This is a genomic window from Deltaproteobacteria bacterium HGW-Deltaproteobacteria-18 (assembly GCA_002841885.1).
Lineage (GTDB): Bacteria > Desulfobacterota > Desulfovibrionia > Desulfovibrionales > Desulfomicrobiaceae > Desulfomicrobium.
In genome coordinates, this window is record PHBE01000005.1 from 57,672 (window position 1) to 115,342 (window position 57,671).

The 57,671-nt window shown below is 60.1% G+C and carries 51 protein-coding genes (2 of these 51 cut by a window edge); 25 read left to right on the forward strand and 26 right to left on the reverse strand.

Features of this window, described 5'->3' with window-relative positions; genetic code table 11:
* From CVU60_05795 to CVU60_05835, 9 genes are all read right to left on the reverse strand, one after another.
* Window positions 1-515 carry the 5' portion of an ABC transporter ATP-binding protein gene (locus tag CVU60_05795; GenBank protein ID PKN42501.1) on the reverse strand. Its footprint begins 1,225 nt before the window's first position, so only the first 515 of its 1,740 coding nucleotides appear in the window; the start codon lies at window positions 513-515; the stop codon falls past the left edge of the window.
* A gap of 497 nt (window positions 516-1,012) precedes the next feature.
* Complete coding sequence (locus tag CVU60_05800; protein ID PKN42502.1) at window positions 1,013-2,134, reverse strand: transcriptional regulator; 1,122 nt, start codon at window positions 2,132-2,134, stop codon at window positions 1,013-1,015.
* 25 nt (window positions 2,135-2,159) lie between these two features.
* Window positions 2,160-2,870: an N-acetyltransferase gene (locus CVU60_05805; GenBank protein ID PKN42503.1), complete on the reverse strand. Its 711-nt coding sequence runs from the start codon at window positions 2,868-2,870 to the stop codon at window positions 2,160-2,162.
* The gene (locus tag CVU60_05810; protein PKN42504.1) at window positions 2,870-3,922 is read right to left on the reverse strand and encodes an oxidoreductase; all 1,053 of its coding nucleotides are present in this window, start codon (window positions 3,920-3,922) and stop codon (window positions 2,870-2,872) included. The genes CVU60_05805 and CVU60_05810 overlap by 1 nt, the downstream gene beginning before the upstream one ends.
* A 293-nt stretch (window positions 3,923-4,215) precedes the next feature.
* On the reverse strand, window positions 4,216-5,220 hold the full coding sequence (locus CVU60_05815) for a GDP-fucose synthetase (protein ID PKN42505.1): 1,005 nt from the start codon (window positions 5,218-5,220) through the stop codon (window positions 4,216-4,218).
* Window positions 5,221-5,239: 19 nt separating this feature from the next.
* A complete protein-coding gene (gene gmd, locus CVU60_05820; protein ID PKN42506.1) occupies window positions 5,240-6,358 on the reverse strand; it encodes a GDP-mannose 4,6-dehydratase in 1,119 nt (372 codons plus the stop codon).
* A gap of 43 nt (window positions 6,359-6,401) precedes the next feature.
* Window positions 6,402-6,926 carry a transcriptional regulator gene (locus CVU60_05825; protein PKN42507.1) on the reverse strand — a complete coding sequence of 175 codons (525 nt, stop codon included), beginning with the start codon at window positions 6,924-6,926 and terminating at the stop codon, window positions 6,402-6,404.
* Window positions 6,927-7,035: 109 nt separating this feature from the next.
* Window positions 7,036-7,320, reverse strand: a complete 285-nt coding sequence (locus CVU60_05830; protein ID PKN42508.1) for a hypothetical protein — start codon at window positions 7,318-7,320, stop codon at window positions 7,036-7,038.
* 251 nt (window positions 7,321-7,571) lie between these two features.
* Window positions 7,572-9,536, reverse strand: a complete 1,965-nt coding sequence (locus CVU60_05835) for a peptidase U32 (protein PKN42509.1) — start codon at window positions 9,534-9,536, stop codon at window positions 7,572-7,574.
* A 244-nt stretch (window positions 9,537-9,780) separates the two neighbouring features.
* Between CVU60_05835 and CVU60_05840 the strand changes: the two genes are divergently transcribed.
* Complete coding sequence (locus tag CVU60_05840; GenBank protein ID PKN42510.1) at window positions 9,781-10,833, forward strand: hypothetical protein; 1,053 nt, start codon at window positions 9,781-9,783, stop codon at window positions 10,831-10,833.
* Window positions 10,834-10,836: 3 nt separating this feature from the next.
* A complete protein-coding gene (locus CVU60_05845; GenBank protein PKN42511.1) occupies window positions 10,837-11,040 on the forward strand; it encodes a hypothetical protein in 204 nt (67 codons plus the stop codon).
* A 24-nt stretch (window positions 11,041-11,064) separates the two neighbouring features.
* On the opposite strand, the gene CVU60_05850 is transcribed toward CVU60_05845, so the two are convergent.
* Together CVU60_05850 and CVU60_05855 are read right to left on the reverse strand one after the other, a co-directional pair.
* Entirely contained in the window at window positions 11,065-11,769 is a 705-nt protein-coding gene (locus CVU60_05850; protein PKN42589.1) for an RNA pseudouridine synthase, read from the reverse strand.
* Window positions 11,770-11,774: 5 nt separating this feature from the next.
* Window positions 11,775-12,143 carry a hypothetical protein gene (locus CVU60_05855; GenBank protein PKN42512.1) on the reverse strand — a complete coding sequence of 123 codons (369 nt, stop codon included), beginning with the start codon at window positions 12,141-12,143 and terminating at the stop codon, window positions 11,775-11,777.
* Between the two features lie 139 nt (window positions 12,144-12,282).
* On the opposite strand from CVU60_05855, the gene CVU60_05860 reads away from it, so the two are divergent.
* Window positions 12,283-14,994, forward strand: a complete 2,712-nt coding sequence (locus CVU60_05860) for a carbonate dehydratase (GenBank protein ID PKN42513.1) — start codon at window positions 12,283-12,285, stop codon at window positions 14,992-14,994.
* Between the two features lie 137 nt (window positions 14,995-15,131).
* Window positions 15,132-16,439 carry a methylenetetrahydrofolate--tRNA-(uracil(54)-C(5))-methyltransferase (FADH(2)-oxidizing) TrmFO gene (locus CVU60_05865; GenBank protein ID PKN42514.1) on the forward strand — a complete coding sequence of 436 codons (1,308 nt, stop codon included), beginning with the start codon at window positions 15,132-15,134 and terminating at the stop codon, window positions 16,437-16,439.
* Window positions 16,440-16,584: 145 nt separating this feature from the next.
* On the opposite strand, the gene CVU60_05870 is transcribed toward CVU60_05865, so the two are convergent.
* Window positions 16,585-18,714, reverse strand: coding sequence for a glycoside hydrolase (locus CVU60_05870; GenBank protein ID PKN42515.1), 2,130 nt, complete (start codon window positions 18,712-18,714; stop codon window positions 16,585-16,587).
* A 95-nt stretch (window positions 18,715-18,809) separates the two neighbouring features.
* On the opposite strand from CVU60_05870, the gene CVU60_05875 reads away from it, so the two are divergent.
* Both CVU60_05875 and CVU60_05880 read left to right on the forward strand, forming a co-directional pair.
* On the forward strand, window positions 18,810-19,439 hold the full coding sequence (locus CVU60_05875) for a hypothetical protein (protein ID PKN42516.1): 630 nt from the start codon (window positions 18,810-18,812) through the stop codon (window positions 19,437-19,439).
* On the forward strand, window positions 19,439-19,960 hold the full coding sequence (locus tag CVU60_05880; GenBank protein ID PKN42517.1) for a hypothetical protein: 522 nt from the start codon (window positions 19,439-19,441) through the stop codon (window positions 19,958-19,960). Before CVU60_05875 ends, CVU60_05880 begins: the two co-directional genes overlap by 1 nt.
* A gap of 117 nt (window positions 19,961-20,077) precedes the next feature.
* Here CVU60_05880 and CVU60_05885 read toward each other — a convergent pair whose 3' ends face one another.
* A complete protein-coding gene (locus CVU60_05885) occupies window positions 20,078-20,572 on the reverse strand; it encodes a hypothetical protein (protein ID PKN42518.1) in 495 nt (164 codons plus the stop codon).
* 342 nt (window positions 20,573-20,914) lie between these two features.
* Here CVU60_05885 and CVU60_05890 point away from each other — a divergent pair, with 342 nt between their 5' ends.
* The 9 genes from CVU60_05890 to CVU60_05930 are packed head-to-tail and all read left to right on the forward strand — an operon-like array spanning window position 20,915 to window position 28,260.
* Window positions 20,915-21,970, forward strand: a complete 1,056-nt coding sequence (locus CVU60_05890; protein ID PKN42590.1) for a BMP family ABC transporter substrate-binding protein — start codon at window positions 20,915-20,917, stop codon at window positions 21,968-21,970.
* Between the two features lie 9 nt (window positions 21,971-21,979).
* On the forward strand, window positions 21,980-23,044 hold the full coding sequence (locus tag CVU60_05895; GenBank protein ID PKN42519.1) for an ABC transporter permease: 1,065 nt from the start codon (window positions 21,980-21,982) through the stop codon (window positions 23,042-23,044).
* A complete protein-coding gene (locus CVU60_05900; protein PKN42520.1) occupies window positions 23,041-23,961 on the forward strand; it encodes an ABC transporter permease in 921 nt (306 codons plus the stop codon). The genes CVU60_05895 and CVU60_05900 overlap by 4 nt, the downstream gene beginning before the upstream one ends.
* A 9-nt stretch (window positions 23,962-23,970) precedes the next feature.
* Window positions 23,971-24,456, forward strand: coding sequence for a xanthine phosphoribosyltransferase (locus CVU60_05905; protein PKN42521.1), 486 nt, complete (start codon window positions 23,971-23,973; stop codon window positions 24,454-24,456).
* A gap of 3 nt (window positions 24,457-24,459) precedes the next feature.
* A complete protein-coding gene (locus tag CVU60_05910) occupies window positions 24,460-25,962 on the forward strand; it encodes an ABC transporter ATP-binding protein (protein PKN42522.1) in 1,503 nt (500 codons plus the stop codon).
* Entirely contained in the window at window positions 25,955-26,617 is a 663-nt protein-coding gene (locus CVU60_05915) for a methyltransferase (protein ID PKN42523.1), read from the forward strand. The genes CVU60_05910 and CVU60_05915 overlap by 8 nt, the downstream gene beginning before the upstream one ends.
* Window positions 26,618-26,626: 9 nt before the next feature.
* Window positions 26,627-27,046 carry a nickel-responsive transcriptional regulator NikR gene (locus CVU60_05920; protein PKN42524.1) on the forward strand — a complete coding sequence of 140 codons (420 nt, stop codon included), beginning with the start codon at window positions 26,627-26,629 and terminating at the stop codon, window positions 27,044-27,046.
* Window positions 27,046-27,849 carry a GTP cyclohydrolase I FolE2 gene (locus CVU60_05925; GenBank protein ID PKN42525.1) on the forward strand — a complete coding sequence of 268 codons (804 nt, stop codon included), beginning with the start codon at window positions 27,046-27,048 and terminating at the stop codon, window positions 27,847-27,849. Before CVU60_05920 ends, CVU60_05925 begins: the two co-directional genes overlap by 1 nt.
* Before the next feature lie 39 nt (window positions 27,850-27,888).
* Window positions 27,889-28,260 (forward strand): hypothetical protein, encoded by a 372-nt coding sequence (locus tag CVU60_05930; GenBank protein ID PKN42526.1) that lies wholly within the window; start codon window positions 27,889-27,891, stop codon window positions 28,258-28,260.
* 174 nt (window positions 28,261-28,434) lie between these two features.
* Here the strand turns inward: CVU60_05930 and CVU60_05935 are convergent, their stop codons facing one another.
* Together CVU60_05935 and sfsA are read right to left on the reverse strand one after the other, a co-directional pair.
* Window positions 28,435-29,310, reverse strand: coding sequence for an Hsp33 family molecular chaperone HslO (locus CVU60_05935; GenBank protein ID PKN42527.1), 876 nt, complete (start codon window positions 29,308-29,310; stop codon window positions 28,435-28,437).
* Window positions 29,311-29,316: 6 nt separating this feature from the next.
* Window positions 29,317-30,039 (reverse strand): DNA/RNA nuclease SfsA, encoded by a 723-nt coding sequence (gene sfsA / locus CVU60_05940; protein ID PKN42528.1) that lies wholly within the window; start codon window positions 30,037-30,039, stop codon window positions 29,317-29,319.
* A gap of 85 nt (window positions 30,040-30,124) precedes the next feature.
* On the opposite strand from sfsA, the gene CVU60_05945 reads away from it, so the two are divergent.
* The 3 genes from CVU60_05945 to amrB are packed head-to-tail and all read left to right on the forward strand — an operon-like array spanning window position 30,125 to window position 35,210.
* Window positions 30,125-31,132, forward strand: coding sequence for a sigma-54-dependent Fis family transcriptional regulator (locus CVU60_05945; GenBank protein ID PKN42529.1), 1,008 nt, complete (start codon window positions 30,125-30,127; stop codon window positions 31,130-31,132).
* Between the two features lie 31 nt (window positions 31,133-31,163).
* Entirely contained in the window at window positions 31,164-34,388 is a 3,225-nt protein-coding gene (locus CVU60_05950; protein PKN42530.1) for a hypothetical protein, read from the forward strand.
* Between the two features lie 9 nt (window positions 34,389-34,397).
* Window positions 34,398-35,210 carry an AmmeMemoRadiSam system protein B gene (gene amrB / locus CVU60_05955; protein PKN42531.1) on the forward strand — a complete coding sequence of 271 codons (813 nt, stop codon included), beginning with the start codon at window positions 34,398-34,400 and terminating at the stop codon, window positions 35,208-35,210.
* Between the two features lie 70 nt (window positions 35,211-35,280).
* Here the strand turns inward: amrB and CVU60_05960 are convergent, their stop codons facing one another.
* The 3 genes from CVU60_05960 to CVU60_05970 are packed head-to-tail and all read right to left on the reverse strand — an operon-like array spanning window position 35,281 to window position 38,297.
* A complete protein-coding gene (locus CVU60_05960; protein PKN42532.1) occupies window positions 35,281-36,126 on the reverse strand; it encodes a bifunctional methylenetetrahydrofolate dehydrogenase/methenyltetrahydrofolate cyclohydrolase FolD in 846 nt (281 codons plus the stop codon).
* A gap of 51 nt (window positions 36,127-36,177) precedes the next feature.
* The gene (locus CVU60_05965) at window positions 36,178-37,470 is read right to left on the reverse strand and encodes a phosphopyruvate hydratase (protein PKN42533.1); all 1,293 of its coding nucleotides are present in this window, start codon (window positions 37,468-37,470) and stop codon (window positions 36,178-36,180) included.
* Complete coding sequence (locus CVU60_05970) at window positions 37,467-38,297, reverse strand: pantothenate kinase (protein PKN42591.1); 831 nt, start codon at window positions 38,295-38,297, stop codon at window positions 37,467-37,469. The genes CVU60_05965 and CVU60_05970 overlap by 4 nt, the downstream gene beginning before the upstream one ends.
* Before the next feature lie 127 nt (window positions 38,298-38,424).
* Between CVU60_05970 and CVU60_05975 the strand changes: the two genes are divergently transcribed.
* Window positions 38,425-38,622, forward strand: a complete 198-nt coding sequence (locus tag CVU60_05975; protein PKN42534.1) for a hypothetical protein — start codon at window positions 38,425-38,427, stop codon at window positions 38,620-38,622.
* Window positions 38,623-38,624: 2 nt separating this feature from the next.
* Window positions 38,625-39,443: a TatD family deoxyribonuclease gene (locus CVU60_05980; protein PKN42535.1), complete on the forward strand. Its 819-nt coding sequence runs from the start codon at window positions 38,625-38,627 to the stop codon at window positions 39,441-39,443.
* Here the strand turns inward: CVU60_05980 and CVU60_05985 are convergent.
* The 8 genes from CVU60_05985 to carB form a co-directional block, all read right to left on the reverse strand.
* Window positions 39,432-39,740, reverse strand: a complete 309-nt coding sequence (locus CVU60_05985) for a DUF4911 domain-containing protein (GenBank protein PKN42536.1) — start codon at window positions 39,738-39,740, stop codon at window positions 39,432-39,434. The two genes, CVU60_05980 and CVU60_05985, sit on opposite strands and share 12 nt — an antisense overlap.
* Window positions 39,727-40,788: a peptidase M24 family protein gene (locus CVU60_05990; GenBank protein PKN42537.1), complete on the reverse strand. Its 1,062-nt coding sequence runs from the start codon at window positions 40,786-40,788 to the stop codon at window positions 39,727-39,729. The genes CVU60_05985 and CVU60_05990 overlap by 14 nt, the downstream gene beginning before the upstream one ends.
* Window positions 40,789-40,831: 43 nt before the next feature.
* The gene (locus tag CVU60_05995) at window positions 40,832-41,845 is read right to left on the reverse strand and encodes a hypothetical protein (GenBank protein ID PKN42538.1); all 1,014 of its coding nucleotides are present in this window, start codon (window positions 41,843-41,845) and stop codon (window positions 40,832-40,834) included.
* Between the two features lie 141 nt (window positions 41,846-41,986).
* Window positions 41,987-44,323: a penicillin-binding protein gene (locus CVU60_06000; GenBank protein PKN42539.1), complete on the reverse strand. Its 2,337-nt coding sequence runs from the start codon at window positions 44,321-44,323 to the stop codon at window positions 41,987-41,989.
* Window positions 44,320-44,745 (reverse strand): hypothetical protein, encoded by a 426-nt coding sequence (locus tag CVU60_06005; GenBank protein ID PKN42540.1) that lies wholly within the window; start codon window positions 44,743-44,745, stop codon window positions 44,320-44,322. Before CVU60_06005 ends, CVU60_06000 begins: the two co-directional genes overlap by 4 nt.
* A 164-nt stretch (window positions 44,746-44,909) precedes the next feature.
* Entirely contained in the window at window positions 44,910-45,905 is a 996-nt protein-coding gene (locus tag CVU60_06010) for a KpsF/GutQ family sugar-phosphate isomerase (protein PKN42541.1), read from the reverse strand.
* Entirely contained in the window at window positions 45,906-47,297 is a 1,392-nt protein-coding gene (locus CVU60_06015; protein PKN42542.1) for an amidophosphoribosyltransferase, read from the reverse strand.
* A gap of 103 nt (window positions 47,298-47,400) precedes the next feature.
* Entirely contained in the window at window positions 47,401-50,649 is a 3,249-nt protein-coding gene (carB, locus tag CVU60_06020) for a carbamoyl phosphate synthase large subunit (protein ID PKN42543.1), read from the reverse strand.
* Between the two features lie 470 nt (window positions 50,650-51,119).
* On the opposite strand from carB, the gene CVU60_06025 reads away from it, so the two are divergent.
* From CVU60_06025 to CVU60_06045, 5 genes are all read left to right on the forward strand, one after another.
* Window positions 51,120-51,605, forward strand: coding sequence for an Lrp/AsnC family transcriptional regulator (locus CVU60_06025; protein PKN42544.1), 486 nt, complete (start codon window positions 51,120-51,122; stop codon window positions 51,603-51,605).
* 27 nt (window positions 51,606-51,632) lie between these two features.
* Window positions 51,633-54,638 carry an L-glutamate gamma-semialdehyde dehydrogenase gene (gene pruA / locus CVU60_06030; GenBank protein ID PKN42545.1) on the forward strand — a complete coding sequence of 1,002 codons (3,006 nt, stop codon included), beginning with the start codon at window positions 51,633-51,635 and terminating at the stop codon, window positions 54,636-54,638.
* Window positions 54,639-55,118: 480 nt separating this feature from the next.
* Window positions 55,119-56,249, forward strand: coding sequence for a branched-chain amino acid ABC transporter substrate-binding protein (locus CVU60_06035; protein PKN42546.1), 1,131 nt, complete (start codon window positions 55,119-55,121; stop codon window positions 56,247-56,249).
* A gap of 62 nt (window positions 56,250-56,311) precedes the next feature.
* Window positions 56,312-57,217 carry a branched-chain amino acid ABC transporter permease gene (locus CVU60_06040; GenBank protein ID PKN42547.1) on the forward strand — a complete coding sequence of 302 codons (906 nt, stop codon included), beginning with the start codon at window positions 56,312-56,314 and terminating at the stop codon, window positions 57,215-57,217.
* Window positions 57,214-57,671, forward strand: the 5' end (the start) of a protein-coding gene (locus CVU60_06045) for a branched-chain amino acid ABC transporter permease (GenBank protein PKN42548.1). The gene runs 502 nt beyond the window's last position; only the first 458 of its 960 coding nucleotides appear in the window; the start codon lies at window positions 57,214-57,216; the stop codon falls past the right edge of the window. Before CVU60_06040 ends, CVU60_06045 begins: the two co-directional genes overlap by 4 nt.

The following is a 57,671-nucleotide window of genomic DNA, read 5'->3' on the forward strand; positions in this document are numbered from 1 at the left end:
ACAAAATATATCAGCAGGTAGGCACCACCGAGAACCAGTGACACAAACAAAGCTAACGTTGGATCAACGATCACCAACAATCCAATCATGAACAAAACCACGGCCCCATGAGCCAGCATTTGCATGACAGGAATAACAACTCCGTTGACCACTTCCCCAACCTCTGACAAGACGCTTTTTCCCAAATCCGCGCTATGCCTGTTCAAGAACCATTCGTAAGGGCGCTCAAGATATCCTTTGAACAAACGACATGACAACGAATAGTTGCGCATGTTGGTAAACCGCAACAGTGCCCATTGAGTCAACGCTTTGAAGCAAATCGAAGACAACAGCAGCACAAAAACCGCAACACCCAAAAAAAACAAAAATTCTTTGGGATCGCCATAACCCAGCTCTCCGTAAACTAATGCAAGCCACTTGTTGGTCTCTACAACCTCTGGGTTAGCAAGAACCGCCATAAAAGGCATAATCGATGCTACCCCAATCGTATCCAGAACGGCCATCACAAGGATCATCGCCAAAAGCAGATAGCTTCGACGTCGCTCTTTTGGCGTAAACAATGAAAGAATCTTTCGTATTAATAACATAGACTGGGACTACATAATTGAAACATCTATTCCAACCTTAAATTAAATCCGTCGACTTCTTATATCACCGCATAGGAGAATAAACTTGCGCACATATTCAGCAGTATGAATCATATCTAAATTCACCTAAAAGTCTTTGGGAGGCCTTACCTTCTCCATAAGGAGAACTCTCAATCTTAACTCTATTGTGCCGAGCTCTTATCGCTTCAATAAGTCCCTCCCGCTCCCCCCGCCAGCACATTCCTCCCCATCTCCACCGTTTCCACCCACTCCATCTCATCACATATCGTAATGCACGACAAACGGTGAAAAAAACCTTCTTCTGCACGCCGCCGGAATCAGTCAGGATTGATCTGCCTGAATCGCCCCCAGCTCGGCCGAAGCTTTGATGAACTGGGGGCGGGCTCCGATGACGGTGAGAATTTTCATTTTGGTTGTTGGTTGATGGTGGAGACCACATATTCAATTTCGGCTTCTGACAGCACCGGATCGATGGGCAGGGCCAAAGAGTTTGCCGCTGCCCGTTCGGCATGAGGGAAAGCTCCTGCTTTATGGCCAAGATAGGCAAAGCACTCCTGCAGGTGCAGAGGCAAGGGATAATAGATTTCCGTACCTACACCATGATTCGCCAAATGCTGTTTCAGACCGTCGCGATCCTGGTAGCGGATGACGAACTGGTTGTATATGTGCCGGTCCATGATCTCTACCGGCAGCGTCAGTCCTCTTTCCTGCAGGCCGGACGCCTCGAACAGGCGTCGGTAGATCCGAGCGTGTTCCTGTCTGGCCGCCGTCCAGGCATCGAGATGACGGAGCTTGGCCAGCACCACTGCGGCCTGGATAGTATCGAGACGAAAATTGCCGCCGATGAACTTGTGAAAATATTTGGGCTTGGAACCGTGGTTGCGCAAAATCTTCAACCGTTCCGCCCGATCCGCATCCTGGCAGACAACAAGGCCGCCGTCCCCGGCTCCGCCGAGGTTCTTGGACGGGAAGAAGGAGAACGTCCCGTAGTCGCCGATGGAGCCAGCACGGTGTCCCTTGTATTCGGCGCCGATGGCCTGGGCTGCATCCTCGATCACGGTGATTGGTTTTTGGTTGAAGGAGTGAGCGAGGTCCATGATAGGGTCCATGTCGGCCATTTGGCCGAATAGGTGGACGGGAATGATGGCCCTCGTGCGCGACGTTACCGCCTGCTCGATCAGGTTTGGATCGATATTGAACGTGACCGGGTCGATGTCCACGAAGACGGGTTTGGCTCCGACGCGGGCGATGGCTCCGGCGGTGGCGAAAAAGGTGTAGGGCGTGGTGATGACTTCATCTCCAGGGCCTATGTCTTCTGCCATAAGCGCGATGATCAGGGCGTCACTGCCCGATGACACGCCCACGCCATGCGCGCATCCCGAATACTCGGCCACGCCCGTTTCCAACTCCGCGACCTGGGGGCCGTTGATGAACTGCTGGGAGGCGAAGACCGCGGCCACGGCTTGGTCGATTTCGTCCTTGATGGCCTCGTACTGGGCCTTGAGATTGAGAAGGGGGACTTGCATTTGGTTTTTAGTTTTTAGTTTTTGGTTAGTCACGATGAGCTTTGGATTTTAGTTCGTCGTAGATTTTTGTGCCTGTTGTTTTTTCAGCCGGGAGGGGGGCCTCTTCGTCGAGATCCAGGCAGACAAGCCTATCTTGGCAAGCTGTTTTCGCGCTTGCGGTTTCAGCGTCAACGGTAAAATTGGATTTGAGTTGGTATCGGTATCCGGATTCCGGACAAACCATGATGCCCTCGCTGTCCGGATTTTCCAGCCTGTGCCCGTGGCGGCTCATCCATCCGGCTTGCCGTCCAGGAACACCCATGATCAGGGCGTAATCCGGCACATCGCGGGCTATGACACTACCGGCTGCGATAAAGGCATAGCGACCGATGGTGATGCCGCATACCACCGTGGCGTTGGCTCCGATGGTCGCGCCGCGGCGGATCAGCGTCTTCTCGTATAAAGCCTGTCTGTTCACCTGGGACCGGGGGTTGGTCACATTGGTCAGCACGCAGGAAGGCCCAAGAAAGACGTCATCCTCAATGACCGTTCCACCGTACACGGAGACGTTGTTCTGTATTTTCACATTGTTGCCGATGGCCACATTGGACGCGACCACCACGTTCTGACCCAGATTGCACCCCTCGCCGATGACCGCGCCGGGCATGACGTGGGAGAAGTGCCAGATGCGTGTTTTGGCCCCGACTTGCGCCCCTTCGTCCACATAGCTGGATTCATGCACGAAGTAGTCAGCCATCAGTACTCCAGCGGAAGGGATACGGTCTTACCGTCACGGGCCGAAAGATAAGCCGCAATGATAACTTCAAGGCTCTTCAACCCTTCCCGGCCATCGGTTTCGGGCTCGGCAACGCCCCGCATGGTGTCGATGACGTTCTTGTAATAGAGGGGATGCCCGAAACCGTAAACCGAGGTCGTCTCGTAACTGGCCTGTCTGATCTGATCATCGTACTCACAAGGCTCGGCGAAATCCCAGGTCTCGATTGCGTTCACGGCCACGCCGCCGACCCGCACTGTACCCTTTTCACCCAGAATTGTCAGGGATCCTTCGTAATTCTTGGGGTAGGTCAGCATGGTCACGGCCATAGACCCCAAGGCTCCATTGCGCCAGCGTACGTTCATGACCCCGGTGTCCTCGACCTCGATGTCGCGCGCAAGTGTCCCGGTCATGGCCTGCACGTCGGCGATGGGACCGATGAGCCATTCCAGAAGATCCACGTAATGGCTTGCCTGATTCATGAACGCACCGCCATCCAGTTCCCAGGTTCCGCGCCATTTGGCCTGGTCGTAATAAGCCTGCGGCCTGGCCCAGAACACGTTCAGATGGGCCATGTAGACGCGCCCGAACCGCTTCTCGTCAATGGCGCGCTTAACCATCTGTAGCGTCGTGTTGCGGCGGTTCTGCTTGACCACGAAGAAGCGGACTCGGGCGTCGTCGCAAGCCCGCACCATGGCCACCCCGTCGGCCCAGCGCGTAGCCATGGGCTTTTCGGTCACGACATGCTTGCCGGCCTTGGCGCAGCGTATGACCTGGGACGGATGCAAGCCGCTTGGGGTACAGATGCAGACCATGTCGGCGTCGGAATCTGCAAGCAGCGCATCAAGGCGATCAAATCCCTGGACACCATGCTCCTCTTCCATGCGGGCCAGCACTTCCCGATCCCGGTCGCACACGGCCACCAGTTCGAGGTCCTGGCCATGCCGGGCAATGGCTTCAAAATGCTTGCCGGAAATCCGGCCACAGCCCACGACAGCCACTCTTATCTTGCGATCTAGGATTGTTGAAAACATCACACCACCTTCCAATGCGGTCATTATAAAAATTGATCTCGCGAACTGACTTGTCCCAAATCATTAGGGACTCCAGGTCCTAGGCCTTATCCCAGTTATAAGCCTGTGCTCAGCAAAACTTCCATTCTAGGCGCTGCATCAACTGCTTGACTAGAAATCCGGGTCGTTAGCCGCAATGCGAGCGGTCAAAATGAAACCACGCACATATCGCTTTGCCCCGTCGCACTTACCCCTTGTTTTGGTCAACCAAAAACAGACCTGATCTTGTTTACAGTCGCGCCCTCGTCCGTATCCTAAGTCAAATTATCAACATAATTTTTGTACGCCAAGCCAATCCCCTCCGGCAAAGTGACGCCCGGCCTCCACCCCATGCCGCTTATCCGCGTCACATCAAGTAGCTTCTGCGGCGTCCCATCCGGCTTACCCTCATCAAACACAATCTCACCATCAAAACCCACAACCTCCGCCACCATGCCCGCGAGTTCGGCGATGGTCACGTCCTCGCCGCAGCCGATGTTGATCAAGGGTGGTTCGTTGTCGCTGAAAAGCGTTTTGGTATTCCCGGCCTCGCCCACCAGAAACACGCAGGCATCTGCTAAATCGTCACTGTACAGCAATTCGCGACGCGGCGTTCCCGTTCCCCAGACTGTAAAACGTCTGTCTCCACGCACCTTGGCTTCATGCGCCTTGCGGATCAGGGCGGGCAAGACATGGCTGGTTTGCAGGTCGTAGTTATCGCCGGGGCCGTAGAGGTTGGTTGGCATGACCGCAAGGTACCGCGTGCCGTACTGGCGGTTGTAGGCCCAACACATTTCGATTCCCGCGATCTTGGCCACCGCGTAGGGGCGGTTGGTGGGCTCCAGAGGGCCGGTCAAGAGATAGGATTCGCGGATGGGCTGCGGGCATTCACGGGGATAGATGCAGCTTGAGCCCAGGAAAAGGAGGTGTTGCACCCCGGCCAGGTAGGCGCTGTGAATGACGTTCGTCTGGATGATCAGGTTGGCGTGGATGAAGTCTGCAGGGAACGTATTGTTGGCCTGGATGCCACCGACCCTGGCTGCGGCCAGGAAGACGTGGCCTGGTCGTTCTTTTTCGAAGAATGCGCGCACTGCGACCTGATCCATGAGGTCCAAGGATTCCAGACGAACTCGGCCCGCTGCCCTGAGACCAAAATCCGGCACCTTGCTGTGGGTGGTGCCAAGGATGTTTTCGAATCCCTGGGCCAGAAGGGCACACACCATGGCGCTTCCGACCATGCCGGCCGCTCCGGCCACGAGGATTTTGTCTGTTTTGTTCATTGTCATGAATCCCGCCGCCTCACTCCTGCGGCGTATTGACGCAAAACCCCGCCCGCACGCACAGCTCTTCCTTTTTCGCGTCTTCCAGGTCCGCGCGCACCATTTCGGCGACCAGTTCCCGGAAAGTGATCCTCGGCTTCCAGCCGAGCTTCTCTTTCCCCTTGGACGGATCGCCAAGCAGGGTTTCCACCTCGGTGGGGCGGAAATAGCGCGGATCTACGGCTACCACGATCTTGCCGTTGGCGGGGTTGATGCCCTTCTCGTCCACTCCTTCGCCTGAAAATTCGATGGTCATGCCCAGCTCCCTGGCTGCGGCCTGCACGAAGTCGCGCACCGAGTGCTGCTCGCCGGTGGCGATGACGTAATCGTCCGGAGAGTCCTGCTGCAGCATGAGCCACTGCATCTCCACGTAGTCCTTGGCATGGCCCCAGTCACGCAGGGCGTTCAGGTTGCCCAGATACAGGCAGTCCTGCAGGCCTAGGTAAATCCTGACCATGGCGCGGGTGATCTTGCGGGTGACGAAGGTCTCACCGCGCAGGGGCGACTCGTGGTTGAAGAGGATGCCGTTGCAGGCATACATGCCGTACGCTTCGCGGTAGTTGACCGTGATCCAGTAGGCGTAGAGCTTGGCGCAGGCGTAGGGAGAGCGCGGATAGAAAGGCGTCTTCTCGGTCTGGGGGACTTCCTGCACCAGGCCGTACAACTCGGATGTCGAAGCCTGATAAAACCGCGTCGTTTTCTCCAGCCCCAGGATTCGGATGGCCTCCAGCATGCGCAGTGTGCCCAGACCGTCCACGTTAGCCGTGTATTCCGGCGTTTCAAAGGATACCTGAACGTGGGACTGGGCGGCGAGGTTGTAGATCTCGTCGGGCCGGACCTCCTGGATGATGCGGATCAGGTTCGAAGCATCGGTCAGATCGCCGTAGTGCAGAAAAAACCTGCGGCCCTGCTCGTGAGGGTCCTGGTAGAGGTGATCGACGCGATCCGTGTTGAAGAGCGACGCCCTGCGCTTGATGCCATGTACCTCATATCCCTTGGCCAGCAGAAACTCGGCCAGATAAGCTCCATCCTGACCGGTGATGCCGGTGATGAGGGCTTTTTTCAAGGAGGCTGGTCGCGGTGCGTCACAATTCTGCATGTGTCGTTTCCTGTTTCAAGTTTTGGCTTTACCCGGCACGGGGCTAAACCACCTTCCAATACGGCCGCTGCAAAAAAATCTGTTTCGAGACCTTGAATTCATCCACCCCTATCACCATCACCCGCAACTTTCTCCGGATCTTGCCTTCGGTCAAGCGCACATACTCGCCCAGCCTGTCCGCCTTGACCTCGCCGACGATCAAAAGGTCGATGAGCCCGGAGTCCTTGCCCAGGGCGTAGTCGTCGAGGATGTAGACCGCGTGTACGTCGCCAAGATCCCGGCGGACGTCTTCGACCACGCGGTCGATGCCCAGGCTCTTTTTGACGATAGAGTGCAGTTCGGGAAAAATGGGGTGCTTGGTGTTGGCGCGGAAGAAAAGGGAGCGGCCCTGTTTTTTCTTTTCCAGATAGCCGGCTTCGGTCAGGCTATCGAGTTCTTCCTTGACGGCGTTGGGGGATACGGCGAACTCCGTTGCCAACTCCCTGAGATAGCAGGACACGTCAGGGTTGAGAAAAAGTTTGAGCAGCAATTGAATGCGTGTTTTGGATGAGAACAGTTCCGAAAGCATAGGCTTTTCGTACAGCTGTTTTGAACAATATGCAAGAAAGCGGAACCAGAAAAAGCGACTCCCCACAGATCTGGAGAGCCGCTCTCAGGGAGGATGAAAACTGGCCTGACTACTCTTTTAGCGCCTTCTTCTGGCCCACGATGACGCGATCCTTGATGGCCTCGTACTTGGCCGGTCCGATACCCTTTACCTCCTGGATCTCCTCCACCGAGGCAAAAGGATGGGCCTCGCGATACTCAACAATTTTGCCGGCGGTCACCGGCCCGATCCCGGGCAAGCTCGTGAGTTCCTCCACGGTCGCGGTGTTGATGTCGATCAGATCCTGAGCAAGGCCCGGGACGGCAAAAAAGCCCAGGAGCAAAACGCAGATCATCACTTGCAGCAATTTCTTCATCAAAATACCTCCTTATGGATTTCGGAGGATCAATGCACAAATTTCCACTGCTCCACAATATTGATTTATCAATGTACGAAACATGTCCGGCATATAGTCATAAACATATACATAATGCAGCCATGAATACAAAAAGCATAGAATGTAAAATCGAGATATATACGATCGAATACGAGCAGCGAATGCGTAAAAGCATAAAAAAAGCAGGCCCGACAAATCAGACCTGCTCCGTATCGAACATGCAAACTTGACTACAGCATTTTCAAATCCCAGTTCCAGAGGCCCTGGCGTTCCTTGACCGAGACCTTATCGGGCACTGGTTCGTGCAGACGGGTCAGGAGGGTGTACCCAGCCTTTTCCAGCTCCGCCCATTTTTCACTCAGGTCGATTTCCCAGTTGGGGAAGGTCCAGACCAGCCCGCCGTAGGTTCTTGACCAGAACTGCTCTCCCTTGGGGCTCTGGAATGGCTCTCGTTCGCGCAAATTTTCCGAACGGATGCGCGAGACGCACAGGGGATGGATGCCCTTGACCAGAATGCCCAGCGGCAACGGCGAGAGCGCGGGCAACTCCAGGAAGCCCTGACGATCCAGCTCCGGACTGACAAAGGCCCCTGCAAAACCCATGCGGGAAAGCTCCGCCAGGGCCAATGGGTTGGCCGTGTTGCACATGGGTCCGGCCCAGAAGGTCTGACGCTCGGGCTTGCCGAAAAGCCCCATCTGCCAGGGCGCGTTCAGCACGAACTGCCGGGCTCCGAGGCGGGTCATGTTGTCCAGGCACTCGGTCCAGGCCTTTTCTTCCCCAGGCCAGATCACGGGCGGAAGCCACCACCAGATGCGGCCGAAAATGTTGCGGGATATGTTCCGCTCCACTCCCGGAGTGAGCCAAACGGCCTGCTCGCTCCGATTGCCCAGACGTGCCGGCAGGCTGCGCCATACATCCATTTCCTGCGCCTTGCCCTTGCGCTTTATGGCTCTGGGCAGGATCGGGGAAAAGGTGGATTCTTTGGTCGGCCGGTCGAAAACCAGATCTTTTTTCAGATCCGTGATCAAGGCTTGCAGCTCCCGCTCCCGACGGTCCACCAGAAAGACCGGAGCACCCTGGGGAGCGGGACGCCCCTGCCCCTTGGCCAGTTCCAGGCGACCGCCCTTGGGGATGTCACGCCGGATTTTGACGGTCTGATGTCCGGCCTGATCCTCGTAACCGATGCGCAGCAGATCTCCGCCTTTGAGCGGTTCGCGCGGCGAGACGTAGGCGGCCTTGAATCCGCCCTGGACCTTGCCGACCATGTGGCCCGAAGCTGTCTGCTCCCGGTCGGCGATGGGGTTGCTGGGCCTATGTCCAAGAAAATTGTAGTGCGAGGAAGGCCGCCCCAGCGCCATTTCCAAAAGCCCGAGCGCCGCCTTGCGCTGGGCCGGGTCGTCGCCCGCGTCACGCAGCATGCGGTAGGCCGTCACCGTGTAATAGACGTAATGCGGACCCTTCTTGCGCCCCTCGATCTTCCAGGAGTCCACCTTGTCCACACCGCCCAAAGGCCGCACCAGCACGTCCAGGGACAGGTCGTCACAGGAGAAAAACGAGGTCTTCTGGCTCTTCTGCTGGTACTGACGCCGGCAGGGCTGCACGCAGCGGCCGCGCAGGCCGCTTTTGCCGCCCAGATAACTCGACCAGTAACACCGGCCCGAGACGGCATAGCACAGCGCTCCATGCACGAACACCTCAAGCCCCAACTCCTCGGGACAGCGGGCGGCGACGGCCTTGATCTCATCGACGGACAGCTCTCGGGGGAGCACCAGCCGATCCACGCCCAGCGCCAGGATTTGCGGCAATCCGGCGATGGTCCCGCCGTTGGCCAGGGTGGAAAGGTGCAGTTCGCCCTTGAACCCGGCCTGCCGGGCCAGGGCGGGCAGGCCAAGATCCTGCACGATGAGCGCGTCCGGCCCTACCTGCGTCTGCAACCGATGAATGAGACGCCCGGCCTGATCCAGCTCCGGAGTTTTGAGCAGATTGTTCATGGCCACGTGCACGCGAACGCCCTTGGCATGAGCCAACTCGGTCAGGGCCGCGAGCTCGGTCAGGGAAAAATTCTCCGCCTCCATGCGTGCGGAAAAGTTTTTCAGGCCGCAATAGATGGCGTCAGCGCCGGCTGCGATGGCGGCCAGAAAGCTGTCAATGTCACCGGCCGGTGCGAGAATTTCGATTTTTTTCTTGAGTTCCATGGGAAGACCAACGGCCCGTGGCCGAAAGTTAATATCCACAGGCGAAAGGCCCGCGGCGCTGCTGCGTATGAAAGTACTGATCAAAAGGCAGGCGAACTGATTCCGGGTAGCGTAACGGACAGGGGGGATGTCAAGGACCAATACGTGCAGGAGCGGCCGGGCGCTTGTTAACTACGCACTAAAAGCGTAAGACAATTGCTCGGCACTACCTAAGAACATGTAGGAAAACAGGACATGTAAGCACATGGGAATGACGGATCTCGTTTTCGTAGCCACAAGCCAGGACTCCCTTTTCCAGGAAACCAAGGATCATCTTGCCAAGCTCGGATACAGCAACTGCGCACGGTTTTCTTCAGGCAAGGCGGCAGTGGAGTTCATCAAATTCAATCCGGCGCGGATCATCATCGTCGACACGGAAGTCGAGGATCTGAGCATCGCCGAGTTCGTCAGCGCTCTGCGCGAAGTCCGGCAGGCCGAATATCTGCACATCCTGGTCATTTCCTCGGAGCGAGCCGAGGAGTTTGTACTTGGCGTCATCTCCGCCGGATGTTCGGGTCTGGTTCTGCGCCCCTACAACCTGACGGCCCTGGAAAAGCACATGGCCCAGTCCAGAAAACTGGTGCAAGCCCAGGACAGCGACCGCGAAACCGTGGAGCAGGCCGCAACGTTGATCGTGCAAGGCCGCTACGAGGATGCCATCGGCGACCTGACGCTTGTGGTCAATCAGGAGGACGAGCAGGCCAGCCGCCTCTTCTTCCGGGGTTGCCAGTTTCTGGTGGACAAGAAATGGTCCGACGCGATCCAGTCCTTCAACCAGTCCCTGGCCCGCAACCAGACGTTCATCAAGGCTTACGAAGGCCTTGCCCAGGCCTATCTGGGCAAGAACGACACGGACCGCTATCGCCATTACCTGCAAAAAGCGGCTGAAGAATATGCAAAACTCAACAACTTTGCCAAGGTTAAAAAAATATTTGTCGAAATCGTCAAATATGACGTCAACGCACCCAATCCTTACAATACTCTGGGCATCAGGTTGCGCCAGGAAAAACAGTACAAGGAAGCCATCCAGGCCTATTTTCAAGCCGTACAGCTTAGTCCCAAAGACGAAAACATTCACTACAACATGGCCAAAGCCTATTTCTGCGATGCGCAACCTGCAAACGCTCTGGAATGCATCAAACTCGCGTTGGGCCTATCCCCGGAACATCTCGAAGCGCTCAAGATGTACCGCCTGCTGACCGGCGTTTCCTGGGAAGACAATTCAAACGCCCCCTTTCAACCACCCAAGGGGATGTGAGTCATGGCCAAGTTCAGCACCTGCGCAATTTGCGGAAAACTGGTCGATATCGATCAGGAGTCCCACACCCTGTTTCATTGTCGCAACTTTCTGCTTCGCTCCTTTTACGGTGAAAAGAACGAACACCGCCGCGCACGCCTGCAGGAACGCATCGACACCCTGAACGCCCGCATGCGCGTCAAGGGCAACAACCTGCTCGATACCTGACCGCTCCACCATCGATCACCACTGCTACTTCCCGGAATTTCCCGCTCCCTGCGGCCATGCCAGCCCGTCCAGCGGGCCCAGGGCCTCAAGGACGCTTACGGTCGTCTCCTCCAGAAACATGGCTCCGCTTCCGGGCGGACAGGCGTAGGAGTAAATCTTTCCGTCCAGGAAAAACCGCAGGGTATGGGCATGCAAGTACATGCGATCCGGCCACTGAGGGACAATGGGATGGTAGAGGACGTCGCCCAGAACAGGCGCGCCCAGGCTCTTCATGGCCACGCGCAGCTGGTGCGTGCGTCCGGTCATGGGCTTCAAAACAAAAAGACGCAGGCCAGGACGCACGGCCCAGCTCAAAAACCGCGTCCGTGCCGGACGCTCCATGGTCCGGGCCAGCTTCCAGCTGCCCCGCCGCGAGCGGATCATGTCGCCCTGGATCAGGCCCTGCTTCTTGCGCGGGGCAAGGTCCGACAGGGCGATATAGTATTTCTGCACAGCCCGCTCGCGGAACAGCCCGGCCAGAATCCCGGCCCACGCCCGACTCCTGGCCAGGAGCAGCAACCCGGAGGTGGCCTTGTCCAGGCGGTGGACCGGAAAGATCCTCTCCCCCAACCGGTCCCGGACCAGGCTGCACAGCCCCGGCTGGCCGTCGCAATCATGGAAATCAAGCCCCGGATCCTTGTGCACGACAAAAAAACCGCGCTCTTGGGCGATCACGTCAAATCCCGGCATCACGATCACCACTTCTTCTTGGTCTTGTTCTTACGGCCCTTCGGGGGGTATTTGGAGCGGTGCTCGTCGTAGCGGTAATAAGGCTCCGCCAGATCAAGGTTCAAGGTCACCGGCCCGCCCAGAAGGACCCGCAGATGACGCGGCAGCACCACCGCGCTGCGCCAGCCACGGTCCAGATAGAAATAGATCTTGCGATCCAGATCGAAGTACACCCCGACATCGGGATAATAGTGGTAGCGGTACTTGTTGCGATACCCATGGGCTGGGGCGTGGTCTGGCGGACCCTGATGCTGCGGGGGCGCGACGGGTGCGATGACGCAGCCCTGAATCACGAAAAGCGTGAGTGCGAGCAACAGCCAGTTGTTGAGCCTCATAAACACCTCCTGACGTTATCGTTTGCACACTTCACTTCTTGAAGTTTGCCATTATGTCCTCTAATCAGTAAACACTTGTTTTCTCAAATTGACGTGAATGCTTTACGCCTGCCCCATCTCCAACACGAGGAGCCTTCATATGGATTGTTTCAGCGGAAAACTCTGGCACCACCTGCCTTCCAAGGAAATTCTGGAAGTTTTTCAGGTCGATCCGGACAAAGGACTGGACACGCTGCAGGTCAAGTGGCGGACGGACGAATTCGGACCCAACTCCCTGACCGCACGCCGGGGCAAAACCAAGCTCGAACGCTTCCTGCTCCAGTTTCACCAGCCACTGGTCTATATCCTCATCGCGGCCGGAATAATCACTGCGACCCTGGGTGAAGTGGTGGATTCGGGAGTCATCGTCGGTGTGGTCCTGGTCAATGCCATTGTCGGCTACATCCAGGAGGCCAAGGCGGCCGGAGCGTTGGAAGCGCTTGCAAATTCAATGATAACCGAAGCTGTGGTCATTCGTTCCGGCTCCACCAAGCGCGTGGCCGCATCCGAACTTGTCCCCGGAGATATCGTGGTCCTGCGCTCGGGCGACAAGGTTCCCGCCGACCTGCGCCTCTTTTCCATCAAGGATCTGCGCGTGGACGAATCGGCCCTGACCGGCGAATCCGTGCCCGTGGGCAAATCAACGGACCTCCTGCCGCAGGATGCTGTCCTCGGCGACCGCCGCAACATGGCCTACGCATCCACGCTCATCACCTACGGCCAGGCCATGGGCGTGGTCGTGAGCACCGGCGACTGCACTGAAATCGGCCGCATCTCGACCATGGTCTCCGAAGCCGATGACCTGGCCACTCCCCTGACCCGCAAGATCACAAGCTTCAGCCATATCCTGCTTTGGGCCATCCTGGGTCTGGCCGCCCTGACTTTCCTGGCGGGCGTCCTGCGCGGCGAAAAAGCCGCCGACATGTTCATGGCCGCCGTGGCCCTGGCCGTTGGTGCCATTCCCGAAGGCCTGCCTGCGGCCGTGACCGTCATCCTGGCCATGGGCGTCTCGCGCATGGCCTCGCGCGGCGCCATCATCCGCAAGCTCCCGGCCGTGGAAACCCTGGGCGGGGCTTCGGTCATCTGCTCGGACAAGACCGGCACCCTGACCGAAAACCAGATGACCGTCACCGCCATCTTCGCCGGACGCTCATCCCATGAAGTCAGCGGAACGGGCTACCGGCCCGAGGGCAAGGTCGAAGGCTTTGACGATGAGAACCAAGCCCTTCGTACCACGCTCCTGGCCGGCCTGCTCTGCAACGACACCCGCATCGAATATCTGGAGAACGGGGAAAAAGTCATCGGCGACCCCACTGAAGCGGCGCTCATCGTGGCCGCCGGCAAGGGCGGCCTCGACCTTGAAACGGAATCCAAAAACCTGCGCCGAATCGACACCCTGCCCTTCGAATCCGAACACCAATACATGGCCACCCTGCACGACCAGGGCGCGGACACGCCCCGCCTGGCCTTCTTCAAGGGCTCGGTTGAAACCGTGCTCGACCGGGCGGCCATGGAGCTTCAGGCCGACGGCACTCTCAAGCCCCTGGATCCTGAAGCCATTCGCAATGAAGTCGAACGCTTTGGCATCGAAGGCATGCGCGTGCTGGGCATCGCCTGCAAGGAACTGCCCGCAGAAAAGTCTTCGCTGGGTCACGAGGACGTGTCCTCCGACCTGATCTTCCTCGGCCTCACGGCCATGATCGACCCGCCGCGCCCCGAGGCCATCAAGGCCGTACAGGCCTTCCACCGCGCCGGGGTCAACGTGAAGATGATCACCGGCGACCACGCGGTCACCGCAGCGGCCATCGGCGTTCAACTGGGCCTTGGCATAGAGACCTGCCCCGGCCACCCGACCTGCCAGGTCATGAGCGGTTCGGAAATGGCCCGCATGTCCGATGAAGAGTTGATCGCCAAGGCCGCCGACACCGCCGTCTTCGCCCGCGTCGCGCCGGATCAGAAGCTGCGCCTGGTAATGGCCCTGCAAAGCCGGGGCGAGGTCGTGGCCATGACCGGCGACGGCGTCAACGACGCACCGGCCCTGAAGCAGGCCGACATCGGCGTGGCCATGGGCAGAGGCGGCACCGAGGCGGCCAAGGAAGCCTCGGACATGATCCTGACCGACGACAACTTCGCCACCATCGAAGCGGCCGTGGAAGAAGGACGGGGCGTGTATGACAACCTGCTTAAATTCATCGTCTGGACCCTGCCGACCAACGTCGGTGAAGGCTTGGTCATCCTCACCGCCATCCTGCTCGGAGTGGCCCTGCCAATCCTGCCGGTGCAGATCCTGTGGATCAACATGACCACGGCCGGATGCCTCGGCCTCATGCTCGCCTTCGAGCCCAAGGAGCCGGGCATCATGGACCGCGACCCGCGCGACCCGCGCATGCCCATTCTGGATACGGAGTTATACATCCGCATCCTGCTCGTGGGCGGGATTCTGCTCATCGCCGCCTTCGGCCTCTACGAATGGGAGCTGTGGACCACCGGCGTGCAGGAACAGGCACGCACCGTGGCCGTCAACGTCTTCGTCATGGTCGAGGCCTTCTACCTCTTCAACAGCCGCTCCTTCACCCGTTCCCCCTTTGCCCTGGGCCTGGGGACAAACCCGTGGGTAGTCGCCGGATTCGGGATCATGGTGCTCCTGCAGCTCGCCTTCACCTACGTCCCGTTCATGAACGTCCTGTTCGGCAGTGCACCCATCGGTCTGTTGCCCTGGCTCAAGATCATCGGGGTATCGATCCTGGCCTTTATCGTCATCGAGGTCGAAAAATGGCTCCGCAACCGCCCCGCACGGGTCGAAGAAGCATAAACCGGGGAGGCAGGCCTCCTCTTTCATCCCAGATGCCCGATCCGCCCCAAAGCGGGTCGGGCATCACTCATAATGATTGACCACGGGGCGACCATGGGCCACAAGTCCGCCTTTCACCACCATCAAGGGAACAAGAGATGAGCAATACCTACGCAATCATCGGAGCCGGGCTGGCCGGATGCGAAGCCGCCTGGCAACTGGCCGAGGCCGGAGGCAACGTCGTCCTCTATGAGATGAAGCCCAACCGCTTCTCCCCCGCGCATCAGAGCGAGGGTTTGGCCGAACTGGTCTGCTCCAACTCCTTTCGCTCGGCGGAGCCTGAAACCGGCATCGGCCTTTTGAAACTCGAAATGGCCGAGCTTGGCAGTCTGGTCATGGATGTTGCCAAAGGGGTTGAAGTGCCTGCCGGAAAAGCGTTGGCCGTGGACCGGGACCTCTTCTCCCGCGAAATGACCAGGCGCATCGCGGCGCACCCGCGCATCACCCTGGTGCGCCGCGAAATCACAAGCCTGGCGGAACTCGACGCCGAGGGGTACGCAGCCCTGATCGTCACCGCCGGCCCCCTGGCCAGCGACGCCCTGTCCTCGGACCTGGCACGCATCGTCGGCCAGGATTCACTGGCCTTTTACGACGCCATCGCCCCCATCGTGCTCACGGAATCCGTGGACATGAACGTGGCCTTCTGGGCCTCGCGCTACGCCCCCGAAGACAAGGATTACCTCAATTGCCCCATGAGCGAGGAAGAATATCTGGCCTTCGTGCGCGCCCTGGTGGCCGGAGAAAAGGTTGCTCCAAGGGAGTTCGAGAAGGAGATCCACTTCGAGGGCTGCCTGCCCATCGAAGTCATGGCCGAGCGCGGGGAAATGACCCTGGCTTTTGGCCCGTTAAAACCCGTGGGCCTCATCGATCCGCGCACCGGCAGACAGCCTCATGCCGTGGTGCAGCTGCGCGCCGAAAACCGGGAAAAGACAGCCATGAACATGGTCGGCTTCCAGACCAAACTCAAATACGGCGAGCAGAAACGCATCTTCGCAACGATCCCCGGCCTTGAAAACGCCGAATTCCTGCGCATGGGCAGCATCCATCGCAACACCTACGTGCTGGCCCCGGAAGTCCTGACCCCGACCCTTGAACTGCGGGCCAGACCGGGCACATATCTGGCCGGTCAGATCAGCGGCGTGGAAGGATACCTGGAATCCGCCGCCACGGGTCTGTGGCTGGGGCTTTTCCTGGCAGGCAGGCGGGAGCTTCCCCCGGTGGAGACGGCCATGGGCGCGCTGCTCGGGCACCTGCGCACCCCGGCCAAGCATTTCCAGCCTTCCAACGTCCACTTCGGACTCATGCCTGCCCTGAACCGCAAGGCACCCAAGAAAAAACGCAAGGAACTCTACGCGCAGCGCGCGCGGGAAGCCTGGAAAAGATGGATCGACGGGGACGGAGAATAGGAGAAGAGGCCTCCGGCGGGCAGGGGGCGCGTCCCCTGCACCCCTGGCAGGAGACGGATACCCATGCCGTAGGGGCGAAAAATTTTTCGCCCCTACCCTCTGCAGACCAAAAACCATGCCTTGGTTGCGTGTTGCAATCCCGTTTCTAGGCCTCCGGAACCGACAACCCCAACAGCGTGCAGAGCTCCACGTGCACACCCCGGTTTGACACGGCCATGACCGCGTTCTGTGCCTCCCACCAGTAGATGGACAGCCCCAGGCGGCGTGTGCGGGTGATCAGCTCCACCAGCGCGTGGGCCTGGTCTGGCAGGGACAGGGACATCTCGGTGCCGCGCTCCTCGACCAGACGCTCCAACAGTTTGCGGATGCCCGCATTGGCCGCGAACCAGGCGGTCAGAGAAGCCTGCATGTCCCGGGGCAGCTCCTGTCCTTCGAAAAACCAGTTCCAGACAAGGCCCGGAATCTGCAAAGCCAAAAGCTCCTGGGGCGCGCTTTGCCCCTCGGTAAAGCCGGACAGGAGCGGTGCCATTTCACGGGCGAGCAGGCAGGACCGCCGCAACAGCTCCCGTTCGTGTTCCCGGGCCAGGCGAAAACCCACCTCGGCCTTGTAGCGGGAATGCGACGGGAATTCTTCCGGCCCTGACACCGCGACCGTTTCCGTTTCCAGGGTCCAGGTCCAGAAACAACGCAACTTTTCTCCCTCGGCACCGGGTTCGAGCACAAGCCGAACACCCGGCCAGGCCATCTCGGGCCGATCCTTTGACATCGGAAAACGCCGCGGATACGCGGCCAGCTCTTTTGGGGACGGCCGCCTGGATGTGACCAGCTGCTCCCAAATGACCGCCCCGTCCCAGTCGTCGCGCATATTCGACTGGGCTTCGGCCAGCACGCGCACGAAACCGGCCTCCACATCCGGCCCTCCAGTGGCCGCGAGCAGATCCAGGGCGCGCCTGGCAGAGGTCAGGCCATTGAGCGGCTCGATCCGGGCAATGTCATCAAAAAACCAGGCACAACTGGAAAACGCGGCCAGGGCCAGCCGCTGCATCAGCAGCAACCGGCAGGCGTCGGTGCGCTGCGTCGGTTCAAGGCCGGGCAGACTGTGCCTCTCCAGATACGATTCCAGACTTTCGCTCCCGGCCAGAACCAGCCCATACTCCTGCAGGGCCTGGTCGCTGTCGCGAAAAAAAGTACCCCCCCGTTTGGAAAAATGCTCGTCTACGTAGTATTTCATATAATTGAGACAGCGCCGCAATGGCCTGCGCCAATCCTGCACCCAGTCGGGATGGCCGCCGTCGGAGCATCCGCAGTGGGTTTTCCAGCGCTCGACTCCGTGTACGCAACTCCAGGAGGAATTCTCATGGATTTGCACCTCTTCCGTGGCCGGATGGGCCGCAAGATAGGCACCGTAATTGGTCAGCTCGACCCCGTCGCGCCCCTCCCGGGCCTGCTGGACGACATAGGCCAAGGCCATTTCGCCGAACATGAAGTGGTGTCCATAGGACTCTCCGTCCGTGGCGATGTTGCCGAGCCCCCGTGAAAAAGACCCGGAAAGCCTGACCCAGAAATTCTCTCCGCTGCCGAGCAGACGCTCGAAGGCCACGGCCCGGGAGACGGCCCCTTCGTAAAAAAACACGCTTATTGACTTGCCTTGAGGGAGCCTGACCAGATAGGGCCGCGTGGTGTCGAGGCTGTCTTCGGTCACGGGATGTAATTCCCCGTCTGTCCCGCGAATGGCCTGCGCCTGACGGGGCGCCAGGATGGTGAAGCGGATGCCGGCCTTGGCCAGAGCCTCAAGCGTCGGCAGATCCACGGCGGTTTCGGCCAGCCACATGCCTTCGGGCTCCCGGCCGAAGCGAGTCCGGAAATCCTGGACGGCCCAGGCTATCTCCAGGTCCTTGTCCAATTCCGTCGCCAAGGGCATGATGGAGTGATGGTACACTTGAGCCAGGGCATTGCCGTGCCCCAGGCGCTCAAGACTCTGCCTGTCCCCCTCCAGAATGCGCGCATAGGTCTCTGGAGCATGCAGCTCCATCCAACGCAGCAGGGTGGGACCGAAATTGAAGCTCATCCACGCATAGCAATTGACAAGCTCGCTGATCATGCCCGAACCGTCGAGCCGCCGCGCCCAGGCCAGGGGAGCATAGCATTCCCGGGTAATACGCGCGTTCCAGTCGTGTTCCGGAGCGGCGCTGCCTTCCGGCAGCACGTCTTCGAGCCAGGGGTCGAAGCGGGGCGGCTGGTAAAAATGGCCGTGTATGCAGAGTGCTTTGGACATGGGAACTCCGTGAAATTCGAGTGATGAATATAGACCTTTAAACAAAACCAAGATGCCGTCAAAGCACAAAGACGACGACGGCGAGGGAGGATGCCTTGGGATTCATGTCAGCAAGCGTGGGAATCACGCGCTACCGCATTGTGGAGGATGATATCCCTTCGACCCTGTGGCACGAAGTGGACGAGCGACTCAAACGCAACGCCTTTCGCGACATCGACGCCAGCGCCGAGGAGCGCAGCTTCGGCTGGGTCTCCTTCGACAACATGCTCGATCCGGACTTTGCGCTGTGCCCACCTGAAAAAGGCCCGTACCTGACCTTCACCCTGCGCCTGGACACGCGCCGCGTGCCTCCTGCGGTCATGAAGAAGCACTTCGCCGTGGCCGTGAACGAGGCCATGCGGGCCATGCGTGATCAGGGCAAAAAGTTTTTGACCAAAGAGCAGAAAACCGAGATCCGCGAGCAGGTCGAACTGCGCCTGCGCGCCCGCACCCTGCCTATCCCGGCCTGCTTCGACGTGGTCTGGGACACGAACCGGCAAACGGTCTGGATCGCATCCACCCAGTCCAAGCTGACCGAACTTTTCGAAGAGCTGTTCACCCACACCTTCGGCCTGAACCTGGAACCCATGACCCCGTATTTCCAGGCCTTGCAGATCCTCGGTGCCGAACGCCAGACCGAACTCGATGATTTTGAACCCACCGTTTTCGCCCAGGGAGGTGCATGATGGATCTGGAACGCGCGGAAACAGTGAGCCTCCTCCTGGGGCAGGAATTTCTGACCTGGCTGTGGTTTGCCAGCGAAACCAGCAACGGGCTTTTCCGGACCAGGGAAGGCGAGGCCTTCTCTGTGACGGTGGAACAGAAGGTCTCGGTCCAGGGCGGCGAGGGAGAGGCGAAGGAGACAGCCGTGTGCAGCGGGCCCATGGCCGAACTGCGCGAAGCGCGCATGGGGCTTCGCAACGGCAAGAAGGTCAACAAGGCCAAGGTCCGTGTCGAGAGGGACGAGGTCTGCTGGCAGGTGCTCCTGGACGCGGCCAACTTCACCCTGCAGGGCCTCAAAACCCCCAAGGTGGAGATGAAGCTGGAGGAAGGCGAAGACCCGGACGGGCGCATCCTCGAAAAGATCTATCTGCTCGAAAAATGCATGGATTACCTGGATCTGGTCTACGCACGCTTCCTCGACCTGCGTTTCAGCCCCCGATGGAAAGAGGAGACGGAACACCTGCGCAGATGGCTGGAAGTGTAACCCCTCCATCCACAGGAGCTGTCCAGTCCATAACGTAGATTTCGTCCACCCGGAAACAAAACCGCCCCGGAACACCTGCGTGTCCCGGGGCGCAAATTCCAATCATGTCCGAAAAGCTCAGTACAGATAACTCTGCAGGGCCTGATAGCTGTCCAGATCGGTGTCGTCGAAGCTGGCGCCGACCTGATAGCAGTCCGATGTCTGGAAAACCCGCTTGCCCTGGCACTGGATGGTGATCGGCCGCTCCTCCTGCGGGAGGGCGAAGACGACATCGAAAGAGTCCAGTTCCTGATCGGCCAGATTGCACCCGTCGCCATTCTTGGGGACAACAAGATTGATCCCCCCCAGGGACAGGTTGGTTATCTTGCTGGCATGGAAATATTTTTGCGCACCGTTTTGACCGCTGATGATGGCCGGGATGGCCTTGTGCTGGCGTGGAAACCTGCGCCGATCCTCCAGCAGGATGTCCTGTCCCGCCTGGGACTGGAGAAAATCCTGCAAAACGGCATCAATAAATCCCGAAAGAGTGACCTTGTTTTTCTTTGCAAATTTTTTCAGTGATTTGCTGAATTCTTCCGTGGTTCGAAAGCTTATCATCGTGTCTTTGGACATGTTTACTCCCTTCTCTAAGCTATCCTGCGGGGCGAATGTAAGACAGTATGACAGAACCGTGCCGGAGACATTGATACACTTTTATTTCAGCATGTTAATACATGAGCACAAAAAAACAAGACCCACGGCGCCCTGAATTATTGTCTGTTTTTTTCGGACTTTTTGGCCATTTGTCAATAAGTGTCTGACATTTGTCCGATTTACATGGATGGCGACATGGCGTCCTGCCTGTTGCCAGCTTAGAGGGTATTGGCTATGTGCCATGTGCTTGGAACTCTCCCCGCGAATGGGCATCGTGCCCCGGGACCACCCCTTGCAGCAACACATTACGGAGGACGGATGATGCGAAAATGTTTGCCCTTGTTCCTGCTGGCCTTTTTGGCCCTGGGATCAACCTGCTTCGCCGAAGACATGAAAGTTGGATTTGTCTATGTGTCCCCGGTTGGTGACGCCGGATATTCCTATGCCCACGACCAGGGGCGCCTGGCTGTCGAGGCTATGGATGGCGTGACCACATCGTTTGTCGAATCCGTTGCCGAAGGCCAGGATTCCGAACGCGTCATCATGAACATGGCCCGCAAGGGATACGACGTCATCTTCGCCACCAGCTACGGTTACATGGATCCCATGCTCAAGGTGGCCAAGGATTTTCCCAAGGTCAAGTTCCTGCACTGCTCCGGCTACAAGAACGCTGAAAACATGGCCAACTATTTCGGCCGCATCTACCAGGCCCGCTATCTGACCGGCATGGTCGCGGGCGCCATGACCAAGTCCAACGTTCTGGGCTACGTGGCGGCCTTCCCCATCCCCGAAGTCATCCGCGGCATCAACGCCTTCACCCTCGGCGCCCAGGCCGTCAATCCCGATGTGCAGGTCCGCGTGGTCTGGACCAAGACCTGGTACGACCCGGCCACGGAGAAAGAGGCCGGCAAGTCCCTGCTCGACGTCGGCTGCGACGTCATCGCCCAGCATCAGGATTCTCCCGGCCCGCAGGAAGCGGCCCAGGAACGCGGCGCATACTCCGTGGGCTACAACACCGACATGGCGGCCTTTGCGCCCAAGTCGCACCTGACCGCGGCCATCTGGAACTGGGGTCCTTTCTACACGGAAATGGTCCAGCAGATCAAAGACGGCACCTGGAAGAGCGACTTCTACTGGTACGGACTTGACAAGGGCATCGTCGACATCGCGCCCTTCGGCGAAATGGTCCCAGCCGATGTGCAAAAGACCGTCCTCGACAAGAAGGCGGAGATCGCTTCCGGCGCCTACCAGGTCTTCACCGGTCCCATCAAGGATCAGGCTGGCGTCGAAAAAGTCGCTGCCGGTGCGGTCATGGCCGATGGCGACCTGCTTGGATTCAACTGGTTCGTGCAGGGCGTTGTCGGCACCCTGGAATAAGGTCCTTCGATGCTTCAACTTAGCGCCGTTCGACGACAGGAGCCCCTCGGGTGGGGCTCCTGTCTTGTTTTTCTGGCTGCCCTGGCCCTGGCCTTTTTTGTCAGCGGAATGCTCCTGGCCATGCAGGGCAAGCCGCCCGCAAGCGCCCTGTGGCTGCTGGTGCACAGCGCCTTCGGCTCCGGCTTCGCCCTTGAGGACTGCCTGATCAAGGCCATTCCCATTTTTCTGTGTTCGCTCGGCGTGGGTCTGACTTTTCGTTTGCAGATCTGGAACATTGGCGCGGAAGGCCAATTCGCCCTGGGAGCCGTGGGCGCAACATGGGCCGCCCTGACCTTTCCCGGCTGGCCTTGGTACGCCCTGCTGCCGACCATGCTGATCTGCGCAACGGTGACCGGAAGCCTGTGGGGAATCATTCCGGCAGTGCTGCGTCTCAAGCTCAGGACCAACGAGATCATCGTCACGTTGATGCTCAATTATGTCGGCATCCTGATTCTCGAATATCTGGTTTACGGCGTATGGAAAGATCCAGGCAGCTTCGGCTTTCCCATGACCAGCGAATTCGTGCCCGCCGCCGTGGTCGCGCGCATCGGCGACACCCGCCTGAACTGGGGCCTTTTGCTCTGCCTGGCCATCGGAGTGCTGATGACGGTTTTTCTGCGTTCCACCCGTCTGGGTTACGAGCTTCGGGCCTGCGGCGAAAATGTCCGCGCGGCCCGCTATGCCCGCATGCCCTACTCCCTGCTGGTGATCCTGGTCATGGGTGTCAGCGGAGCCCTAGCCGGATGGGCCGGTTTTCTGGAGGCCTCCGCCACGCTCGGACGGCTGCAGCCGAGCATCATGTCCGGTTACGGATACACGGCCATTGTCGTGGCCTGGCTTGCCAATCTCAATCCCCTGATCATCGCCGTGTCCTCCTTTCTGCTGGCCGGCCTGCGCGTGGGCATGGAGAGCCTGCAGCTCGACCTGCAGATCCCGGCAGCCTTCGGAGCCATCATGGAAGGTTTCATCCTCCTGGCGGTACTGGCCGGGGGATTCTTCTCACGCTACCGGCTGCACCTGCGGAGGATCGGATGACCCCTGAAATTCTGCTCGCCCTGCTGGCGGCCACTGTCCAGGCCGGAACCCCGATCCTTTACGCCACGCTGGGTGAAATCCTGACCGAGAAGGGGGGGATCCTGAACCTCGGTGTGGAAGGAATGATGCTTGTCGGGGCCCTGATTGGCTTCCTCACAGCCCTGCACACGGGCTCGCCCGTGCTGGCCTTTATGGCCGGAGGGCTGGCAGGCGCCTGCATGGCCGCGCTACACGGCGTCGTCTGCATCTGGTTTCTGGGCAACCAGGTCGTCTCGGGGCTGGCTCTGACCATCTTCGGCACTGGGCTGGCCGGATTTTTCGGGACACCCTACATCGGCCGCACCGCCCCCGGCTTCGACAAGTTCTCCCTGCCCGTTCTTGGCGATCTGCCCGCCATCGGAACGATCTTTTTCCAGCAGGACGCCCTGGTCTACGTCTCCTACCTCATCCCGCCGCTGCTATGGGCCTTCTTCCGCTTCACCCGGTGGGGAATGGCCATACGCGCCGCCGGGGAAAGCCCCGCCGCGACACGAGCCGCAGGCCTGAACGTGCTGGCCTATCGCTGGGCGGCGCTGCTCGGAGGCGGGATGCTGGTCGGCTTCGGCGGGAGTTACCTGAGCCTCGCGTACACCCACCTGTGGACCAACGGGCTGACTTCCGGCCGAGGCTGGATCGCCGTCGCCCTGGTCATCTTCGCCTTCTGGCGCCCGAGCCGCGCCATGATCGGCGCCTACCTTTTCGGCGGAGTCATGGCTTTCCAGCTCCGTCTGCAGGCCATGGGCACGGCTCTGCCCTCGTCCATCCTGCTCATGCTGCCCTATGTGTTGACCATCGCAGCCCTGGCCTTCTCGTCATGGCGCAGCGATCGCACCCAAGCCCCGGCCGCTCTGGGCGTGAACATGGAACCTTCTGAATAGGATACCTTTATGACCGAAAACAGATATCAGCGCACGTACCCCATTTCCTGGGACCAGCTGCACCGTGACGCCAAGGCCCTTTCCTGGCGACTCCTGGACAAGGATTTCTTCAACGGCATCATCGCCGTGACCCGCGGAGGCCTCGTGCCCGCCGCGATCATCGCTCGCGAACTGGACATCCGCCTCGTGGATACGATCTGCGTATCCAGCTACGACTGGAAAAACCAGAAAGGCGAGGTCAAGCTCCTCAAAGGCATCGAAGGCAACGGCGAAGGCTGGCTCATCATCGACGATCTGGTCGACACCGGCCGCACGGCCAAGCTCATCCGCGAACTGCTGCCCAAGGCCCATTTCGCCTCCGTCTACGCCAAGCCCGCAGGACGCCCGCTGGTGGACACCTTCGTCACCGAGGTCAGCCAGGACACCTGGATCCTCTTTCCGTGGGACACGGAATCGCAGTTCGTGCAGCCCATCGCCGGGATGCGGCAGGGCTGAGGCGTGTCAGCTTCCACGGCCGCGGTCAGTCTGCGCGGCATCACCAAGGTCTTCGGCGCGGTGCGGGCCAACAACGACATCAGCCTGGACATCCACGCGGGCCGCATAAAAGCGCTGCTTGGCGAAAACGGGGCGGGCAAGAGCACGCTTATGTCCATTCTGGCCGGACATTACCTGCCCGACAACGGTCAGATCCTGATCGACGGCCACGAGAGCGCGCTGCGATCGACCAAGGACGCCATCAGGGCCGGGATCGGCATGGTCTACCAACATTTCATGTTGGTGGAGGCCATGACCGTGGCCGAGAACGTTTTTCTGGGCCAGGAGCCGGGTTTTTTCCTCTCTCCCAGAGAAATGCGCGAGCAGGTCCGGGCGCTGGCGAAAAGCTTCGGCCTGGATATCGACCCGGCCGCCCGCGTGGCGGACCTGTCCATGGGAGAGAAGCAGCGGGTTGAAATCCTGAAACTCCTGCAACGTCAAAGCCGCATCCTCATCTTCGACGAACCAACGGCGGTGCTCACGCCCCAGGAGGCGCAGCAGCTCTTCACGGCCCTGCGCAGCATGGCGGCCCAGGGCAAGGCCATCGTCTACATCTCCCACAAGCTGGGCGAGGTCATGGCCCTGGCCGACGAGATCGCCATCCTGCGCAGGGGAGAAGTGGTTGACGAGCTTTTGGCCGACGACGTGCATTCCCAGTCCGACCTGGCCCGACGCATGGTCGGCCGGGAAGTGCTGCTGGAAGTGCACCGCGAGCCCATGGAGCTGCGGCAGAACGTGCTGCGCATGCAGGATGTCAGCACCGAGAGCTTGAAGGATGTTTCCTTAAGCCTCAGGCAGGGAGAGATCCTGGCCGTGGTTGGCGTGGCCGGCAACGGCCAGAAGGATCTGGTCGAAGTCGTGTGCGGTTTGAAGGAGCCCCGTAAAGGCGAGGTCAACGTGCTCGGCAAGAGCTGGCAGAGCTTTTTCTCCGAACCGGCCTGGCAAGGCGGCCTGAGCTACATCCCCGAGGACCGCATGGGCCTGGCTGTATGCAGAGGCATGGATCTGGTCGACAATTTTCTGCTGACCACACGCCAGGGCTACTCTTCTTCCGTCTGGTTGCAGCGCGACAAGGCAAAGGCGGTGGCCCAGGAACTGGTCCGTCAATTCAAGGTCTCCCCCCCCGATGTGCATTGCCAGGCCAGACAGCTTTCGGGCGGCAATCTGCAGAAGATGGTCCTGGCGCGGGAATTTCACCGCAGGCCGCGTCTCATCGTGGCGGAACAGCCCACCCAGGGCCTTGACGTTTCGGCCATCGAAGAAGTCTGGGGCACCCTGCTCGCGGCCCGCGAAGAGGCCGGAATACTGCTCGTCACGGGGGACCTCTCCGAGGCCCTGGCTCTGGCTGATCGCGTCGCGGTCATGTATGGAGGGGCCATCGTGGACACGTTTCCTGCGGACGACGGGCATCGCGTTGACCGCATCGGACAGATGATGGCAGGCATGAAACCCGACGCCGATGACTGAAGCCATCGAGCCCCTTGGACAGCTCAAGGTGACCGCCGCAGGCAGGTCCTGGACCCTGGAACGCCCGGCGGACCTTGAGTCCCTCTGGCAATCCATGGCCGAGGACGACCCGGAAGCCGAAGAGCACATCCCGTACTGGGTGGAACTCTGGCCCGCGACCCTGGCCCTTTGCGGCTGGCTGGTCCGGCAGGAACTGACAGGGCACAGATGCCTGGATCTGGGCTGCGGCCTGGGCCTGTCCGCCCTTGTGGCTTCAAGCCTTGGGGCGCAGGTTGTCGGGATGGACTTTGAGCGCGACGCCTTGCACTTTGCATCCCGAAACGCCCGCATCAACTCCGTGCCTTCGCCACTCTGGGTGTGCATGGACTGGAACAGACCGGGCTTTGCGCCGGCATGCTTCGACCGCATCTGGGGCGGCGACATTTTCTACGAGCAGCGGTTTTTCGAACCACTGGAGAATCTTTTACTGCGCAGCCTGGCTCCGGGCGGCAAGGTCTGGTTCGGAGATCCCGAGCGGACCGTGTCGAGCACGGTGTGGTCCAGGTTTTCCCGCCGGGGCTGGCGGGTCAGGAACCAGGGCCAGGAAGTGGTCCCCTTTGAGCAGGCTCGCATGACGGTCAACGTGTGGGAACTTTCCCGACCATTAGTGATGTAAGGAGAAAAAATGGGTCAGACTATTCGTTTTGGAGTGTCCCTGGACTCCGATCTGCTGGAAAAATTCGACTCGCTGTGCGAAGAGCGCTGCTATCAGACGCGCTCCGAGGCCATCCGCGACCTTATCCGCGGCACCCTGGTGCAGAAGGAATGGGAGGACCTGAACAAGGAGATGGTCGGCACCCTGACCCTGGTCTATGACCACCATCATTCGGACCTCGCGCAGAAGATGACCGAAATCCAGCATTCATCCCTTGATGTCATCGTCACGTCCCTGCACATCCATCTCGACCACCACAACTGCATGGAAGTTCTCATCCTGAGAGGACCAGGCCAGGACATAAAGGCTACCGCCGAACGGCTCATCTCCACCAAGGGCGTGAAGCACGGCAAACTCAATCTGGCCACCACCGGACAGGACCTGACCTGATGCGCGACGTACAGAGCGGCCCGGCGGAAGTGGCCCTGCGCATCGACCGCGTGGGAGTCAAGAACCTGTCCATTCCCCTGACGGTGCGCGACCGGGCCAAGGGACGGCTGCACACCGTGGCGCGGGTGGACCTCAGCGTGGATCTGCCTGCCGAGTTCAAGGGCACGCACATGAGCAGGTTCCTAGAAGCCCTGCGCGACATGGACAAAACCCTGGACGCGGACAGCTGCAAAAACCTGCTGCTGGATCTGCGTGACCGCCTGCAGGCCAAAAGCTCGCACCTGTGCTTTCTTTTCACCTATTTTCTGGAACAGCGCGCCCCGGTTACTGGCAGCCCTGCGCTCATGGACTATTCCTGCTTTCTGCGCGGGGTGCTGCGCGATGGCGAGGTCAGCCTGATGCTGGGCGTGGAAGTGCCGGTCATGACCGTATGCCCCTGCTCCAAGGCGATATCCCGCGAAGGGGCCCACAGCCAGCGGGCCATGGTCCGTATCGAGGCGCAATGCATGGGCATGCTCTGGCTTGAAGATCTCATCGCCATTGCGCAGGAATCCGGCTCTTCGCCGGTTTACGCGCTCTTGAAACGCGAGGACGAGAAGTATGTGACCGAAGCGGCCTTCGCCGCCCCGACCTTCGTCGAGGATGTGGTGCGGGGGGCGGCCTCGCGCCTCGCCGCCCACCCCAAGGTGAAGGGTTTCAAGGTCGAGGTGGAATCCTTTGAATCCATCCACAACCACAGCGCCTATGCCTGCATCGACCAGATGGACGAGGAAACCGACGCTGGCCACGCAGGTCTTGACTGAAGCCCTGCCCGCGTTAGATGATATGATTGGAGGTGCGTCATGATGGAAAATGTTCAGGCCATGCAGGCCATCAGTTTTTCCCAGCAGGTCGCGGCCGACAACGTGGCCAACATGAACACGAACGGCTTTCGTTCCAGCCGGGTGGAGCTTGAAACCGGCCCGAATGATCAGGGAGTGCGGGTTCAGGATGTCTATGAGAATACTGCCGCCGGGCCGCTGGTGCCTGGCGGGGAGTACGTAGAGACCGATGAGGGCCTGCGCTACGAAGAGATGCTGGTCGAAGGATCGAACACCGATCTGGCCACGGAAATGGTGCAGATGATCGAAAACGAGCACGCTTTCGCCGCCAACGCGGCCGCACTGCATACCCAACTGGACATGACCGGCGTGATCATCAACATGATGGTCTGATTATTTTTGGAACTCACGAGACAGCAAGGCCGCTTTCCGACTGGTAAGCGGCCTTTTTCACGTCCATTGATCGCCACCATCCCCAAGGCGGAATAAAATCCCGTCACCATGAAATCAGCCCCCCTAAACGGGGTACAGGTGACACCCCCCCGGCCCTCCGGAGACATTTTGCTTCTAATGCCTCTCGTCGGCCAGCCGGAACAGGTCATCCGGGGTGAACACGTACGGCTCACGGCAGAATTCGCAGGTGATGGTCGTGCCTTCGGCGCGCTCGGCCAGTTCGCGGATTTCTTCCACGCCAAGGGTGATAAGCGCCTGTTCGATGCGGTCGCGGGAACAGCCGCAATGGAAGGCCACATCCTGGTGACCGAGAATCTCGAAGGGAATGTCCCCGAAAATCCTGTCCAGCACCTCTTTTGGGGTCGCTCCTTCCAGAAGCATCTTGGCCAGGGGAGGCAGGTCCTTTATCCGCCGCATCAGGGCATCAAGAGCCTCCTCGTTGGCCGGAGGCAGGGACTGGATCAGAAATCCGCCGGCCACGGCGATTCCGCCATGCTCATCGGGAATGGTGGTCAGGCCCATGGCCGAAGGCGTCTGTTCCGAATCCGTCAGATAATAGGCGATATCCTCGGCGATTTCGCTCGACACCAGATTGACGACGCCTTGGTAGGGAGCCTTGAGCTGCAGGTCCCTGGTCACGGTCAAAAGGCCTGCCCGTCCCAGGGCTCCGGGGATGTCGAAGCGCCCGTCCTTGAGCGGCAGGTCCACCGCAGGGTTGCCCACGTAGCCATGCACGAGGCACATGGGATCGGCTTCGACCACGATCTTGCCCAGCGGACCGTTGCCCTCGAATTTGAGGGCTACGCGCTGCCGCCCCTTGAGGAGCGCGCCCAGGAGCACGGCCCCAGTCATGGCGCGGCCCAGGGCCACGGAAGCGGTCGGAAGGGTGGCGTGCCGGGCGCAGGCCTCGCTCACAGTGGCGGTAGTCAGACAGGCCATGGCGCGCACATTGGCTTCATCGGAAATTACTCTAACAAGCTGGTCTTTCATACGTGATTATCCGGATACGGTTTGATTTCTTGGAACAAGGGGCAGCCGTGGCCCCAGGGCAATGCCTTCGGGACTTGCATGTACCACATGGGGCCAGAACTCCACGCCCCGGTCCACGGCCATCCAGAAAAGCTCGGCAAAACGGGGGTCGATGAAGTCCGCCGGGCCGAAGCACCTGCCATCCGGACGTTGCACCGCCAGAAAAACACCCACACGCACCCCGCTTTCAGCCAGGCTCATGAGTTCAAGCAGATGCTTCTGGCCGCGCGTGGTCACCGCGTCCGGAAAGCAGGCCACCCGATCCTCGACCATAGTCACGTTCTTGGCCTCGATCCAGAGCTCCCCGCGCGGCCCTGAGAGTCTGGCGTCAAGGCGCGAATCCCCGTGCACGGCTTCAGGCAGGAAGCGGTCATAGCCCGACAGTTCGGGTACGGTCGCCGTCTCCCACATTCTTTTGAGCAGCCGGTTGGGGGTCGAGGTGTTGACCCCGACCCATTCCCCGCAGGGGCGGACCAGCTCCAGGGTGTAGGGCAATTTCCGCTTCGGGGAAGCTGCCGGGGAAAGGAACACTTCCATGCCGGGACGCAGCAAACCGAGCATGGACCCTGAGTTGTTGGTGTGCACGGTCACGGGTCTTCCATCCACGAACACGTGGACCAGAAAACGTTTTTCGCGGGCGACAAATACGGCGCTACGACTCCCGGAGGGAAATTTCAAGAGATGTTGCATTTTTGGAGTTGCTTTTCTGTCATAATCTTGACAGTTAGGCATTGTCAGAACAGAGTTCAAGCCCATTCCCGCTCCAGGAGAGGCCATGTCATTTGATACCTGTGGAATAATTGGAAAGAGTTCCGCCTTGCAAGAGGTATTTCGGATCCTCGCCAAAGTGGCCCCTTCGGACAGCACGGTGCTGGTCACGGGAGAATCCGGAACCGGCAAGGAACTCCTTGTGCGCGCCCTGCACCGCAACAGCGGCCGGGCGGACAAGCCCTTCGTGCCCATCAACTGCGGGGCCATCCCGCGAGAACTGCTGGAATCGGAACTCTTCGGGCATGAAAAGGGCGCCTTCACCCATGCCATCCGGACCAAGATCGGCCGCTTCGAGATGGCCAACGGCGGCACAGTGTTCCTGGATGAAATAGGCGAGATGGATCTGTCCCTGCAGGTCAAGATTCTGCGCGTGCTGCAGGAGCGGGAATTCGAGAGGGTCGGAGGCGGGAAAACCATCAAGGCCGACGTGCGTGTGGTCGCGGCGACCAACCGCGATCTGGAAGAGGAAGTCCGCAAGGGCACCTTCCGCGAAGACCTCTTCTACCGCCTGAACGTCATCCCCATCACCCTGCCCCCCCTGCGCGATCGCGGCGGAGATGTGCTGGTGCTGGCGCACCATTTTCTGAAGCATTTCTGTGCGAATCGCCGCCAATGCATTCTCGAGATGGCCGATGACGCAAGAGAGATCCTGGCCCGCTATTCCTGGCCCGGCAACGTGCGCGAGCTGGAAAATTTCATGGAGCGCATGTCTATCCTGTGTGATTCCGACCACATAGGCATTGTCGACCTGCCCGACAAAATCCTGCGTGAAACGGGCGTCGAGGTGCCAAAACGCCCCCTACCGGTGATCGATACATGCTTTCGCTGGCCCGAACTCCAGGACTTGCGGGACCAGCAGCTCGGCCTGAAGGAATTCCTGGACCAGGTCGAGGAGCGCCTTTTGAGCGAGGCCCTCGGTGAGGTTGACGGGGTCAAGAACAAGGCCGCCGAAGTTTTGGGCATCAAACGGACCACCCTTATCGAGAAGCTGAAAAAAAAGAACATGTTATGATATTGTGCCCAATTCTTGCTTACAGCACCCCGTGCGCATACGCCCCCTTGCCAGCCTGATCTGGCTCCTCGTCCCGGCCATTCTGGGCCTGATACCATTGCACGCCGCCCATGGCGCTGTTCTGACGTGGAACAAGCTTCCAATCGGCGAAGAGCTTGTCTTCAGGTTCGACAAATCCCTGCCCGTGGCCGAACCCAGGCAGCGAGGCCTGACGCAGATTCAAATCCCCATTCCCGGGAGCTTCTGGCAAAATGAACGCACGCCGATAATCCCTGACCTCTCTTCCTCCGAGCTCATAAAAGAGGTCCAGATCAGCCCGGAAGGCGTTTTCATTCAGACGCGCTCGGGCGACTTCATTTTGTCATCTTCCACCGATCCCAAGCGCAAGGAAATTGCCATCGAGCTGTACCCCCCCGCGCCGTATGAGCCCGAAATCAAGCCGGGCCAACCCCAGGTACCGACCGCGCCCACACCGGGCGCCGATGAAAGCGCCACAGCCGTCAACGCCACCCCGGACCTGATCGAGGGGAGTGTTGCTCAAGACGCGGTTCCCCCGACGCAGACAACCATGAATTCATCCGCGGCATCGGGACCGGACATTGCCTCCGGTGACAATCCGCCGGACCTCCCGGCGGAAGGCTCGTCCCTTTCGGGACTGGCCTCCGTACGCAGCAGAATTGTGCGTCCCGGACAGGATCAGAAAACACAGGACCTCGCGCAGGAACCCGCGCAATCGGTGCTTCGCCGCCCCATCGACCGCGCCTCGACGACACCCATACACGACCGGGAATCGCCAGCAGTCCAGACGGGGGACAACGCCGTTGCTCCCGAACAGGTCACTCCCGCGTCCCAGTCTCCCGGCGTAACTGCATCCGGGCGGAATGCAACGCCGCTCTTGACGCAGATCAAGATCACGGGACCTGCCTCCACGGAGGTCAATCAGACTGATATCAAGGCCGAGGACCAGCCCGATGAGAAAGTGACGCCGTCTGAAACAGACCAGGCCACCGCCGTGCCGCCGACTCCTGACGGCCCCACAACGACGCAAAGGCCTGCCAGTGAGAACGCCGACACGGCGCAATCCTCCGCGCAGTCCCCCGGGCCATCAGCCACCATTGAGCCTGAACCCATACTGCCCAAACCCGCATCGGTGGATGCGCCGGCAAGCCAGCCCGCGAGCGCGCCAAATGCCTCCGGCGAATTCAACATGACTGGCGCGACAAGCGAAACAGCCGAACCAGGCGAATCTGCCGAATTCAACGCATCAAATGTATCCAACGCATCCGGAACCGGCCTGGAAGACAACAGCACCGCCGAGCTCGAAGAATTGTACAAAACTGCCCAGAGCGCCTTGCTCACTGGCGACCTCGAAGCGGGGCGAGCGGCGGTGACAAGCATGATCGAGCACCCAAAAATTCCCGAACCGCTGCACGAGGAACTGCTCTATACCCTGGCCGACATCACCATGAAGGAAGGCCTTAATGATCTTGAAGGCAATTTCGCCTCGATCCAGGAAGCCTACGAAGCCGCCAAGAACTCGAACCTGGACTCGCGCAATGTGCCCGAGGCCCTCTCCCGTCTTGGATACCTGCACCTCTTCGTGGGCAACGTGCCCGAAGCAAAAGGCTATTTCGACCTCTTGCGCAGGAAGTACCCGGACGATCGCCGGGTGGCCATGATCGACTATTACTGGGGCGAGCACTATCTGCGGCTCAAGGACTACGGCCGGGCCGCCGAACATTTCCAATACGCGATCCAAAACTTCCCCATGAGCCTGGCCGTACAGCCGAGCACGGTCGGACTGCTCAGGGCGTTCACCGGACTTGGGTATTTCGACAAGGCCCTGGAGATCGTGAACGGCATCGAAAAACGTTGGCCAGGCTATTACCTGAGCGACCCGTCATTCCTGATGTCCGCCGGGTATGCCGCCATGCTCAGCGACAATCCGACCCGGGCCAAGGACTATTTCTGGGCCTACGCCAACCTCGTTCCCGACGCCCCGGACGTGGACGTGGCCATGGCGCGTATCGGGGACATCCTGCTCAAGGAAAACGACCTCGACGCGGCCCGTGAAATATATCACCGCACATCCGAAGCTTACCCGTCGAGGGAGGGCGGCCTCATCTCCAGGATGCGCCTGGCCGAGGAAGGGGTTCTCGACCAGCCGAGCATCGCGGACATGAATCCCGTATTCAGCCGTCCCGAATCCAATCCCGAACAGATCTACAACAGCATCCTGGAGCACCCGGACAGCCCCCTTGCTCCCGTGGCACGGCTCAAGCTGGCCATGTGGCAACTCTGGAACAAGAAGTATGATGCGAGCCTGAAGGAGATTCTGCGTTTTCAGGCCGATTACCCGGAGCACGAACTGCTTCCCAAGGCGCGGGAAGTGGCGGACACGGCTCTCCGGGACTGGCTCACCAACGACCTTGAGCTTGAAGATTTCGAGGGTGTCGCACTGCACTGGGGCGCTCACGAAAACCAGTATCAGGACCGCGACCTGGACCCCCGAATCCGGCTGATCGTGGCCACGGCCTTCATGCAGACCGGGCGCTCGCAGGAAGCACTGGACATGGCCAGGCCGTTCGTTTTCGGCCCCGCTCCCCGGGGAGAATTTTCCGAGCAGGGCTTGGAAGTGACCCTGGCCATGCAGGTGGAACTGCAACAGTGGCAGGACATCCTGGAGCTGTCCAAAGTGGTTGCATCCTGGAATCTTGGGCAGGAGCGGCAGCGGCAGGTGGACTACGCGACGGCCCTGGCCCATGAAAAACTGGAGCAGGCCTCCAGCGCGCAGCCGCTGTGGACCAAGCTGGCCACGGACATGGGGCTGACCGATACGCAACGGGGTTACGCCCACTACTTTCTGGGCCGGGAAGCGCTGGGCGCAGGAAATCTGGAGCAGGCCACCATCCTGGGACAGGAGGCCCTCGCACTGTTTCAAAAAGAAAAGAACGACATTCCCAAGCTCAAGGAAACACTGGAGCTCCTTATCCAGGCCGCCGACAAAGGGGGCCGCGCCCAGGACGCTCTGGCCTGGACCCTGGAATACGACGGCTACATCACCGAAAACGACCCAAGCTGGCCCGCGCACACCTATCGCAAGGCCATGCTTTTCAGGAAGAACTCGGAAAATGACAAATGGCGGGAAAACTTGAACCGCCTCAAAGAGCTCTTCCCAAATTCCCTGCATGGTCGTATGGCTGCCGCTGAACTCGAAGGAATACGTATCGAAAGGGAAGTCCAAAAATTTCGCTAGGAGGCAAACATGAGTTTTGATCGCGAGCCCGTTGTCGCGGGCCAGTTCTATGCCGGACTTCAGGACCAGTGGCTGGCAACTGTGCAGGCGTGCATGCGCGGTGAAAAGGAAAACGAAAAAACCACAAAGTTGGTCATGGTCCCTCATGCCGGCCATGTCTTTTCAGGCGGCGTCGCAGGTCAGACCCTGGCCCGGGCCAAGCTTACGGACACGGTGCTCTTGCTTGGCCCCAACCACACAGGCATGGGCGCTCCCATGGCCGTATGGCCGGACGGCAAGTGGCTGCTGCCCGGCGCGGCCATGGATGTGGATGCCGAACTGGCCGCCGCTCTTCTGGCGGCAGAGCCGGCCTTGGTCGCCGACCGCGTCGCCCACCTGCAGGAACACTCCCTGGAAGTCATCCTGCCCTTCCTGTGGGCCAAGAACCCCGCCATGCGCATCATCCCCATCGCCGTGGGCGACCCCCGACCGCACAAGCTTGGCGGCGCGGCGGCCAAGATCGCCGAAGTGCTCAACAACCTCGGCCGGGAAGTGTCCGTGGTGGTCAGCTCGGACATGAACCACTTCGCGCCCGACGAAAAAACCCGCGTCATCGACCAGCACGCGCTGGATCGCATCCTGGCCCTGGATCCAATGGGCTTTTACGGCAAGGTACGCGAGGAGAACATCTCCATGTGCGGCGTGCTGCCCATGACGCTGGGCATGCACCTGGCCAACATCCAGGGCGCGAAGAAGGCGGAACTGGTGGCCTACGCCACTTCGGGCGATGTGAACGGGGACATGTCGAGAGTGGTGGGCTACGCAGGGGTCATCATCGACTGAACCCAGCGGCGCGAAAAAAGAAAATGCGGAAAAGGGGCCAGGGACGGCCCCTTTGCTTTTTATGAAGCCTTCAGCCCACGTGCTCCACGTAGGCTTCGAGCGTGTTGACCAGAAGCTGGGCGATGGTCATGGGGCCCACTCCGCCGGGCACCGGTGTCATGGCCGAGGCCACGTCCTGCAACCCTTCAAAATCGCAATCCCCCACCAGGCCATGCTCGGTCCTGTTGATACCGACGTCGATGACCACGGCTCCGGGCTTGACCATGTCGCGCGTGACGAATTTGGGGATGCCCACCGCGGCCAGGACAATATCGGCGGTGCACACCTCGGCGGCTATGTTCCGGGTCCGGGAGTGACAGACCGTGACCGTCGCGTTCTTCTGCAGCAGCATGAGCGCCAAAGGCTTGCCTACAATGTTGCTGCGCCCGATGACGACCGCCTTCTTTCCGGACACGTCTATGCCGTGACGCTCCATGAGCGTCATGATTCCCGCCGGCGTGCAGGAACGCAGGCAGGGCAGGCCCAGAGCCAGGCGCCCCATGTTCACGGGATGAAAGCCGTCCACATCCTTGGAGGGGCTGATCAGGTCAAGGCAGCGCTGGCTGTCCAGGCCCTTGGGCAGGGGCAGCTGCAGCAGCAGCCCGTCAATGGAGGGATCGTTGTTCAGGAACATGATCGTGTCTTCCAGCTGCGCCTGAGGGATATCCTCCGGCAGGCGAAAGCCCTTGGAGATGATGCCCACATCCTCGCAGGCCCGCTCCTTGTTGCGGACATAGACCTGAGAGGCCGGATCGCCGCCGACCAGGATCACTGCCAGTCCGGGCGCGCGCCCATGCCTGGCCGTCAGCACCGCGACCTGATCCTTGAGTTCCTGACGGATGATGGCGGCCGTCTTTTTTCCGTCGATGATATGCATGGTGTCCTCGGCTGAAATAAAAAAGGCGCACCAAAGTGCGCCTAAGGGTTGCTATTCTTCGTCAAACCAGTTGGCGGCCATGGCCGGCCCGAAATAAACGCCCTGCGAATCCAGGTCTTCCTCGATGCGCAGCAGCTGGTTGTACTTTGCCATGCGGTCTGAGCGGCACAGGGAGCCGGTCTTGATCTGCCCGGCATTCACGGCCACGGACAGGTCAGCGATGAAGCTGTCCTCGGTCTCACCGGAGCGGTGCGAGATGACCGTGGCGAACGAAGCTTCCTTGGCCATTTCGATGCAGTCCATGGTCTCGGTCAGTGTGCCGATCTGATTGAGCTTGATGAGGATGGCATTGCCCACGCCGCGCATGATGCCGTCGGCCAAAAGAGCCGGGTTGGTGACGAAGATGTCGTCGCCGACCAACTGCAGGCGGTCGCCCAGCACGTCGGAAAGGACTTCCCATCCGTCCCAGTCCGCTTCGGCCAGGCCGTCCTCGATGGACACCAGCGGGAACTTTCCGGCCAGGTCCGCGTAGTAGTCGGTCAGCTCGCGTGCAGTCAGGATCTTGTTCTCGCCGGCGAAATGGTACTTGCCGTCCTTGTAGAATTCCGAGGCGGCGGCGTCGATGGCCAGGGCGATCTGGCTACCGGGCTCGTATCCGGCTTCCTCGATGGCCTTCATGATGTACGTGAAGGCCTGCTCGTGGCTGGCGAAATTGGGGGCAAACCCGCCCTCATCGCCGACGGAGGTGGCCAGGCCGTCCTTGTGCAGAATTTTCTTCAGGGTGTGGAAGGTCTCGGCACCCATGCGCAGCGCTTCCTTGAAGCTGGCCGCACCGAGCGGCAGGATCATGAATTCCTGGATGTCGAGGTTGTTGGCCGCGTGGGCTCCGCCGTTGATGATGTTCATCATGGGCGCGGGCAAAACCTTGGCGTTGATGCCGCCGATGTATTTGTAGAGCGGCAGGCCCAAAAATTCCGCGGCGGCCTTGGCCGTGGCCATGGATACGCCGAGCATGGCGTTGGCGCCAAGGCGGGACTTGTTCTCGGTGCCGTCCAGTTCGATGAGGGCCTGGTCCACCTCCACCTGACGGATGGCTTCAAGGCCGATGATCTCGGAGGCGATCTCTTCCATGACGTTGCGCACGGCCTGCTCCACGCCCTTGCCGGCATAGCGGTCGACGTCTCCGTCACGCAGTTCGAGGGCTTCACGCGCGCCCGTGGACGCGCCCGAAGGCACGGCGGCGCGGCCCGTGGCGCCCGACTCGAGGGTAACTTCCACTTCAACCGTGGGGTTGCCCCTGGAATCCAGAATTTCCCTGGCCCAAATACCTGTGATGGTGCTCATGATTGCTCCCTTGCGTTCCTTGGTGAATGTTTCTGAAAATATGCGGCCAAGAGGCCCTGCATGAGCAGGTCCGGGGCCAGATTGTCGATGCATGTGGTGATGGCTGCCAGGTGCGGGGCGAAACCGCCCGTGGCAATGACGCGGGCATCGGGAGCGTCCAGTCGTTTCTTGAGCCGCGCGGTCAGACCCTCCAGCATGGCCGCGAAGCCGAACAGCACGCCGTGATTGAGACTCTGCCGGGTGCTGGTACCGATGTCCAGGTCTTCACTGTCAAGCTCCAGGCTGATCTGGGGCAGCTTTGCGGTCTGGGTGCCGAGCGCCGTGACCGAACTGAGTACGCCGGGACAGATGAGCCCGCCGAGGTACGCCCCACCCTGCACGCAGTCGAACGTCGTGGCCGTACCGAAATCGACAACGATGAGCGTCGTGTCGTCAAAAAGGGTCCGCGCCGCAAAACCGCCCAGCAGGCGGTCCGCACCCACCTCCTGCGGCCTTGCGTAATGGTTTTCAAGCGGCAGCGCGATGTCGCCGGGCACGAACAGGGCCGGACAGGAAAAAAAATCCGTGCAAGCCGCCCTGAGCAGGCTGTTCATGGGCGGCACCACCGAAGACAGCACCCAGGCCCGCACCTCGCTCTCGGCCACACCCTCGCGGGCGCAGATGCCTGAGATGCGAAGGCCCAGGGAATCGGAGGTTTCCCGATTGGTGGAGGGCAGGGAATAGGTCCGGCCAAGGCCGTTTTCATCCGCCAGACAAAGCTTCACGTTGGTGTTGCCCACGTCGAAGAGCAGCACCGGCCCCCCGGAGATTATTTTATCGCCATGCATCATGGGTGCGGTTGTATCGCATTGGTTTGAAAACTCAAGGACCGGGTGGCATCTGTTAGCTTGTAACGCGTTTTCGTTCAGGATAAGCCCCTCTTCAACATCTTACCATTCATCATGTGGAGGAATCATGGCCTTGAACAAGGAACTTCTGCAAATTCTGGCCTGCCCCAAATGCAAGGGCGACCTTACACTCATCGGTCAGGAAGAAGGCCTCAAATGCGCCGCCTGCGGTCTGGTCTACCCCGTTCGCGAGGAAATCCCGGTCATGCTCATCGACGAAGCCATCGCTGTCGAAAAATGGGACCAGGGCCTGCGCGAGAAATAGCGATGAGCAAAAAAAAAGAGCGGCAGCTCCCCGAAACCCTGGGTCTATCCCCGGTGGGGGCGGACAGCCATGCCCATCTTGACGGCCGGGACAACGATGTGGACGCGGTCCTGGCGCGGGCCCTGACCTGTGGTGTGCGCACCGTGGGCAACGTCTTTCTGGGCCCCGAGGCCTACCGCCAAGGACGAGCTCTTTTTCAGCGGCACGACGACGTTTTTTTCCTGCTCGGAGTGCATCCGCACGAAGCCGCGAAAATGACGGAAGCCGATCTTGCGGACATGCGCCAGGCGTTCTCGACTGATCAAAGGCTGCGCGCGGTGGGCGAGATCGGCCTTGACTACTTCTATGACTTCTCCCCGCGCGACACCCAGCAGCACTGGTTCCGGCGCCAGCTGGAACTGGCCCTGGAACTGGATCAGCGGGTGGTCATCCACTGCCGCGACGCTGAAGAAGACTGCCTGGAAATCCTGGACGCCATGGGTCTTGGCGGGCGGCCCCTGCTCTGGCACTGCTTCGGCCTCGGACCGATGTGGGCCGAAAAACTGATCCGTCGCGGCTGGCACGTCTCCGTGCCCGGCACGGTGACATACGCCAAATCCGAGGCCCTGCGCGAAGCGGTCAGGATCATCCCGGCGGACAGGCTGCTCCTTGAAACCGACGCCCCCTATCTCTCCCCGGAGCCCTACCGCGGCAAACGCAACGAACCCGCCCTGCTGGGCTTCACGGCCCGGGAAATCGCCCAGCTTCGCGGCGAGGACCTGCATGAATTGTGGGCGCGCTGCGGCGACAACGCGAGAGACTTCTTCGGTCTAGTCGACTGAGCATCCAGGCGGCTCGACGATTTTCGCGCCCTGGGCTTCCAGCAACTCCCGCAGGGTCCGCTGGGCGCCGGGCGTGAAGCGCAGCTTGATCACGGCCCGGTAGCGGTCGACCACGCTCATGATGGCCAGGTTGTCGTAGCCTTCGAGCAAAAATCGGTAGAGGGCGATCCGGTTGCGGGGCACCTCGGCGTAAAGAACCATGCTGGACAGGCATGCCGGCGCAGGGTTCTTCTCCTTGCGGGGCTTTCGAGGCCTTGACTTGCGCGGGTCCCGTGGCAACGGCTCAGAGCACTTCATGACCGTCCCCGGTGACCACGACCATGTGTTCCCAGCGCACCCCACCCCACTCTGGATAATACAGGCCCGGCTCCACGGTGATGACCATGCCGGGTCTGAGCACCGTCGGTCGAACAGGACCGACTCCCGGGGCCTCGTGCGTTTCAAGGCCGATGCCGTGGCCAAGGGAGTGCGTGAAATGTTCGGCCACCCCGTGCCGCGCGAAAAACTCCCTGGCCGTGGCGTGCAGTTCATCGGTGCTCACGCCCGGAGCGACCCTGGCGATGGCCAGGGACTGCGCCTCCTGCACCAGCGCAAGGGTACGTCTGAACTCCTCCGTGGGCTTGTCCCCGATCCACCATGTCCGGGTCTGGTCCGAACAGTACCCGTCAAGCCTTCCGCCCATGTCGATCAGAACCGGAGTCTGCGCCTCAAGGCGCGCCTCTCCGGGAGTGGCGTGCGGCAAGGCGCCATTGGGGCCGAACCCGACAATGGGGGCGAAGCTGAGACTCTCGGCACCTCCTTCCCGAAATTCCTTCTCCAGCATCCAGGCCACTTCCCGCTCCGTGACCCCGGGCACAAGCAACGGCCGCAGGGCTTCGTAGACGCGATGGTTCAGCGCGCACGATGCCCTGAGCCTGGCCAGCTCTTCGCCATCCTTCACCGTGCGCAGCTCTTCCACCAGACGCGGGGCCTGATGAAGGGACAGCATCCCGCCCAGCTCGAGATACATGCCGGCGCACATGGCATGGGTTTCAACCCACAGTTCGCTTATGCCGAGGCTCTTCACGAACTCGGCAATCTTTTCAACGCGCGGCGCCCCGTAGACGTGCACGTGTTCGCCTGCCCAGTGCCGCCGGGCCTCCTCCGTGAAACGGGCGTCGGTCAGCAGCCAGTCCGGCCCGTTCAAGCGGATCAGCAGACAGCCCGAGCTCTCGTTGCATTGCCCGTCATGCAGCTCAAACCCGGACAGATAAAACCGATTGGCCGGATGGACCACGAGCAGGGCGTCGATGTCCTGCCCCTGCATGAGATTTTTCAGGTCCTGAAGACGCCTGGAATGGGTCATGATTTATACGCCTTGATTAGCTTTGAAAGAGGTATCCGCGAGCTCATTTCCTGTCCGGGACGATGGCGCCCGGGCAGCAGGGTTCGGGCTTGGAATAGACCTCGACGGGCTTGAAAAGATGGCGATGAAAGAAATCATCCCCCAGCCATGCGACCACGCGCACCAGAAGCGCAATGACGACAAGGGTGAAGATGATCCGCGCCCAGAGCAGCCCGGAGACATGGCCTCCGATGACGACCATGAGCAGCGTATCCTCGAACACCGAATGGGACAGCCCCATGAGACTGAGCGACGAAAAGATGTCCTTGGAACCGACCTTGCCCGAATGCGCTTCGTGCATGATCATGCCCCCGCCATAGGCCAGACCCATGATCATGCCGACAATGGTCAGGGTCCCGGCCTCGGAACCGATGCCGAGCACGCGCAGGAGCGGAGCCAGCAGCCGCACGCACAGTCCCGTCAGTCCGATGGCCGTGAACACGCGCATCAGCGTGCTCAAGGCCAGGATAATGACGAACACCATGGCCAGGTTCTCCACCTGCCCAAGTCCCCAGACCAGCAGATCGCCGCTTTCCGGCTTGGGCTGCCAAAGCAGGACATTGCTCTCCTGCAACCAGCCTCCCCAGGCGTAGATCCGGGACAAAAGCCAGCCCAGCACCAGGGCGCCGCCGATGCGCAGCAGGGCCTGAAAGCCGATTCGCGGACCGGACTTGCGCACGATCTGCAACTCCACGGGAAGTCCGTGGGCGATGAGGATCATGACGCCGAGCACCGTGACCTGCGCCACGGTCAGATCGTGCTGTCCGGCCAGGGACACGAAAACGATCATGCTCCCGTAGATGTTGTTGACCAGCGCCGTAGCCCAGACAAGCCCCATCTCCCCGGGCAGGCCCACCAGATGCATGACCGGAGCCAGGGGCAGGGCGAGCCAGGCGATGAGCCCGAGTTCCTGGAGGATTTTGACCGCGACGATGATGGGGATCATGATCTTGTAGAGTTCGAGGCTGATGCGCCCCGAACGCCACAGAATGCTTTTTGCTTCCTGAAGAATGGTCATGAATTTCCGTGCCGTGCTGAAAAGACGGGTTGACTGCCCCGCGGGAATCTCCCGCCGTGCCTTGACGACACGGGCAGGGAGCAATTTCCCGTCCCCGTGTGACAGGTCCGGGCGAGACCTTGGGGCATGAAACAAAAACCTCTAGAAAATCTGCTTGAGCAGACTTTCCCCGCCCGCATTTGATGAGCCCGGATCGGCGTCCAGCTCGTCCAGGCCAGCACTCGGCAGCGGTTCCGTGCCGTTCACGAAGGGCAGCATGTAGGCTTCGGCCGTGCCCGGACCAGCCAGTCGGCCCGTGCGCGCATCCACCCGGGCCATGACGATGCCGGGAGGTACCTGAAAATCCTGCACCGGGTAACCCGGTTCGACCTTGCTCCGATAATCGATCCAGATGGGCAGGGCGGCACGTGCGCCGGTCTCGTACTTGCCCATGGGCCTGATCTGATCGTAGCCCACCCAGACCCCGGTCAGCAGATAGGGGGAGAAACCCATGAACCAGGCATCCTGCTCTTCGTTGGTGGTGCCGGTCTTGCCCGCCACGGGCCGTCCCAGAACCTTGGCGCGCGCGCCCGTCCCGGACTGCACGACCTGCTGCAGCAGATGTGAAATGATATAGGCGGTTTCCGGGGAGATGGCCTCGGTCGCTTCCTCGGTGGCCGAAAAGAGCTGCTCGCCCCAAGGCGAGACCACGCTTTCGATCAGCCGGGGCTTGATGCTGGTGCCGCCACGGGGAAACGCCGTATAGGCCTGACACAGGTTGAGCGGCGTGAACTGTCCCGATCCCAGGGCCAGGGAAAGATTCGGTTCCATGATTCCGGTCAGCCCCAGGGCCTTGCCGCGTTCGACGATCTTCTGGATGCCCACCTGCTGGGCCACGCGGATGGTGACCAGGTTACGGGATTTGACCAGGGCCGTGCGCAGTAGCGTCGGCCCGTAGAAAATACCTTCGAAATTTTCGGGCTTCCACATCTCCCCGCTTCCGTCCTGATAGACGATGGGCGCGTCCAGGACAATGCTGGCGGCGGTGAAGCCGTTATCCAGCGCCGCCGAATAGACGATGGGCTTGAAGGCCGATCCGGGCTGGCGCAGGGCCTGGGTCGCCCTGTTGAACTGGCTGCGGAAAAAATCGTAACCGCCGCACAGCGCAAGCACCTCCCCGCTCCGGGGATCAATGGATACAAGCGCGCCTTCGACCTTGGGCTCCTGTTCGAGCTGAAGCTTCCAGGGCTTGTCCTGTGAAATCTCCTCCACCGAAACCCAGATCACGTCTCCGGGCTTGACCACCTTGCGCGCATCGCTGACCTTGCCCGCCTCTTCCGGCGCCAGCTTGGGGTTGGGCACCCGGGCCCAGCTCATGGATGCCACCGGAACGATGCCCGACTCGGAACCGAACCGCACCTTTGCCCCGGCCTTTTCCACGCCCGTGACCAGGACCTGCATCCAGGCCCCGGGCTTGGACTCACCGGCCTTTCGGGCGGCCAGGAAATCCTCGTACTCGCCCTCGTCGATATGTTTGACCGGCCCTTGCCAGCCGTGACGCTTGGCGGTTTCAACCAAACCGGTCCGCAGAGCCTGGTCGGCAACGACCTGATGGTCCATGTCCATGGCGGTGCGCACCTGCAGCCCTCCGCCGTAGACCATGTCTTCGCCATAGCTTTCGACCAGCTGCCGCCGCACTTCCTCAAGATAGTAGGGCCCCACTTTCCAGGACGGATCTTCCTGCGCCCCGTAGACCAGGGGTTCGTTCACGGCGGCTTCGTATTGCAGGCGATCGATCCAGCCCAGGTCCCTCAGCCGGGCCAGGACATAGAGCTGTCGCTCCCTGGCACGCTCGGGGTTGCCGTAGGGCGAGTAACGCGAGGGAGCCTTGGGCAGCCCGGCCAGCAGGGCCGCCTGGGCAAGGGTCAGCTGGGAGGCGTTCACTCCGAAATATTCCCGCGCGGCGGCTTCCACTCCGTAGGCCTTGGCGCCGAGATAGATCTGGTTGAGATAGATCGTCAGGATTTCATCCTTGCTCAGATATTTTTCCAGGCGATAGGCCAGGATGACTTCCTTGAGCTTGCGTTCGTAGCTGCGCTCGGGCGTGAGCAGCATGGACTTGATGACCTGCTGGGTGATGGTGCTGCCGCCCTGGACGATGCCGCCGGCAATGACGTTCTTCACGGCCGCCCGGAAAATTCCCGGCAGGTCCACGCCCTCGTGCTGGTAGAATCCGGAATCCTCGGCCGCCAGAAAGGCCTTGACCGTGATCGGGCTCATCATCGACAGGGGAATGAGAAATCTCTTTTCACGGTAGAAATAACCGAGAATCCGTCCGTCCCGGGCCCGGACCGTCGTGGCCAGGGCCGGCGAATAGTCGCTGAGCTTCGTGAACCCGGGCAGATCCTCCTGGGCCCAGTAGTAGAGGCCAATTCCCCCGCCCGCGGCAAGAAATGCGCCCAGCACGATGAGCACCAGAAATACCTTCATAACTTTCATGACTTCACCTTCACGTCCGGCTCAAGCCCCAGCTTCGAGCACATTTCGCCAAACAGGGCCCTGACCTCCGCGCGGCTTGTATTCATCGCTTCGATCATGGTCGCAAGAGAGGCGCATTCTTCATTGGCCAGGCATTCGGAGGCAGTGAACCAGGTCAACTGCCCGTGAAATTGCCAAAGTGGAAAAAGCCGGCAGTAGAGCGGGCGCACACTCCGATCCAGAGCACATCCGTCGTGCCGCAGAAACGTGCATTCGCCTTGCGGGGTCGTGGCCAGGCGCCAATGCGAACCCTGTCCCGGAAATGTGGCCGCGATGTCGCGGTCGGGCATGAGCAGGGCGAGCTGTTCAACAAAACCGGGGGTATTTGCGACCAGCACGAAGGAATCGTCCCCGCCCTGTCCGGCGCCACGGATGGCGTTCATTTCAGGGCTGGATATGGGAAAACAGAATTCCTCGTCTCCGCTGGCGACCGTGCAGCACGTTCGGCCTCTGGCAGCGCAGCGCCCGCAGACGTCTGGATGTATAGTGGATGTATCGTTCATACTTGTTTGGAAAAAATGTGTTTGAAAGGAAGCGTCCCTTTTTTTCAGGAACGTGAAAACTTGACTCGGCCCTGACCCAGCACATCGTGCATGTGCACCATGCCTGTCAGGGTCTGGTCGGAGGCGACCACGGGCAACACGGTGATGGCCCGGGACTCCATGATGTCGAGCACTTCGGCGGCTTTCTGTCCGCAAGTGGCGCGCAAGGGCGAAGCGGTCATGACCGAGTTCACCACTGCGTCCATGACGAGCCGATTGGCGCAGACGAGGCGGCGCACGTCGCCGTCGGTCAAAAGGCCCAGCAGATGTCCCTCTCCGTCCAGCACGCACACGCAGCCCAGACCGCCCGCATTGAGCACGGCGAGGGCCTGCTCCAGGGACGCCCCGCTGGGCACCACGGGCAGCTGGGAGGAACGCATCAGTTCTTCGACCTTTCTGGTCAGGCGCTGACCCAGGGCTCCCCCGGGATGAAAACGGCGAAAATCATCCAGGGCAAAGGACTTCCAGTCGATAAGGCAAACCGCCAGGGCGTCTCCAACGGCCAGAGCGGCCGTGGTGCTGGACGTAGGGGCAAGCCCTAGCGGGCAGGCCTCGCACGGTACCGAGGTGTCGATGACCACGTCGGACAACCGGGCCATGGTCGATTGTGTTCCTCCGGTCAGGGAGATGACATGCCCGGCCAGGCTCTTGAGGCTGGGCAGGATGTTGTTCAACTCGTCGGTCTCGCCGGAATTGGAGATGGCCACGATGACGTCTTCATGACGGATCATGCCCAGATCTCCGTGAGCGCCTTCCACCGGATGCAGAAAAAAGGACGGGGTGCCGGTGCTGCTCAGGGTCGCGGCGATCTTGCGGCCGACCAGCCCGGACTTGCCGAGTCCAGTGATGACCACCCGACCCGAACAGCCGGCCATGATCTCAAGGGCGCGCACAAAAGAGTCGTCCAGACGATCACGAACAGCGATCAGGCCGCTGACCTCGATATCGAGCACCTCCCGAGCCTTGGCCAGCCAGTCTGTCTGCGTGCCTGCCCCCGCCATTTAGCAGCACTCCAGGGAGAGCTTGCCGAGGCCCTCGTCAGGCAGGACCGGATAGGCGCCGTTGAAACAGGCCAGACAAAAGTTTTCCGGCCCACGAACGGCTTTGAGCAGTCCGCCGATGGTGATGTAGTGCAGGCTGTCGAGCCCCAGATAACGCCCGATGTCGGCCACGGAATGGTTGGCCGCGATGAGCTCGCCCTTGGAGGAAAAGTCGATGCCGTAGTAGCAGGGATAGCGGATCGGAGGACAGCTTACGCGCATGTGGATTTCCTTGGCGCCCAGTTCGCGGAGCTGCTTGACGCGGGTACGGATGGTCGTGCCGCGTACGATGGAGTCCTCGACAATGACCACGCGCTTGCCCTTGATCATGGACTTCACTGGATTGAGCTTAACGCGAACAGAAAAGTCGCGCATGCCCTGGGTCGGCTGAATGAAGGTACGGCCGACATAATGGTTTCTGATCATGCAGGCCTCGAACGGCAGGCCCGACTCCTGGGCGTAGCCCACGGCCGCATACACCCCCGAATCCGGGAAAGGCATGACGAAATCGGCGTCGCACGGGCATTCCTGGGCCAGAATTTTGCCCATGCTCTTGCGGGCGTTATAGACTTCCTGGTCGAAAACCAGGGAATCGGGACGCGCGAAATAGATGAGCTCGAAAATGCATGAGCTCTGCTTTTCGGCGGGTTCCATGTAGCGATGCGACATCATCCGGCCGTCTTCGATGACCAGCATCTCGCCCGGGTCCAGACAACGCAGGTATTCGGCCTCCAGCAGATCAAAGGCGCAGGTCTCGGAGGCCAGCACGTAGGCATCTCCGACGCGACCCAGGGAAAGGGGCCGAAAACCCCATGGATCGCGCACGGCGATAAGCTTCTGGTCGACCATGAAGAGCAGGCTGTAGGAGCCCTGAATGCGGCTGCAAGCCTTGGCGATGGCCTCTTCGGGGGTGCCGCCGTTCATGTATTTGGCCACCAGATGCATGATCACTTCGCTGTCCATGGTGGTCTGAAAGATGGTGCCCTGATTTTCCAGTTCTTCACGCAGCGAGACGGTGTTGACCAGATTGCCGTTGTGGGCCAGGGCCAGATTGATGCCCTTGTAGGTGACCTTGAACGGCTGCGCGTTGCGGATCAGCGAAGCCCCGGTGGTGGAATAGCGGATGTGACCCATGGCCACGCTTCCCTTGAGCTGATGCCCGAGATGACGCTCCTCGAACACGTCCGCGACCAGACCCATGCCACGCTGTTCGCGGATGGTCTGCCCGTCCCAGGTGATGATGCCGGCACTTTCCTGGCCACGATGCTGCAAGGCATAAAGGCCGAAATAGGTCATGCGCGCCGCTTCCGGATGGCCATAAATTCCAAATAATCCGCAGGCTTCCTTTTTCATATTGATTCACGTTCCGTGTAGGTGTTCTTGAATGCGCAAAAGCCCAGGGCCGCGATTGGCCCTGAGCTTTGCACCAAAATCCCTGATCTCCGATGTCCGGAGGTTAGAAATCCCGGCCAGATTCCTTGTAATATTCCTGCAGGCATTTCACGTCGAGCCCGCAGGTGCTGCGCTCCTTGATAGCCATGGCCAGCGCCTTGGCTGCGGCCAGATTGGTCGTGTAGGGCAGGCCGTACATGACCGTGGTCCGCCTGAGCTCCGAGGAGTCCTCCTTGGTGCGCTTGCCCGAAGATGTATTGATGACCAGCTGGATGTCTCCGTTCTTGATGTGGTCGATGACGTTGGGCCGCCCTTCGTAGACCTTGTTCACCACCTGGCACTCGACCCCGTGTTCGGCCAGAAACGCCGCCGTGCCGCGAGTGGACATGATGGTGAAGCCAAGCTTCTGGAAGGTCTTGGCAGGCACGATGATCCCGCTCTTGTCATGATCGTTGACGGAAATGAACACGCATCCGGACGCCGGCAGAAACTGCCCGGCCGCGAGCTGGGCCTTCATGAAGGCCAGTCCGAGGGACGGGTCGATGCCCATGACTTCTCCGGTGGAGCGCATCTCCGGCCCGAGCAGGGCGTCAACGCCGGGGAAGCGGTTGAACGGCAGGACCGCCTCCTTGACCGCATAATAGCCGCCCTTGCGCAGGTCCCAGGGCTTCAGATCGGCAAGCTTCTCGCCCATCATGACCCGCGTGGCCAGCTTGGCCAGGGGCACGCCCGTGGCCTTGGAAACAAAGGGGGAGGTGCGCGAGGCGCGGGGGTTCACTTCCAGTATGTAGACCTGTTCGTCCTTCAACGCGAACTGAATGTTCATGAGGCCGACCACACCCAGCTCCTTGGCCAGGGCCTTGGTCTGGCGCTCGATCTCCTGAATCCACATCTTGCCCACGGTGTGCGGGGGCAGCACGCAGGCAGAATCGCCGGAATGAATGCCCGCCTCTTCGATGTGCTCCATGATCCCGGCCACATAGGTGTCCTCACCGTCACTGACGGCGTCGACATCGATCTCGATGGCGTTCTCCAGGAACTTGTCGATGAGGATGGGATGATCCGGCACGACGGTGACGTGCTTGTCAAAATAGGTGCGCAGGTCCTTTTCATCGTAGACGATGTCCATGGCCCGTCCGCCCAGCACGTAGGAAGGGCGGACCACCACCGGATAGCCGATGCGGGCGGCCACGATCACGGCCTCTTCGATGCTCATGGCAGTGCCGTTGTTGGGCTGCAGAAGGTCGAGCTTCTTGAGCAGGGCCTGAAAACGCTCGCGGTCTTCGGCGCGGTCGATGGAATCGGGCGTGGTGCCGAGGATAGGCACGCCCTCGCGCAGGAGCGGCACGGCCAGATTGAGCGGAGTCTGTCCGCCGAACTGCACGATGACGCCCTCGGGCTTTTCCTGCTCGATGATGGCCAGCACGTCCTCCCGGGTCAGGGGCTCGAAATAGAGGCGGTCCGAGGTATCGTAGTCGGTGGAGACAGTCTCGGGATTGGAGTTGACCATGATGGACTCGATGCCCATTTCGCGCAGAGCGTAGGAAGCATGCACGCAGCAGTAGTCGAACTCGATGCCCTGGCCGATGCGGTTGGGGCCGCCGCCTAGAATGACCACCTTGCGCCTGTCCGAGACGCGGGCCTCGTTTTCGGTTTCGTAGGTCGAATAATAGTAGGGAGTGTAGGCCTCGAATTCGGCGGCGCAGGTGTCGACCAGCTTGTAGGAGGGAATGATCCCCGCTTCCTTGCGCAGGGACCGGATATCGCGCTCGCCGCGCTTCCAGATCGTGGCCAACTGCCGGTCCGAGAAGCCCATGGCCTTTGCGTCGCGCAGCACCTTCACGAAATCGGGATTGTCCACGGACAGATTCCCTTGCAGGCCGACGTTTTTGAGCACGCCCTCAAAATCGACGATGTCCTTGAACTGACGGATGAACCAGGGGTCGATGGCCGAGGCCGCGAATATCTCCTCCTCGGAGATTCCGGACAGCAACGCGTCGCGCAGCTGATAGAGGCGGCGGGAATTGGGCTTGCGCAGTCCGGCCAGGGTGTCCTCGATGTCGGGCAGCTGCCCGTCGAAGGTCTTGCCCAGTCCGGGGTAACCCGTTTCCAGGGAACGCAGACCCTTCTGCAGCGCTTCCTTGAAGGTCCGCCCGATGGCCATGGTCTCGCCCACGCTCTTCATGGCCGTGGTCAGATAATCTTCGGCGCCGGGAAATTTCTCGAAGGTGAAACGGGGGATCTTGATGACCACATAGTCGATGGTCGGCTCGAAGGCGGCCATGGTCTCGCGGGTGATGTCGTTCTGGAGTTCGTCCAGGGTGTACCCGATGGCCAGCTTGGCCGCGATCTTGGCGATGGGGAAGCCCGTGGCCTTTGATGCCAGGGCCGAGGACCGCGACACGCGCGGATTCATCTCGATGATCATCATGTCGCCGTTGGCCGGATTGAGCGCGAATTGCACGTTGGAACCGCCGGTCTCGACGCCGATCTCGCGCATGATGGCCAGGGAAGCGTCGCGCATCTTCTGGTATTCGTCATCGGTCAGGGTCTGGGCCGGGGCGACGGTCACGGAATCGCCGGTATGCACGCCCATGGGATCCAGATTTTCGATGGAGCAGATGATGACGCAGTTGTCCTTCTTGTCGCGCACGACTTCGAGCTCATACTCCTTCCAGCCCAGAAGCGACTCCTCCAGCATGACCTCGGAGGTCAGACTGGCCGCCAGGCCCTGCTGGGCGATGCGCTCCAGGTCTTCCTTGTTGTAGGCCACGCCGCCGCCGGTGCCGCCGAGGGTGTACGCCGGACGGACGATGATGGGAAACTTGAGCTTGTCGCCCCATTCGCGGACATCATCCTGGGTGCGGGCGATGCCGCTCTTTGGGACCTTGAGGCCGATTTTCTCCATGGCCTTGCGGAAAAGCTGGCGGCTCTCGGCCTTCTTGATGCTCGGCAAGGATGCGCCGATCAGCTCCACGCCGTACTTTTCCAGGACCCCGTTCTCGGCCACGGCCACCGCCGTGTTCAGGCCGGTCTGGCCGCCAAGGGTCGGAAGAAGGGCGCAGGGGCGTTCCTTTTCAATGATGCGGGCCACGGTCTCGGGCTCGATGGGCTCGATGTAGGTCCGGTCGGCCAGGTTCGGATCGGTCATGATCGTCGCCGGGTTGGAGTTGACCAGGATGACCTCGTAGCCCTCTTCTTTGAGGGCCTTCAAGGCCTGGGTCCCGGAATAGTCGAACTCGCAGGCCTGTCCGATGACGATGGGGCCCGAGCCGATGAGCATTATCTTCTTGAGATCTGTTCTCTTGGGCATGGATGATTTGGTGGGTTATATGTTGGAAATCGCTTCAGGAGCGCAGGCGGCTTGACAGCCGTCGTGCCCACCCTGCTGAGGCCCGGGTATATTAAACACAGTGCACTGGAAGGTCAAACACTCGTTACAAGCACCTCCCAGGACCTTCCATCACCGCCAAATCACGGAAAAATTCATGTCCGATCCGACGCAAGCCCCGGGAATCCTGCTGCGCATGTCAAATACGTGATACTCGTTTGACCGGCAAAAAATTTGCGATTGGGATAAAATTTTATTATTTTTTCAGATTTTATTCTTTTCTTCGACATCCTTTGCGAATATTATTCAAAAATAGTCGTTGGCTCATCATCGACTGACGGGACTCTGGAACTCCCATGGCAGACATGGGCAAGCGATTTTTCAATTATGGCAATCTTCATTGACGAAGATCTTATCAAGAATTATATTCCCAAACCAAGAGGCAAGCAACTATGTTAGACAGCACAGATATCGAGATCCTGAACATCCTTCAAGAGAACGGAAAAATAACCAATGCCGAACTGGCTCGCCAGATCGGCATGGCCCCGTCCGGCGTGCTAGAGCGGGTCAAAAAGCTCGAGCAGAAGGGTGTCATCGATAAATACGAAGTCCGCCTGAACCCCAAGGCCCTGGGGATCTCCCTGTCGACATTCATCCAGATCAAGACCTCGGATTCGGTCGGCAGTTCCGAGATAGGCAGGAAGCTGGCCGAAATTGACGAGGTGCAGGAAGTGCATTGGACCGCCGGGGAGTACAACTATCTGGTCAAGGCCCGGGTCAGCAGTACGGAAACGCTGGCCATGCTCATGAAGAAGTTCGGGGAAATACCCGGAGTTCGAGACAGCCGGACCACCCTGGTGCTCGACACCCTGAAGGAAACCCAGGCCCTGTCCCTGCAGTTCATCGAGTGCAAGAACCCCAGGAAATCCGCTAAATAAACCAGTTCTAAAATCCAGGAGTCAAAAATGGACAGTATGGTGTTGGACAAAAAGATCAGCGACCGAGGCAAGGAATTTTTTGCCAGCATCTCCGGCGAAGCCCCTTCCATTTTCAATAAGGGCTGGTGGACCGGCAAGGTCATGGACTGGTCCATGAAGAACGAGAACTTCAAGGTGCAGTTGTTCCGCTTTGTGGACGTCCTGCCCTACCTGAACACTTCCGACTCCCTGACCCGGCACATCGATGAATATTTCGCCGGCGACGACCAGGACGTCCCCAAAGTCCTCAAATGGGGCGCGGGCGCCATGGGGTCGGGCCTCGGCGGCAAGCTGGCCGCCGGGCTCATGGCCAAGACCATCCGTTCCAACATCGAGGGCATGGCCAAGCAGTTCATCATCGGCGAGAACACCCCCGACGCCATGAAGAACCTCAAGAAAATCCGCAAGGACGGCTTCGCCTTCACGGTGGACATCCTCGGCGAGGCATCGGTCAGCGAGATCGAGTCCGAGGCCTATCTGAAGGAATATATCGAACTTCTTGACGCCCTGAAAAAGGAACACTCCTCCTGGTCGGCCCTTGACGGCGGAGAACTGGACTGGGGACATGCGCCCAAGGTCAACATCTCCGTCAAACCCACGGCTCTCTTCTCACAAGCGTCGCCCAAGGACTTCGAAGGTTCGGTCCAGGGCATCGAAAAACGCCTGGCCACAATCCTGCGCAAGGTCAGGGAAATGAACGGCTTCATGCGCATCGACATGGAGCAGTACAAATTTAAAGACATCACCCTTGAGGTCTACCGTCGCCTGCGCGCAAGCGAGGAATTTCGAGACTATCCGCATCTGGGCATCGTGTTGCAGGCCTACCTGAAGGATACCGACCAGGACCTGGCCGACCTGCTTGCCTGGGCCAGGGCCGAAAAACTTCCCATTTCCATCCGACTGGTCAAGGGCGCCTATTGGGATTCCGAAACCGTCATCGCCAAGCAGAACGGCTGGGACATCCCGGTCTGGACCATCAAGGCCGAGAGCGACGCCGCCTTTGAGCGTCAGGCAAAGGTCATCCTGGAAAACCACGACATCTGCCATTTCGGTTGCGCCTCGCACAACATCCGCACCATCGCCGCGGTCATGGAGACGGCCAAGGCCCTGAACGTGCCCGATGAGCGGTACGAATTCCAGGTCCTCTACGGCATGGCCGAGCCGGTGCGCAAAGGACTGCTGAAGGTGGCCAAGCGCGTGCGCCTCTACGCCCCCTACGGCGATCTGCTGCCCGGCATGGCCTATCTGGTGCGGCGCCTGCTCGAAAACACGGCCAACGAATCATTCCTGCGCCAGTCCTTTGCCGAGGAGGCCGAGGTTGAGCGCCTGATGGAAAACCCGGCTGTGACCGCCGAGCGGGAAAAATCCCAGCGTCGCCCCAAGGCCGAGCCCGAGGTCAAGGGCCTGACCCGCTTCGAGAACGAGCCTTTTGCAGACTTCACGCAGGAATCCGTGCGTACGGCCTTCATGAGCGCTGTCGCCGAAGTCCGCGCGCAGCTGGGCAAGGAATATCCGCTCGTCATCGGCGGCCAGGAGGTGCGCACGGCAGATACGCTGCAGTCGGTCAACCCGGCCAATCCAAGCGAAGTCATCGGCACCATCTGCCAGGCTTCCACCAAGGAAATCGATCTGGCTATCGAGGCGGCCAAAAAGGCTGCCCCCGGCTGGAAAGCGCTGTCGCCCGAAGAACGGGCCGGATATCTGCTCAAGGCCGCCGAAATCGCACGCGAGGAAATCTTTACCCTTTCTGCCTGGCAGACCCTCGAAGTGGGCAAGCAGTATGATCAGGCCCAGGCTGATGTGGCCGAAGCCATCGACTTCATGGAGTATTACGCGCGCGAAATGATCCGCTTCGGCAAATCCCAGCGCATGGGCCGCGCCCCGGGCGAGATGAGCCAGCTCATGTACCAGCCCAAGGGCATCGCGGCGGTCATCGCGCCCTGGAACTTCCCCCTGGCCATCAGCTGCGGCATGAGCTCGGCCGCCATCGTCGCGGGCAATCCCGTGCTGTACAAGCCGGCCGGACCGTCCTCCGTGATCGGCTTCACCCTGTCGGAAATCTTCCGCAAGGCCGGACTGCCCGCAGGAGTGTTCAACTATGTGCCTGGCAGGGGCTCGGTCATGGGCGACTACCTCGTCGAGCATCCCGACATCGCGCTGATCGCCTTCACCGGCTCCATGGAAGTCGGCCACCGCATCATCAACAAGGCGTCCGTGGTCCATCCCGGCCAAAAGCAGATCAAGAAGGTCATCGCGGAGCTTGGCGGCAAGAACGCCATCATCATCGATGACGATGCCGATCTGGACGAGGCCATCAGGGAGGTCCTGCACTCCGCCTTCGCCTTCCAGGGGCAGAAATGCTCAGCCTGCTCCCGCGTCATCGTGGTCGAACCCATCTACGCCAAATTCATCGAGCGCCTGGTGGAAGGAGCCAAGTCCCTGGCTATCGGACCGGCCGAGGATCAGACCTACTTCATGGGACCGGTGGTGGACGACAAGGCCCAGCAGAACGTGCTCAGATACATCGACATTGCCAAGAGCGAGGGCAAGGTCCTGTACTCAAGCCCTGTCCCGGCCAGCGGCTATTACGCTCCCCTGACCATCGTCGAAGGCATCACTCCCGAACACCGCATTGCCCAGGAAGAAGTCTTCGGACCCATCCTCGCGGTCATGAAGGTCAAAAACTTTGATCAGGCCATCGAGTGGGCCAACTCCACGCGCTACTCCCTGACGGGCGCCGTGTTCTCGCGCAGCCCCAAGCACCTCGAAAAAGCCCGTGAACAGTTCAACGTCGGCAACCTTTACCTGAACCGCGGCTCCACCGGCGCGCTGGTCGAGCGCCATCCCTTTGGCGGATTCAACATGTCCGGCATAGGCTCCAAAGCCGGCGGCCCGGACTACCTGCTGCAGTTCATGGACCCCAGGCTGGTCTGCGAAAACACCATGCGCCGGGGCTTCGCGCCAATCGAAGAAGACGACGACTGGATCATCTGACCGACCCTTTCCAGCGCCTTGCCTCATAGCCCGCCGAGACCCGTTCTCGGCGGGCTTTTTTTCTCCGGGTGGGCCATCGTGCCTGATTCGCCTGATCGATACTCTTTTAAATCGGCACAGTCTGCGCATGCCGCTCACAGCCAAACCAGGGCCGCCCAGCCGAACATGCGCAAAAAACCTTGCTCCGAACGCCCATTTTGAATAAAATTTAAAATAAGGCAACTCAAATCGAACAATCATCAGACGAACTCTTTTTCACACGAGCACTTGTCTCTTTTTGGAAAAAAATTGATTTTTCAACACTTCTCATGTAGTAAAATTTTACATTTTTTACAAATTAATTCCTGCTTTATCGTTTCCATCCCTTGTTTTTCGTGCGTCCCTAAAAAGGGTTATCCGGACTCTCCGGTTTCATATCTTACCTACAACCGGTTCGCAGCCTGCGAACCCAAGGGCTCTGCAACCTTCAAGGAGGATTTCATGAAGAAAAAACTGTGTACACTTGGTTTCCTGACCTTGGCCCTCGTGGCGTTGACCCTGGGCTCGGCCTGGGCCGAAACCATCCGCATCGGCCTCATGTGCCCCCTGACGGGCTCCTGGGCCAGCGAAGGTCAGGACATGAAACAGATCGTCGAACTGCTGGCCGCCGAGACCAACAAGGCGGGCGGAATCAATGGCAACCAGGTCGAAATCGTGGTCGAGGACGACGGCGGTGATCCGCGTCAGGCAGCCCTGGCCGCAACTCGTCTGACCACCAAGGAAATTTCCGCCGTTATCGGCACCTACGGATCGTCCGTCACCGAAGCCGCCCAGAACATCTATGCAGAATCCGGCATCCTTCAGGTCGCCACCGGTTCCACGGCCATCCGGCTGTCCGAAAAGAGCCTGCCTCTTTTCTTCCGCACCTGCCCCCGCGATGACGAGCAGGGCATGGTTGCCGCCAAGACCCTGGGCGACCTGGGTTTCAGCAAGATCGCCATCCTTCACGACAACACCTCCTACGCCAAGGGCCTGGCCGACGAAGCCAAGTCCCTGCTTGAAGCTGCGGGCAAGACCATCGCCTTCTACGATGCACTGACTCCCGGCGAACGCGACTACAACGCAATCCTGACCAAAATCAAATCCGCCGCGCCCGAAGTCATCTTCTTCACCGGCTATTATCCAGAGGCCGGCATGCTCCTGCGCCAGAAGAAAGAAATGGGCTGGGAAGTGCCCATGCTCGGCGGCGACGCGACCAACAACCCCGATCTGGTCAAGATCGCCGGCAACGAATCCGCCGAAGGCTTCATGTTCCTGAGTCCTCCGGTTCCGGCTGATCTGGATACTCCTGAAGCCAAGGATTTCATGACCGCCTACAAGGCCGCCTACGGCAACGCTCCCGGTTCCGTATGGGCCGTACTGGCCGGCGACGCCTACCGCGTCATCGCTGAAGCCATTGCCCAGACCAAGGACACCTCCAGCGAAAAGCTGGCCGCCTATCTGAAGAATGAAATGAAGGACTTTTCCGGCCTGACCGGCAAGATCTCCTTCAACGAAAAGGGTGACCGTGTTGGCGACCTGTACCGCGTGTACAAGGTCGACGCCGCCGGTGCCTTTGTCCTGCAGCCGTAAAAAGCAAGGGCTCCTCTTCAGGGAGGAGCCCTTTTTTTCAACATCTTGCCCCGACACAAATCATGGAAGAATTTTTTCAACAACTGACCAATGGACTGGCCGTCGGGGGCATTTATGCCCTGATCGCCCTCGGGTATACCATGGTCTACGGGGTCCTGAAGCTGATCAATTTCGCCCACGGCGATCTTTTCACCATCGGTGCCTACCTAGGCCTGACCCTGCTCGTCTCCATGGGCCTCTTCGACAAGATCGGACCGCTGCCCGCCGTGATCCTGCTGGCCATCATGGTCATGATCCTGGTCGCCATCATCGGCGCGATACTGGAACGCGTGGCCTATCGGCCCCTTCGCCAGTCGCCCCGGCTTTCAGCCGTGGTCTCCGCCCTTGGCGCGTCCATCTTCTTTCAGAATGCGATCATGGCCATCTACAGCCCCAAGTTCCTGGTCTATCCGCACAACATCCTGCCGAAGACGGCCGTGAACATCATGGGCCTGGACATCCCGGTCATGCGCATCATCATGTTCGCGACGTCCCTTGTGCTCATGGCGGCGCTGTATTTCTTCATCCAGAAGACCAAGATCGGCACGGCCATCCGGGCCGCAGCCATCGATCAGGGCGCAGCCAAGCTCATGGGCATCAACGTTGACCGGGTCATCATGCTGGTCTTCTGCATCGGCCCGGCGCTTGGCGGTGCGGCCGGGCTCATGGTCGGCCTGTATTACGGGCAGATCAATTTCAGCATGGGCTGGATGTTCGGCCTCAAAGCCTTCACTGCAGCCATCCTGGGCGGCATCGGCAACATTCCCGGAGCCATGGTCGGCGGCTTGCTGCTGGGCGTCATCGAAGCTCTCGGCGCGGCGTACATTTCCATCGCCTGGAAAGACGCCATCGCTTTTTGCGTCTTGATCCTGATCCTCATTGTCCGGCCCACGGGCCTTCTAGGAGAAAGGGTGGCTGAAAAAGTATGAAATCACGCAACATGCTCTACTACTTAATTTTTTCTCTGCTCATGGCCTCCTGCCCCCTGTTCCTGAACGCATACTGGACCGACGTCTTCAACAACGTCGGACTCTACGCCATTCTGGCCCTGAGCCTCAATGTCATCCTTGGTCATGCCGGCCTTTTCCACATGGGACACGCCGCGTTTTACGCCATCGGCGCCTACACCACAGCCATCCTGAACACCATGTTCGGCATTCCCGTGCTGTGGAGCATGCCTCTGGCCGGAATAATGGCCGGAATCTTCGCCATGATCGTGGCCAGGCCCATCATTCACCTGCGTGGGGACTATCTTCTGATCGTCACCATCGGCATCGTCGAGATCGTGCGCATCGCGCTCATCAACAACGTCTTCGACATCACCGGCGGTGCCAACGGCATCTTCGGCATCAGCCGGCCGACTGTCTTCGGGTACAAGATATC

Coding starts and splice junctions, on each gene's coding strand:
- CVU60_05830 (PKN42508.1), bottom strand. CDS start 7,320: ATGAAGAAATTGCTGCAAGTGATGATCTGCGTTTTGCTCCTGGGCTTT.
- CVU60_05880 (PKN42517.1), top strand. CDS start 19,439: ATGGATCTGGAACGCGCGGAAACAGTGAGCCTCCTCCTGGGGCAGGAA.
- CVU60_05935 (PKN42527.1), bottom strand. CDS start 29,310: ATGAAAGACCAGCTTGTTAGAGTAATTTCCGATGAAGCCAATGTGCGC.
- CVU60_06015 (PKN42542.1), bottom strand. CDS start 47,297: ATGAAAAAGGAAGCCTGCGGATTATTTGGAATTTATGGCCATCCGGAA.
- gmd (PKN42506.1), bottom strand. CDS start 6,358: ATGCAGAATTGTGACGCACCGCGACCAGCCTCCTTGAAAAAAGCCCTC.
- CVU60_06005 (PKN42540.1), bottom strand. CDS start 44,745: ATGAACGCCATCCGTGGCGCCGGACAGGGCGGGGACGATTCCTTCGTG.
- CVU60_06010 (PKN42541.1), bottom strand. CDS start 45,905: ATGGCGGGGGCAGGCACGCAGACAGACTGGCTGGCCAAGGCTCGGGAG.
- CVU60_06025 (PKN42544.1), top strand. CDS start 51,120: ATGTTAGACAGCACAGATATCGAGATCCTGAACATCCTTCAAGAGAAC.
- CVU60_05895 (PKN42519.1), top strand. CDS start 21,980: ATGCTTCAACTTAGCGCCGTTCGACGACAGGAGCCCCTCGGGTGGGGC.
- CVU60_06040 (PKN42547.1), top strand. CDS start 56,312: ATGGAAGAATTTTTTCAACAACTGACCAATGGACTGGCCGTCGGGGGC.
- CVU60_05970 (PKN42591.1), bottom strand. CDS start 38,297: ATGCATGGCGATAAAATAATCTCCGGGGGGCCGGTGCTGCTCTTCGAC.
- CVU60_05805 (PKN42503.1), bottom strand. CDS start 2,870: ATGGCTGACTACTTCGTGCATGAATCCAGCTATGTGGACGAAGGGGCG.
- CVU60_05890 (PKN42590.1), top strand. CDS start 20,915: ATGCGAAAATGTTTGCCCTTGTTCCTGCTGGCCTTTTTGGCCCTGGGA.
- CVU60_05825 (PKN42507.1), bottom strand. CDS start 6,926: ATGCTTTCGGAACTGTTCTCATCCAAAACACGCATTCAATTGCTGCTC.
- CVU60_05915 (PKN42523.1), top strand. CDS start 25,955: ATGACTGAAGCCATCGAGCCCCTTGGACAGCTCAAGGTGACCGCCGCA.
- CVU60_06035 (PKN42546.1), top strand. CDS start 55,119: ATGAAGAAAAAACTGTGTACACTTGGTTTCCTGACCTTGGCCCTCGTG.
- CVU60_05960 (PKN42532.1), bottom strand. CDS start 36,126: ATGCATATCATCGACGGAAAAAAGACGGCCGCCATCATCCGTCAGGAA.
- carB (PKN42543.1), bottom strand. CDS start 50,649: ATGCCCAAGAGAACAGATCTCAAGAAGATAATGCTCATCGGCTCGGGC.
- CVU60_05990 (PKN42537.1), bottom strand. CDS start 40,788: ATGACCCATTCCAGGCGTCTTCAGGACCTGAAAAATCTCATGCAGGGG.
- CVU60_06000 (PKN42539.1), bottom strand. CDS start 44,323: ATGAAAGTTATGAAGGTATTTCTGGTGCTCATCGTGCTGGGCGCATTT.
- CVU60_05925 (PKN42525.1), top strand. CDS start 27,046: ATGCGCGACGTACAGAGCGGCCCGGCGGAAGTGGCCCTGCGCATCGAC.
- CVU60_05995 (PKN42538.1), bottom strand. CDS start 41,845: ATGACCATTCTTCAGGAAGCAAAAAGCATTCTGTGGCGTTCGGGGCGC.
- CVU60_05885 (PKN42518.1), bottom strand. CDS start 20,572: ATGTCCAAAGACACGATGATAAGCTTTCGAACCACGGAAGAATTCAGC.
- CVU60_05810 (PKN42504.1), bottom strand. CDS start 3,922: ATGTTTTCAACAATCCTAGATCGCAAGATAAGAGTGGCTGTCGTGGGC.
- CVU60_05800 (PKN42502.1), bottom strand. CDS start 2,134: ATGCAAGTCCCCCTTCTCAATCTCAAGGCCCAGTACGAGGCCATCAAG.
- CVU60_05930 (PKN42526.1), top strand. CDS start 27,889: ATGATGGAAAATGTTCAGGCCATGCAGGCCATCAGTTTTTCCCAGCAG.
- CVU60_05905 (PKN42521.1), top strand. CDS start 23,971: ATGACCGAAAACAGATATCAGCGCACGTACCCCATTTCCTGGGACCAG.
- CVU60_05860 (PKN42513.1), top strand. CDS start 12,283: ATGGATTGTTTCAGCGGAAAACTCTGGCACCACCTGCCTTCCAAGGAA.
- CVU60_05815 (PKN42505.1), bottom strand. CDS start 5,220: ATGAACAAAACAGACAAAATCCTCGTGGCCGGAGCGGCCGGCATGGTC.
- sfsA (PKN42528.1), bottom strand. CDS start 30,039: ATGCAACATCTCTTGAAATTTCCCTCCGGGAGTCGTAGCGCCGTATTT.
- CVU60_05975 (PKN42534.1), top strand. CDS start 38,425: ATGGCCTTGAACAAGGAACTTCTGCAAATTCTGGCCTGCCCCAAATGC.
- CVU60_05835 (PKN42509.1), bottom strand. CDS start 9,536: ATGGAACTCAAGAAAAAAATCGAAATTCTCGCACCGGCCGGTGACATT.
- CVU60_05850 (PKN42589.1), bottom strand. CDS start 11,769: ATGCCGGGATTTGACGTGATCGCCCAAGAGCGCGGTTTTTTTGTCGTG.
- CVU60_05865 (PKN42514.1), top strand. CDS start 15,132: ATGAGCAATACCTACGCAATCATCGGAGCCGGGCTGGCCGGATGCGAA.
- amrB (PKN42531.1), top strand. CDS start 34,398: ATGAGTTTTGATCGCGAGCCCGTTGTCGCGGGCCAGTTCTATGCCGGA.
- CVU60_05965 (PKN42533.1), bottom strand. CDS start 37,470: ATGAGCACCATCACAGGTATTTGGGCCAGGGAAATTCTGGATTCCAGG.
- CVU60_05845 (PKN42511.1), top strand. CDS start 10,837: ATGGCCAAGTTCAGCACCTGCGCAATTTGCGGAAAACTGGTCGATATC.
- CVU60_05900 (PKN42520.1), top strand. CDS start 23,041: ATGACCCCTGAAATTCTGCTCGCCCTGCTGGCGGCCACTGTCCAGGCC.
- CVU60_05855 (PKN42512.1), bottom strand. CDS start 12,143: ATGAGGCTCAACAACTGGCTGTTGCTCGCACTCACGCTTTTCGTGATT.
- CVU60_05870 (PKN42515.1), bottom strand. CDS start 18,714: ATGTCCAAAGCACTCTGCATACACGGCCATTTTTACCAGCCGCCCCGC.
- CVU60_05920 (PKN42524.1), top strand. CDS start 26,627: ATGGGTCAGACTATTCGTTTTGGAGTGTCCCTGGACTCCGATCTGCTG.
- CVU60_05840 (PKN42510.1), top strand. CDS start 9,781: ATGGGAATGACGGATCTCGTTTTCGTAGCCACAAGCCAGGACTCCCTT.
- pruA (PKN42545.1), top strand. CDS start 51,633: ATGGACAGTATGGTGTTGGACAAAAAGATCAGCGACCGAGGCAAGGAA.
- CVU60_05980 (PKN42535.1), top strand. CDS start 38,625: ATGAGCAAAAAAAAAGAGCGGCAGCTCCCCGAAACCCTGGGTCTATCC.
- CVU60_05945 (PKN42529.1), top strand. CDS start 30,125: ATGTCATTTGATACCTGTGGAATAATTGGAAAGAGTTCCGCCTTGCAA.
- CVU60_05985 (PKN42536.1), bottom strand. CDS start 39,740: ATGAAGTGCTCTGAGCCGTTGCCACGGGACCCGCGCAAGTCAAGGCCT.